This window comes from Streptomyces sp. NPDC054872, from assembly GCF_053610705.1.
Genome location: NZ_JBSGYY010000010.1, coordinates 57,672 through 112,498, shown reverse-complemented (window position 1 = coordinate 112,498; position 54,827 = coordinate 57,672). Strand labels below are relative to the sequence as shown.

54 protein-coding genes, 3 tRNA genes and 1 other RNA gene (2 of these 58 cut by a window edge) are annotated in these 54,827 nt (G+C 71.1%); 28 read left to right on the top strand and 30 right to left on the bottom strand.

Annotated features, from left to right (window positions below; all coding sequences use genetic code 11):
* Together ACWGIH_RS14655 and ACWGIH_RS14650 are read left to right on the top strand one after the other, a co-directional pair.
* A protein-coding gene (locus ACWGIH_RS14655; RefSeq protein ID WP_453449206.1) for a helix-turn-helix domain-containing protein crosses the window boundary here: on the top strand, window positions 1–910 show its 3' portion. Its footprint begins 344 nt before the window's first position; 910 of the gene's 1,254 nt are visible here — the last part of the coding sequence; the start codon falls outside the window, past its left edge; the stop codon is at window positions 908–910.
* Between the two features lie 116 nt (window positions 911–1,026).
* A complete protein-coding gene (locus tag ACWGIH_RS14650) occupies window positions 1,027–1,965 on the top strand; it encodes a restriction endonuclease (RefSeq protein WP_453449207.1) in 939 nt (312 codons plus the stop codon).
* 244 nt (window positions 1,966–2,209) lie between these two features.
* Here the strand turns inward: ACWGIH_RS14650 and ACWGIH_RS14645 are convergent, their stop codons facing one another.
* Window positions 2,210–3,409, bottom strand: coding sequence for an NAD(P)/FAD-dependent oxidoreductase (locus ACWGIH_RS14645; RefSeq protein WP_453449208.1), 1,200 nt, complete (start codon window positions 3,407–3,409; stop codon window positions 2,210–2,212).
* A 122-nt stretch (window positions 3,410–3,531) separates the two neighbouring features.
* Window positions 3,532–4,476 (bottom strand): RNA polymerase sigma factor SigJ, encoded by a 945-nt coding sequence (gene sigJ / locus ACWGIH_RS14640; protein WP_453449209.1) that lies wholly within the window; start codon window positions 4,474–4,476, stop codon window positions 3,532–3,534.
* A gap of 197 nt (window positions 4,477–4,673) precedes the next feature.
* Between sigJ and ACWGIH_RS14635 the strand changes: the two genes are divergently transcribed.
* Genes ACWGIH_RS14635 through ACWGIH_RS14615 form a run of 5 tightly spaced genes read left to right on the top strand, consistent with a single transcriptional unit; the run spans window position 4,674 to window position 8,786 of the window.
* Window positions 4,674–5,096: a hypothetical protein gene (locus tag ACWGIH_RS14635; protein WP_453449210.1), complete on the top strand. Its 423-nt coding sequence runs from the start codon at window positions 4,674–4,676 to the stop codon at window positions 5,094–5,096.
* 11 nt (window positions 5,097–5,107) lie between these two features.
* Entirely contained in the window at window positions 5,108–5,917 is an 810-nt protein-coding gene (locus ACWGIH_RS14630) for an ATP-binding cassette domain-containing protein (RefSeq protein ID WP_453691647.1), read from the top strand.
* Complete coding sequence (locus tag ACWGIH_RS14625) at window positions 5,917–7,218, top strand: DUF7224 domain-containing protein (RefSeq protein ID WP_453448473.1); 1,302 nt, start codon at window positions 5,917–5,919, stop codon at window positions 7,216–7,218. Before ACWGIH_RS14630 ends, ACWGIH_RS14625 begins: the two co-directional genes overlap by 1 nt.
* Window positions 7,219–7,241: 23 nt before the next feature.
* Complete coding sequence (locus ACWGIH_RS14620; protein ID WP_453448472.1) at window positions 7,242–7,889, top strand: hypothetical protein; 648 nt, start codon at window positions 7,242–7,244, stop codon at window positions 7,887–7,889.
* Window positions 7,890–7,928: 39 nt separating this feature from the next.
* Window positions 7,929–8,786: a DUF2797 domain-containing protein gene (locus ACWGIH_RS14615; RefSeq protein ID WP_453448471.1), complete on the top strand. Its 858-nt coding sequence runs from the start codon at window positions 7,929–7,931 to the stop codon at window positions 8,784–8,786.
* A 139-nt stretch (window positions 8,787–8,925) separates the two neighbouring features.
* On the opposite strand, the gene ACWGIH_RS14610 is transcribed toward ACWGIH_RS14615, so the two are convergent.
* Together ACWGIH_RS14610 and ACWGIH_RS14605 are read right to left on the bottom strand one after the other, a co-directional pair.
* Window positions 8,926–9,207 (bottom strand): hypothetical protein, encoded by a 282-nt coding sequence (locus ACWGIH_RS14610; RefSeq protein WP_453448470.1) that lies wholly within the window; start codon window positions 9,205–9,207, stop codon window positions 8,926–8,928.
* Complete coding sequence (locus ACWGIH_RS14605) at window positions 9,207–9,497, bottom strand: hypothetical protein (RefSeq protein ID WP_453448469.1); 291 nt, start codon at window positions 9,495–9,497, stop codon at window positions 9,207–9,209. The genes ACWGIH_RS14610 and ACWGIH_RS14605 overlap by 1 nt, the downstream gene beginning before the upstream one ends.
* A 147-nt stretch (window positions 9,498–9,644) precedes the next feature.
* On the opposite strand from ACWGIH_RS14605, the gene ACWGIH_RS14600 reads away from it, so the two are divergent.
* From ACWGIH_RS14600 to ACWGIH_RS14570, 7 genes are all read left to right on the top strand, one after another.
* Window positions 9,645–9,899 (top strand): GntR family transcriptional regulator, encoded by a 255-nt coding sequence (locus tag ACWGIH_RS14600; RefSeq protein WP_453448468.1) that lies wholly within the window; start codon window positions 9,645–9,647, stop codon window positions 9,897–9,899.
* 190 nt (window positions 9,900–10,089) lie between these two features.
* Window positions 10,090–10,851 (top strand): response regulator transcription factor, encoded by a 762-nt coding sequence (locus ACWGIH_RS14595; RefSeq protein ID WP_453448467.1) that lies wholly within the window; start codon window positions 10,090–10,092, stop codon window positions 10,849–10,851.
* A 4-nt stretch (window positions 10,852–10,855) separates the two neighbouring features.
* The gene (locus ACWGIH_RS14590) at window positions 10,856–12,436 is read left to right on the top strand and encodes a sensor histidine kinase (protein WP_453448466.1); all 1,581 of its coding nucleotides are present in this window, start codon (window positions 10,856–10,858) and stop codon (window positions 12,434–12,436) included.
* A gap of 26 nt (window positions 12,437–12,462) precedes the next feature.
* The gene (locus ACWGIH_RS14585) at window positions 12,463–13,806 is read left to right on the top strand and encodes a glycosyltransferase (protein WP_453448465.1); all 1,344 of its coding nucleotides are present in this window, start codon (window positions 12,463–12,465) and stop codon (window positions 13,804–13,806) included.
* Entirely contained in the window at window positions 13,803–16,007 is a 2,205-nt protein-coding gene (locus ACWGIH_RS14580; protein ID WP_453448464.1) for an ArnT family glycosyltransferase, read from the top strand. The genes ACWGIH_RS14585 and ACWGIH_RS14580 overlap by 4 nt, the downstream gene beginning before the upstream one ends.
* 144 nt (window positions 16,008–16,151) lie before the next feature.
* Window positions 16,152–17,669, top strand: a complete 1,518-nt coding sequence (locus ACWGIH_RS14575) for an MFS transporter (protein ID WP_453448463.1) — start codon at window positions 16,152–16,154, stop codon at window positions 17,667–17,669.
* A gap of 96 nt (window positions 17,670–17,765) precedes the next feature.
* Window positions 17,766–18,536: a TetR/AcrR family transcriptional regulator gene (locus tag ACWGIH_RS14570; protein WP_453448462.1), complete on the top strand. Its 771-nt coding sequence runs from the start codon at window positions 17,766–17,768 to the stop codon at window positions 18,534–18,536.
* A 21-nt stretch (window positions 18,537–18,557) separates the two neighbouring features.
* Here ACWGIH_RS14570 and ACWGIH_RS14565 read toward each other — a convergent pair whose 3' ends face one another.
* The 4 genes from ACWGIH_RS14565 to ACWGIH_RS14550 all read right to left on the bottom strand — a co-directional run bounded on the left by ACWGIH_RS14565 (window position 18,558) and on the right by ACWGIH_RS14550 (window position 23,067).
* Window positions 18,558–19,019 (bottom strand): PPOX class F420-dependent oxidoreductase, encoded by a 462-nt coding sequence (locus tag ACWGIH_RS14565; protein WP_453448461.1) that lies wholly within the window; start codon window positions 19,017–19,019, stop codon window positions 18,558–18,560.
* Between the two features lie 26 nt (window positions 19,020–19,045).
* Window positions 19,046–19,864 (bottom strand): YceI family protein, encoded by an 819-nt coding sequence (locus ACWGIH_RS14560; RefSeq protein WP_453448460.1) that lies wholly within the window; start codon window positions 19,862–19,864, stop codon window positions 19,046–19,048.
* 174 nt (window positions 19,865–20,038) lie between these two features.
* A complete protein-coding gene (locus tag ACWGIH_RS14555; RefSeq protein WP_453448459.1) occupies window positions 20,039–22,573 on the bottom strand; it encodes an MFS transporter in 2,535 nt (844 codons plus the stop codon).
* Window positions 22,574–22,587: 14 nt separating this feature from the next.
* Entirely contained in the window at window positions 22,588–23,067 is a 480-nt protein-coding gene (locus ACWGIH_RS14550) for a MarR family winged helix-turn-helix transcriptional regulator (protein WP_453448458.1), read from the bottom strand.
* A 172-nt stretch (window positions 23,068–23,239) separates the two neighbouring features.
* On the opposite strand from ACWGIH_RS14550, the gene ACWGIH_RS14545 reads away from it, so the two are divergent.
* Entirely contained in the window at window positions 23,240–23,443 is a 204-nt protein-coding gene (locus tag ACWGIH_RS14545) for a hypothetical protein (RefSeq protein WP_451219389.1), read from the top strand.
* Window positions 23,444–23,545: 102 nt separating this feature from the next.
* Here ACWGIH_RS14545 and ACWGIH_RS14540 read toward each other — a convergent pair whose 3' ends face one another.
* From ACWGIH_RS14540 to ACWGIH_RS14500, 9 genes are all read right to left on the bottom strand, one after another.
* Entirely contained in the window at window positions 23,546–24,157 is a 612-nt protein-coding gene (locus ACWGIH_RS14540; protein WP_453448457.1) for a hypothetical protein, read from the bottom strand.
* A 258-nt stretch (window positions 24,158–24,415) separates the two neighbouring features.
* Complete coding sequence (locus ACWGIH_RS14535; protein ID WP_453448456.1) at window positions 24,416–25,276, bottom strand: RNA polymerase sigma factor SigF; 861 nt, start codon at window positions 25,274–25,276, stop codon at window positions 24,416–24,418.
* 244 nt (window positions 25,277–25,520) lie between these two features.
* Window positions 25,521–26,453 (bottom strand): SigB/SigF/SigG family RNA polymerase sigma factor, encoded by a 933-nt coding sequence (locus tag ACWGIH_RS14530; protein ID WP_453448455.1) that lies wholly within the window; start codon window positions 26,451–26,453, stop codon window positions 25,521–25,523.
* Between the two features lie 236 nt (window positions 26,454–26,689).
* On the bottom strand, window positions 26,690–26,983 hold the full coding sequence (locus tag ACWGIH_RS14525) for a Dabb family protein (RefSeq protein ID WP_453448454.1): 294 nt from the start codon (window positions 26,981–26,983) through the stop codon (window positions 26,690–26,692).
* Window positions 26,984–27,035: 52 nt separating this feature from the next.
* A complete protein-coding gene (locus ACWGIH_RS14520; protein ID WP_160505981.1) occupies window positions 27,036–27,215 on the bottom strand; it encodes a hypothetical protein in 180 nt (59 codons plus the stop codon).
* Between the two features lie 459 nt (window positions 27,216–27,674).
* Window positions 27,675–27,759, bottom strand: a tRNA-Ser gene (locus ACWGIH_RS14515).
* 57 nt (window positions 27,760–27,816) lie between these two features.
* On the bottom strand, window positions 27,817–28,248 hold the full coding sequence (tadA, locus tag ACWGIH_RS14510) for a tRNA adenosine(34) deaminase TadA (protein WP_451219648.1): 432 nt from the start codon (window positions 28,246–28,248) through the stop codon (window positions 27,817–27,819).
* Window positions 28,249–28,310: 62 nt separating this feature from the next.
* Window positions 28,311–28,883, bottom strand: a complete 573-nt coding sequence (locus ACWGIH_RS14505) for a tRNA adenosine deaminase-associated protein (protein ID WP_453448453.1) — start codon at window positions 28,881–28,883, stop codon at window positions 28,311–28,313.
* A 205-nt stretch (window positions 28,884–29,088) separates the two neighbouring features.
* Window positions 29,089–29,274 (bottom strand): hypothetical protein, encoded by a 186-nt coding sequence (locus ACWGIH_RS14500; RefSeq protein ID WP_453448452.1) that lies wholly within the window; start codon window positions 29,272–29,274, stop codon window positions 29,089–29,091.
* Window positions 29,275–29,413: 139 nt separating this feature from the next.
* Between ACWGIH_RS14500 and upp the strand changes: the two genes are divergently transcribed.
* A complete protein-coding gene (gene upp / locus ACWGIH_RS14495; protein WP_363210194.1) occupies window positions 29,414–30,049 on the top strand; it encodes a uracil phosphoribosyltransferase in 636 nt (211 codons plus the stop codon).
* A 15-nt stretch (window positions 30,050–30,064) separates the two neighbouring features.
* Here upp and ACWGIH_RS14490 read toward each other — a convergent pair whose 3' ends face one another.
* Window positions 30,065–30,712 carry a LytR C-terminal domain-containing protein gene (locus tag ACWGIH_RS14490; RefSeq protein ID WP_453448451.1) on the bottom strand — a complete coding sequence of 216 codons (648 nt, stop codon included), beginning with the start codon at window positions 30,710–30,712 and terminating at the stop codon, window positions 30,065–30,067.
* A gap of 226 nt (window positions 30,713–30,938) precedes the next feature.
* Window positions 30,939–31,235: a type II toxin-antitoxin system VapB family antitoxin gene (locus tag ACWGIH_RS14485; protein ID WP_003955420.1), complete on the bottom strand. Its 297-nt coding sequence runs from the start codon at window positions 31,233–31,235 to the stop codon at window positions 30,939–30,941.
* Window positions 31,236–31,484: 249 nt separating this feature from the next.
* Between ACWGIH_RS14485 and ACWGIH_RS14480 the strand changes: the two genes are divergently transcribed.
* Complete coding sequence (locus ACWGIH_RS14480) at window positions 31,485–33,026, top strand: helicase HerA-like domain-containing protein (RefSeq protein ID WP_453448476.1); 1,542 nt, start codon at window positions 31,485–31,487, stop codon at window positions 33,024–33,026.
* Between the two features lie 60 nt (window positions 33,027–33,086).
* Here ACWGIH_RS14480 and ACWGIH_RS14475 read toward each other — a convergent pair whose 3' ends face one another.
* The 3 genes from ACWGIH_RS14475 to ACWGIH_RS14465 form a co-directional block, all read right to left on the bottom strand.
* A complete protein-coding gene (locus ACWGIH_RS14475) occupies window positions 33,087–33,248 on the bottom strand; it encodes a hypothetical protein (protein ID WP_453448450.1) in 162 nt (53 codons plus the stop codon).
* Between the two features lie 62 nt (window positions 33,249–33,310).
* Window positions 33,311–33,622, bottom strand: coding sequence for a hypothetical protein (locus ACWGIH_RS14470; RefSeq protein ID WP_453448449.1), 312 nt, complete (start codon window positions 33,620–33,622; stop codon window positions 33,311–33,313).
* A 254-nt stretch (window positions 33,623–33,876) separates the two neighbouring features.
* On the bottom strand, window positions 33,877–34,458 hold the full coding sequence (locus ACWGIH_RS14465) for an HhH-GPD-type base excision DNA repair protein (protein WP_453448448.1): 582 nt from the start codon (window positions 34,456–34,458) through the stop codon (window positions 33,877–33,879).
* 240 nt (window positions 34,459–34,698) lie between these two features.
* Between ACWGIH_RS14465 and ACWGIH_RS14460 the strand changes: the two genes are divergently transcribed.
* The gene (locus ACWGIH_RS14460; RefSeq protein ID WP_453448447.1) at window positions 34,699–36,300 is read left to right on the top strand and encodes an ABC-F family ATP-binding cassette domain-containing protein; all 1,602 of its coding nucleotides are present in this window, start codon (window positions 34,699–34,701) and stop codon (window positions 36,298–36,300) included.
* Here ACWGIH_RS14460 and ACWGIH_RS14455 read toward each other — a convergent pair.
* Window positions 36,297–37,493: a cation:proton antiporter gene (locus ACWGIH_RS14455; RefSeq protein ID WP_453448446.1), complete on the bottom strand. Its 1,197-nt coding sequence runs from the start codon at window positions 37,491–37,493 to the stop codon at window positions 36,297–36,299. The genes ACWGIH_RS14460 and ACWGIH_RS14455 overlap by 4 nt on opposite strands.
* A 49-nt stretch (window positions 37,494–37,542) precedes the next feature.
* Entirely contained in the window at window positions 37,543–38,487 is a 945-nt protein-coding gene (locus tag ACWGIH_RS14450) for a LysR family transcriptional regulator (protein ID WP_453448445.1), read from the bottom strand.
* 164 nt (window positions 38,488–38,651) lie between these two features.
* On the opposite strand from ACWGIH_RS14450, the gene ACWGIH_RS14445 reads away from it, so the two are divergent.
* From ACWGIH_RS14445 to ACWGIH_RS14430, 4 genes are all read left to right on the top strand, one after another.
* Entirely contained in the window at window positions 38,652–39,146 is a 495-nt protein-coding gene (locus ACWGIH_RS14445; protein ID WP_453448444.1) for a cupin domain-containing protein, read from the top strand.
* A gap of 293 nt (window positions 39,147–39,439) precedes the next feature.
* Window positions 39,440–40,819 carry an FAD-binding oxidoreductase gene (locus ACWGIH_RS14440; RefSeq protein ID WP_453448443.1) on the top strand — a complete coding sequence of 460 codons (1,380 nt, stop codon included), beginning with the start codon at window positions 39,440–39,442 and terminating at the stop codon, window positions 40,817–40,819.
* A gap of 57 nt (window positions 40,820–40,876) precedes the next feature.
* Window positions 40,877–41,161 (top strand): hypothetical protein, encoded by a 285-nt coding sequence (locus tag ACWGIH_RS14435; RefSeq protein WP_453448442.1) that lies wholly within the window; start codon window positions 40,877–40,879, stop codon window positions 41,159–41,161.
* Between the two features lie 50 nt (window positions 41,162–41,211).
* On the top strand, window positions 41,212–42,324 hold the full coding sequence (locus ACWGIH_RS14430; RefSeq protein ID WP_453448441.1) for a sulfite oxidase: 1,113 nt from the start codon (window positions 41,212–41,214) through the stop codon (window positions 42,322–42,324).
* A 71-nt stretch (window positions 42,325–42,395) separates the two neighbouring features.
* Here ACWGIH_RS14430 and ACWGIH_RS14425 read toward each other — a convergent pair.
* A tRNA-Ser gene (locus ACWGIH_RS14425) sits at window positions 42,396–42,483 on the bottom strand.
* A gap of 142 nt (window positions 42,484–42,625) precedes the next feature.
* On the opposite strand from ACWGIH_RS14425, the gene ffs reads away from it, so the two are divergent.
* The 6 genes from ffs (at window position 42,626) to ACWGIH_RS14395 (ending at window position 51,512) form a co-directional block, all read left to right on the top strand.
* An RNA gene (gene ffs / locus ACWGIH_RS14420) (signal recognition particle sRNA small type) lies at window positions 42,626–42,724 on the top strand.
* 44 nt (window positions 42,725–42,768) lie between these two features.
* Window positions 42,769–45,111, top strand: coding sequence for a DNA polymerase III subunit gamma and tau (locus tag ACWGIH_RS14415; RefSeq protein ID WP_453448440.1), 2,343 nt, complete (start codon window positions 42,769–42,771; stop codon window positions 45,109–45,111).
* Between the two features lie 121 nt (window positions 45,112–45,232).
* Complete coding sequence (gene purD / locus ACWGIH_RS14410) at window positions 45,233–46,519, top strand: phosphoribosylamine--glycine ligase (protein WP_453448439.1); 1,287 nt, start codon at window positions 45,233–45,235, stop codon at window positions 46,517–46,519.
* A gap of 337 nt (window positions 46,520–46,856) precedes the next feature.
* Entirely contained in the window at window positions 46,857–48,737 is a 1,881-nt protein-coding gene (locus ACWGIH_RS14405) for a hypothetical protein (RefSeq protein ID WP_453448438.1), read from the top strand.
* Between the two features lie 305 nt (window positions 48,738–49,042).
* Window positions 49,043–50,530 carry a N,N-dimethylformamidase beta subunit family domain-containing protein gene (locus tag ACWGIH_RS14400; protein WP_453448437.1) on the top strand — a complete coding sequence of 496 codons (1,488 nt, stop codon included), beginning with the start codon at window positions 49,043–49,045 and terminating at the stop codon, window positions 50,528–50,530.
* An 85-nt stretch (window positions 50,531–50,615) separates the two neighbouring features.
* Window positions 50,616–51,512, top strand: a complete 897-nt coding sequence (locus ACWGIH_RS14395; protein ID WP_453448436.1) for a phosphoribosylaminoimidazolesuccinocarboxamide synthase — start codon at window positions 50,616–50,618, stop codon at window positions 51,510–51,512.
* A gap of 60 nt (window positions 51,513–51,572) precedes the next feature.
* On the opposite strand, the gene ACWGIH_RS14390 is transcribed toward ACWGIH_RS14395, so the two are convergent.
* From ACWGIH_RS14390 to ACWGIH_RS14370, 5 genes are all read right to left on the bottom strand, one after another.
* Window positions 51,573–51,648, bottom strand: a tRNA-Gly gene (locus tag ACWGIH_RS14390).
* Between the two features lie 23 nt (window positions 51,649–51,671).
* A complete protein-coding gene (locus tag ACWGIH_RS14385) occupies window positions 51,672–52,280 on the bottom strand; it encodes a response regulator (RefSeq protein WP_453448435.1) in 609 nt (202 codons plus the stop codon).
* On the bottom strand, window positions 52,277–53,557 hold the full coding sequence (locus ACWGIH_RS14380) for a sensor histidine kinase (RefSeq protein WP_453448434.1): 1,281 nt from the start codon (window positions 53,555–53,557) through the stop codon (window positions 52,277–52,279). The genes ACWGIH_RS14385 and ACWGIH_RS14380 overlap by 4 nt, the downstream gene beginning before the upstream one ends.
* Before the next feature lie 14 nt (window positions 53,558–53,571).
* Complete coding sequence (locus ACWGIH_RS14375; RefSeq protein WP_453448433.1) at window positions 53,572–54,366, bottom strand: ABC transporter permease; 795 nt, start codon at window positions 54,364–54,366, stop codon at window positions 53,572–53,574.
* Window positions 54,363–54,827: the 3' end of an ABC transporter ATP-binding protein gene (locus ACWGIH_RS14370; RefSeq protein ID WP_453448432.1), read on the bottom strand. Its footprint extends 489 nt past the window's final position; only the last 465 of its 954 coding nucleotides appear in the window; its start codon lies beyond the right edge, outside the window; it ends in the stop codon at window positions 54,363–54,365. The genes ACWGIH_RS14375 and ACWGIH_RS14370 overlap by 4 nt, the downstream gene beginning before the upstream one ends.

The following is a 54,827-nucleotide window of genomic DNA, read 5'->3' as shown; positions in this document are numbered from 1 at the left end:
CGTGGTCGCCTCTTCCCACCGAGTCGACGCAGCCACTCTCGACTGGCTAGACCGTCTCCTCGCCGAACACCGCCGCGCCGAGGACCACATTGGGTCACGTCCGCTCGTCGACGTGATGCGCCAGCAGCTTGGGACCGTCGTCGACCTGTACGCGGGGGCGCGTGGACCGCTTGAAGACCGCGTCGTACGACTCGCTGCCGAACACGCGCAGTTCCTCGCATGGATGGCCCAGGATCAGGCGCAGTCTGCCGCCGCCCTTGCCTGGTACGACCGCTCGCACGAGTGGGCGCTGGAGGCGGGAGACGCCAACATGGCCGCCACGACGCTCAGCATGAAGGCTCACATGGCGTGGTCCGGTGGCCGGGGAACCAGGTGTGTCCGCCTGGCGGAAGCGGCCCGCTGGTCAGCGCCGGGCACTTCGCTCGGAGTGCAGGGCATGGCCGCGCAGATGGCCGCCCGAGGGCACGCGCTCAACGGTGAGGCCGACAACGCGCACCGGCTGCTCGATGAGGCACAGGGGCTCATCCGCCGGGCGTCCGAGCACCCCGAGGACGAGCCGGTGTGGATGTACTTCTACGACGAGACGTGGTTCACCCTGCAACGAGGCATGGCTGCACTGCACTTGCGTGACTGGCGGGAGGCCGTGGATCAGATCACGGTCGGGCTCGCCGCACTGCCGGACGAGTACCGACGCGACAAGACTTGGTACCGCGCTTGCCTCGCGCACGCACTCGCCGGGGCCGGGGAGTCTGGGCAAGCTGCGTCAGTGGCTGTGGCGAGCGTCCCCGACGCCGCCGACATTGGACGTCCGCACTCGTGGAACGAGCTGCACACCACGGCCGCCGTGTTGAAGCGCCGCGGAGCGAAGGAAGGCTCCGAATTGGTCGCTGCCCTATGCGAGTACGACTAGAAGCCGCCCCAACGCCCCACTACCTGATGGCAACGACCACGTACAAGGGTGATCCGATCATCGGCGCATTGGGCATACCGTGATAGGTCGAAACGGTGCATACGGAGGAGGGGCCGGTGCCGCAGCGCAGCGCCCGTAGTAGGACCATCAATCCAAGTGCGTACAACGCACTGGCCGACGCTCTGACGGTCATCTTCTGGAACAAGCCGCCCTTTGAGCGTTACGTGCGAGGCATGCTCCAAGACAACAGTGAGTTGTTGGCGCGCCTGGACTTTGGTGCGACCAAGCGTGAGACATCTGGCCTCTTGGTCGACCTGCTGCGAGCCAACGAACCGCGGTACCGGGACCTGACCGTTCACATGATGTTGGACATCGCTGAGATGAAGCGGTTCCCCAACCTGGAGCAGCAGGTAGACCGGGATGAGATGGTCCCCAAAGCCGAGGCCGCTGTAGCCGTGTTGCGTGAGTGGACGGAGAAGCAGCGAGAGGCTATCCGCGAGCAGGAGGAGCACGCGGCTGCCATCGCCGAGGACTCCAAGAGAGCACAACAGGCGAGGCTGTTCAACGAGGATCATGAAGCCCTGAAGCAACGCTTCTTCGTAATGTGCGGGGCATCCGACCCACATCAGCGGGGCAGAGACTTCGAGGGCTTCATAAACGAGTTGTTCGGGCTGTACGACCTGGAGCCGCGGGCGTCATACAGCCTGGCGCATGAGCAGGTCGACGGCGCCTTCACGTTCGATACTGACCACTATGTGCTTGAGGCTAAGTGGTGGAAGGAAGCCATAGGACGGAGAGAGCTGGACGTCTTCAAGAGCAACATCGAGCGCAAGGGCAAGAACACGCTCGGCATGTACGTCAGCATGAGCGGCTTCACCTCGGACGCCCTGGCTGTGTACAGCCTCAGTACACCGTTTGTGACGATGGACGGGGGCGACTTTATGGCTGTGCTGGAGCAGCGCATTCGCCTGGACGAACTGATAGGCCGGAAGAAGCGGCATGCGAGCGAGACGGGGCATTGCTTCCTCCCCATCTCGAAGATCTTTTCGAGCTAGGGGTGACGGCAACCCTGACGGCAACAACGGCACACGCAGGCTCGTTATCGCGAACGTAGGCGCCCAATCCAGGGGCGAATCGGCCCTCTCCCAGGCCCCCGCCCCAACCTACGGATCAGAAGGTTGCAGGTTCGAATCCTGCCGAGTGCACACAGTCGAAAGGCCCCCGGTTCAGCCGGGGGCCTTTCGCGTTGTCCGGGGGTTGTCCGGAGGTGCCCCCGCTGAGCGCGGGGGCGTTGCCGGGTCAGGCCGTGGCCTCGGCGGTGGTGGTCGGCCGGGTCGGGTGCTGGGTCACGGGGCGGCGGCGGGCCGGCATGCCGAACAGTGGGTGGGCGACGCCCCAGGCCGCGCCCTTGCAGATCAGTTCCTTGTAGCGGGCGGCGAGGCGTCCCGTCAGGGCCGCGTTGACCGAGCGGTCGTCGGCGGTGACGTACTGGATCAGGCCCTCCTTGCGGCCGAGCGAGATGCACTGGTTGAAGTAGCGCATCGGCGTCGTCGGGACCTTCGTGCCGGTCAGACGGGCCGCGATGGCGTCGGCGGCCTGCCAGGCCATGGGGGTGCCGGTGGCGCACGACATCCGCAGCGGCTTGTCGCCGGGGCCCATCGCCATGGCCGCGTCGCCGATCGCGTAGACGTCCGGGTGCGAGACCGAGCGCATGCTCCGGTCCACCACGATCTGGCCGGCGTCGGTGACCTCCAGGGCGGTGGCCTCCGCGATCGGGTGCACCGCGAAGCCCGTGGTCCACACGGTGACCGCGGCCGGGATGACCTCTCCGCCGGCCGTGGTCACCTGGTCGGCCTGCACGCCGGTGACGGCGGCCTGCTCGTACGCGGTGATGCCGAGCCCGGCGAAGACCTTCCGCACGTGTTCGCGGCCCTTGGGCGAGAGCCAGTCGCCGAGCCCGCCGCGGGCGGCGAGGGCGACGTCGAGGTCCGGGCGGGCCTCGGCGATCTCGGTCGCCGCCTCCAGGCCGGTGAGGCCGCCGCCCACCACGACCACGCTCTCCCCGGCATTCAGTCCGGCCAGGCGCTCGCGCAGCCGGAGTGCTCCGGGGCGGCTCGCGATCTCGTGGGCGTGCTCGGCGGTGCCGGGGACGCCCTGGGCGTCCCAGCCGCTGCCGATGGCGTACACGAGGGTGTCGTACTCCAGTTCAGCGGCGCCCTGCGCGCCGCTGACGGCGACGGTCTTGCGGTCCACGTCGACGGCGGTGACCTTCGCGAGCCTCAGTTCGACACCGGTGTCCGCGAACATCTCGCTGAAGGGCCGGGGCCTGAGGTCGTGGCCGACCGTCAGCTGGTGCATCCGGATGCGCTCGACGAAGTCGGGTTCCGGGTTCACGAGGGTGATGGCGACGTCCTCGCGGCGCAGCCGCCTGGCGAGGCGTCCGGCGGCGATGGCTCCGGCGTATCCGGCTCCGATGACGACGATGCGGTGCTGCTGCATTTTCCTGCTCCTGTCATCAGCTCTTCAGCGGGTTCGCCACTTGAACCGGGCAGCCCCGCGTTTCCTGACAGGTGAGAGGTGTGAAGCAGGTCACATAGCGGTGGGCGGGGGTCAGGCGGGGGTCAGAACGCCTTGAGCAGGGGGTCCCCGTGGTCCGTCGCCGCCCACTGCTGGGTCGCGCGTTCGAGCTTGTCGGGGTTGACCTGGTTGCGGAACGCCACGATGCCGTCCGCCGTGATCTCCAGGCACATGACGCCGACGACCCGGCCCTCGACGGCCACCACCAGGGCGGGGCCGCCGTTCGCGGTCGCGGCCCAGATGTCGGGCGAGCCGCCGACGTAGGCGCGCTTGGCCTCGCTCGGCCTGAACAGGCCCCGCATGAACTTCGCGACCGCGACGGCACCCTCGAACGCCTTGGCGCGCGCGGGGACCTTGCCGCCGCCGTCGCCGATGGAGATGGCGTCCTGGGTGAGCAGCCGCACGAGCGGCTCGGTCCGGCCGCTGGTGGCGGCCGCGAGGAACTCCTCGACGATGCGCTGGGCGGTGGCCTCGTCGATCTCGGTGCGGGCCTTGCCGGCCGCGACGTGCTTCTTGGCGCGGTGGAAGATCTGCTGGCCCGCGGACTCGGTGATGTCGAGGATCTCCGCGATCTCCCGGTGCGAGTAGCCGAAGGCCTCGCGCAGCACGTACACCACGCGCTCGTTGGGCGAGAGGCGCTCCATGAGGGCGAGGACCGCGTACGAGACGGACTCGCGCTGCTCGGCGGTGTCGGCGGGGCCGAGCATCGGGTCACCGGCGAGCAGGGGCTCGGGCAGCCACTGGCCCACGTAGGTCTCGCGGCGGGCGCGGGCCGAGGTGAGCTGGTTGAGGCACAGGTTGGTGAGGACCTTCGTCAGCCAGGCCTCGGGGACCTCGACGTGGTCGACGTCGGCGGCCTGCCAGCGCAGGAAGGTGTCCTGCACGGCGTCCTCGGCGTCACTCGCCGATCCGAGGAGGCGGTAGGCGATGGCCTCCAGGCGGGGCCTCGATGCCTCGAACCGGTCGACGTCGTTCATGGTCAGGGCCATGTCCCGGATCCTAGCCCGCGCGGCGCGCGAAGGCCCTGTGAGCGAGGTCGCTCGCGCCACCGGGCGGGAGAGCGCCCGCAGTTGGCGTTGATCGTCGGTGTGATCGTCAGCACAGCTGAGACGTTGCCGGGCGGAGTCATGGATTCCACACATAGCGTGATCAACGACCAAGTAAGTCCTGCTTTATTGGAGGATTGATGCGCAAGTTGTACACGGGGAAGCGCAAGCTCGCGGTGGTCGGGACACTGACGGCGATCGCCATCGGTGTGCCGGCCGTGGGTGCGGTGGCGGCGGAGATCAGCGGAAGCCGGCTTCCCTTCTCCATAGCCACCGCGGGGAACAAGGAGGACGGTGACCGCTGGAAGGGCAAGAGCAGCGGTCACGCCAAGGCCTGCGGCGATGTGCCGGTGAACGACACCAGGACGTTCAGCGCGTACATCTACCAGGACAAGAGCTTCCGCCCCGACCCGAAGATCGCCAGCACCTCCCGCAGCTACCGGCAGGCGTACGGCTGTGGCGCGTACAAGGGCACCAGCACCAGTGGCAAGTACTACACCAAGGCCACCTGGGCCGGGATTCCCGGCAGCCGCGCCTACGGTTACGTGAACGCCCAGAACTGATCAGGAATCACGTGACCACTAGCAAGAGCGCCGCCGCGACCGGCTCCCAGCCGGTCGCGGCGGTCGCGGCCGTGACCGTCCAGTACGGCTCCACGGTCGCCCTCGACGACGTGTCCCTCGAATTTCCCTCCGGCGTCACCGGACTGCTCGGCCCCAACGGGGCGGGGAAGAGCACCCTGTTGTCGCTCCTGAGCACGGCGCGCAGACCCAGGTCCGGGTCGGTGACCCTCCTCGGTGACGAGGCGCCGGGGCGGGCGCGGGTGCAGCGGATCCGGCAGCGGATCGGGGTGCTCCCGCAGTCCTTCGGGTTCTACCCCCGGTTCACCGTCCTGGAGTTCACCGAGTACGCGGCCTGGCTGCGCAAGGTGCCTGCGGCCCAGCGGCGCGAGCGGGCCCGCGACGCGCTGCGCCTCGTACAGATGGAGAAGCACGCGGACCGGAAGATGGGCGCCCTGTCCGGCGGCATGCTGCGCCGCGTCGGCATCGCCCAGGCCATGGTCAACGAACCGGCCCTGGTGCTCCTCGACGAACCTACCGTGGGCCTCGACCCGGCCCAGCGCGTCGGATTCCGCGCGCTGATACAGGAGTTGGGCGAGCGCTCGGCCGTGGTGATGAGCACCCACCTCGCCGAGGACGTCGCCCACGTGTGCGACCGCGTGGCCGTCCTCCTCGAAGGCTCCGTCCGCTTCACGGGGACGGTCGCCGAGCTGTGCGCGCTGCCGGACGGGGGCACAACTGACCCCGACGGCAAGGAAGTCGACGGGGGAGCCGTGGAAGCCGGTTATCTGCATCTGGCCGGGACGGAAGCGGTGGCGACCTGATGCGTGTGCTGCTTACCGAGATGCGGCGCGGCGAGGCCAAGTGGGCCGCCGCGCTCATGGGCGCGATCGGCGTCTACTACTTCACCGCCGACAGCCCCGACGAGAGCGACTGGATCGGCTGGTGGACCCAGACCAGCCTGCAGGTCCAGCTCTACTCGGTGATCGTGATGGGCTCGGTGATGAGCGCGGCAGCCGCCTGGGGAGCGGGCCGCGCCTTCCGGCACCGGACCAGGGTCTGGGCGGACACCGCGGCGCGGGGCGGCTGGGCGCAGGCGCTGCTCCTGTGGCTCGCGGTGTGGCTGTGGGCGCTGCTGGCGTACGCCGTGCTCGTGGCCGTCGCGTTCTCGCGGACCGCGGGTGTCAGTGACGTCAGCGAGCCCGCGTGGACGCCGCTGCTGCTCGGGGCCGGGATGATGGGCCTGGAGATCGCCGTCGGGGTCGCGATCGGTTCGGCGCTGCCGTCCCGCGTGGTCGCGCCCTTCGCCGGGATCTTCTGGTACGGGCTCTTCGTCTTCGTCGCGTTCGTCCCCGACACCCCGCTGGACAAGCTGTTCCCGGCGATAGACGAGTTCTGGAGCTCGGAGTTCGAGCCCAACACCGCGCGCATGCTGATCGCCTTCGCCTGGTGCCTGGCCCTCGGCCTGCTGCTCACCGCGCTGCCCGCGCTGCGGCGCCGCGCGTCACTCGCCCCGCGTCCCGTCGCCCTCGGGGCGCTCGTCGTGGCGGCCGTCGTCGCGGGCGGGGCGCTTGTGGCCTTCCGTACGCCGACGCCCGACTCGTACTGGGCGGTGCGCAAGGCCCAGCCCGCGCAGCCGCTCTGCGCCACCAGCGGCCGTACGAAGGTGTGCCTGTGGCCGGAGGACCGCCATCTGCTGCCCAAGGCCCGCGCCGCGGTGAAGACCGTCGACGCGCGGCTCGGTGACCTGAAGGGGCTCAACCGCTCCTTCTACGCGAGCGGCCTGACGCGGCCCGCGGGGCCTGTCGCCGAGCTGTCCCTGATGACGCCGGCGGAGACCGAGGCCGACCTGACCGACGCACTGTTCGCGGCGGCGCTTCCCCAGCCCGAGTCCGCCGACTGCGAGCCCCACTTGCTGAAGCAGACCGGCGGCTTTCCCGACACGTTCCTCTTCGAGGCCGTCATCCGGGACCGCGCCGGGGCGCCCGGCGAGTACTACGGCGAGAAGTTCGGCCGCGTGCTCGCCCGCGTCACCGGGGCCCCCGCCGCGAAGCAGGAAGCGTGGATCGAGGCGGCGGCCGGGGACATCCGTGCCTGCCGCCCGGTTCCGGAGCCGCCGCGGTGAGCCCGGTACGGAGCCTCCGGGCCGTGCGGAGCCTCCGGGCCGGCGGCGACCCCCGAGTGGGCGCGGTCATCGCCTTCGTACGCTGCCGTGGCCTGCCCCGGGCCACCGGCGTCGCGCTGCTGATCGCGCTGGCGGCGACCGCGTTCGCGGGGCAGCGCGTGGCGGTGCCCGAGTTCCGCTATCTGGTCGACTTCAGCGTGCCGGTGGCGGAGATCGTGCCGCTCGCCCACGCGGTCGTCCTCGCCACCACGCTGTTCTCGCCGATGGCGGACCTGGAGCAGACCGCGGCCCAGCCGATGAGCCGCCTGCGGGGCGGCTATCTGGTGGTGCTGCTCGTGCTGGCGCTCGGCCTGACCGCGCTGCCGCTGCTCAGCGGCGCGACCGCGGAGGTGTTCGGCTCGGCGGCCCGCAACGTCGTCGGCTATCTCGGCCTCGGCATGATCAGCGCCCGCCTCTTCGGCAGCGGGCTCGCCTGGCTGCTGCCGCTCGGCATGTTCGGCCCCACGCTGCTCCTCGGCGTGGACAGCGACAACACCCCGGAGCCGTGGGCCTGGTCGCTGCACGCCTCCTCCAGCACGTCGGCCGCCGTGGTGGCCGTGCTGCTGTGGCTGACCGGCGTGGTCGCCGCCGCCACGGGGCGGCCCCGGCAGACGGAGCGGGCGGAGCAGTAGCGGAGCAGTAGAAGGCTGAGGCTGCGCGAGACTGGCCCCATGGAGTGGCGTAGTGCGGGGTTGAGCTGGGCGGACAGTGCACGGCCCGGGCTCCGGTGGGAGCGGGGGGACGTCAGTCCGCTGCTCGTGGGCAGGCGCGTGGGCTTCCGCGCCCTCGGCCACCGGGAGTGCGTGGGTGCGCGGGGGAATCCCTGCCCGGTGGCCGCCGCCGTCCCGGCGCGCGGGACGCAGGCCCGGTGCGCCGAGTGCGCGCGCCTCGACCGGGCGCACTCGGTGGCCGCCGACACCATCGCCGACGATCCGCGCACCTACCGCGTCTACCTCGCGTGGTTCGGGGCGGGCCTCGTGAAGGTGGGGATCACCCGCGAGGAGCGGGGCCCGGCCCGGCTCCTCGAACAGGGAGCCGTGGCCTTCGCCTGGCTGGGCCGCGGGCCCCTGATGGCCGCGCGCCGGGCCGAGGAACTGCTGCGGGTGGCACTCGGGGTGCCGGACCGGATCTCGTACGCCAGGAAGCGGGCCGTCAGGGCGACCTTGCCGGGTGTCGATGAGCGGCGGAACGAGCTGGCACGTCTGCATGGTTTCGCCCTCGCGCTCGACGGGTGGCCGGAGTCGCTGGAGCGGGTGCCGTCGGCCGTCGTGGACCACGGCGAGGCGTTCGGGGTCGAGCGTCTCGCGGGCGACGCCGGTCACGCCGTGACCGAGCTCGTCGACGGCGGGGTGGTCCTTGGCGATCTCGTCGCGGTGGCCGGGCCCGACGTCTATCTGGCCGACACCGGCCGCCTGATCGTCCTGGACAGCCGGCTGCTGCGGGGGTGGCGACTGGAAGGGGCGCGGGAGGCGGCACGTACGACTGTTCCGGTACGAGAGGTCCCCGTGATCCAGGGCGGGCTTTTCTGACCTCCCCCGAGGCCGCCGCCTTCTCGGCTGACCGGTGGAGCGGAGCTACGGGTTCGAGAGGGGGTAGGGGGCGGGCCTGGTGCAGAGAAATCCCGGCCGGCACGGTCTGCCGCCGGGATTTTTCTGCACCACAGCGAGTTCAGCGCAGCCTCAGCCCTCGGCTCTCCGCGACGCGAAGGGCGTCCTGTAGTGCCTCCGTCAAGCGCTCGGCCAGGTAACGGATTTCGCCGTCGGAGGCGTCGGGGAGCATGCCGCGTGCGTACGTGAGCAGTTCGCCGCCCATGCCGAGCTGTACGGACTCCATGGCGTCGGCGACCCGGGACACGGGGCCGGTGGCATCGCCGATGAGGTAGCAGGGCTTGCCCTCGGGACCGGCCCAGGGCAGCAGGCGGGCGGGGCTGATGAAGTCGTCGTCGTCCATCAGGCGATCTCCATGCCGTGGATCCAGTACGGGCCAGGCGTGTCCAACCCGAGGGTGGCCAGGACGAGTTCGCGACGGCGGCTCTGCTGTTCGTGGGCGGTGAGGTAGGGGCGTACGAGGCGGGTCGCCTCTCCGGCCAGGGGGAGCAGGGCGTCGAGGCCGTAGCGGCTGCGGGGGGTGGCGAACGGTTCGGGGTGCGGCGGTGCGGGGGCGGTTGCCGTGGGTGCGGGGTGGTGGGGGATCAAGAGGAGTCTCACCCAGGCGGTGAGGCGGCGGATAAGGTCGGTCATGTCGTCAGCTCCTTGCTATGGGTGGCTGATGGCCATGCCCCCGGACGGTTGCGCCCGTCGCGGGGGTCTTTCGCGGTTCCAGCCATCGCGGTCTACCGGAGTCTACCGCGGTCGCACGGTCTACCGCAGTGTTTTAGCGTCCACTGCATGGGTTTGGAACTCGATAGAACGCGCCCCGTCTGGCGCCAGGTAGCTGCGGCGATTGCTGCTCGTATCGCCGACGGCACCTACCCTGTGGGCGCCAAGGTGCCGTCCGTTGTCGAGCTGTCCGCCGAGTTCGGCATTGCGGCTTCGACCGCGCAGAAAGCTTTGGCCCACCTCAAGTCGGAGGGGCTCGTCCGAGCTGAAGTCGGCCTCGGTTCGTTCGTGACCGAACGCCCTGAGGACTCACCGGAGGCGTAGCCCCTCTGCCGAGCAGCCCGAGCAGCCCGAGCAGCCCGAGCCGCCCAAGCAGCCCGAGCGGACCCGGAGGCGTAGCCCCTCTGCTCTGCTGAGCGGACCAGCTGCCCCGAGAGGTAGCTCGCGCCGGTTCTCAGGTAATTCACAGACAAGGGAAAGCCCCCTCTCACGGCCCCCTAGCAACCTGTACGGCATGACTACGACCTCGCCCCAGGGGCGTACCGAACTGCTCAGGGCGGACGGGAGCCCCGTCCGCGTACTCGTCGTCGACGACGAGGTGTCGCTGACCGAGCTGCTCTCCATGGCCCTGCGGTACGAGGGCTGGCAGATCCGCAGCGCGGGGGACGGCGCCGGCGCGGTGCGTGCCGCGCGTTCCTTCCGGCCCGATGCCGTCGTGCTCGACATGATGCTGCCGGACATGGACGGCCTCGCCGTACTCGGGCGGCTGCGGCGCGAACTGCCCGATGTGCCGGTGCTGTTCCTGACGGCCAAGGACGCCGTCGAGGACCGCATCGCCGGGCTCACCGCCGGGGGCGACGACTACGTGACCAAGCCCTTCAGCCTGGAGGAGGTCGTCGCGCGGCTGCGCGGACTCATCCGTCGGGCGGGGGCAGCGGACCGGCGCAGTGAGTCCGTCCTCGCCGTGGGGGATCTGACCCTCGACGAGGACAGCCATGAGGTCACGCGGGGCGGGGACTCCATCCACCTCACCGCCACCGAGTTCGAACTCCTGCGCTTCCTGATGCGCAACCCGCGCCGCGTGCTCAGCAAGGCGCAGATCCTGGACCGCGTGTGGAACTACGACTTCGGGGGCCAGGCCAACGTCGTCGAGCTCTACATCTCGTATCTCAGGAGGAAGATCGACGCCGGACGTGAGCCGATGATCCACACGCGGCGCGGTGCCGGTTACCTGATCAAGGCCGCTCCCGCGACCGAGGCGGCCGCCGCCTCATGAAGCGATGAAGCGGCGGCGGCAGCCGCGGTCGCTGCGGACGCGGCTCGTCGTCTCGGCGGTGGCGTTGATCGCCGTCGTCTGCGCGGTGATCGGCACGGTGACGACCATCGCGCTGCGCTCGCATCTGTACGACCAGTTGGACGGCTCGCTCGGCGCGGTGGCGATGCGGGCGAAGGGCATGGATCCGAAGCCGGGGGACGGCGGCCTCGGCAGCCCGTCCCCGGATCCGGGCGATCCGCTGCGGTTCGTGTCGAAGGGCCCCCAGGAGCTCGGCACCATCGGCGCCGTCGTGAAGGACGACGGCTCCATCGGCCAGGCCCTGGTCAGCAACGAGCCGGACAGCGGAACCTTCGAGCCGCGGACGGACAACCTCGACGCGGCGCAGTCCGCCGCGCTCGCCTCCGTGCCGCGCGACGGGAAGCCGCACAACGTCGACATCCCCGGCCTCGGCGGGTACCGCGTGACGTACGCGTCGGGACCCAACGGCGACTTCCTCGTCGGTATCCCCACGGCGAAGGTGCAGAACACCCTCGAAACGCTGATCATCGTCGAGGTCAGCGTCACCGCCGCGGGCCTGGTCGCCGCCTCCCTCACCGGCGCGGTGATGGTCGGCGTCGCCCTCCGCCCGCTGCGCCGGGTCGCGGCGACCGCGACGCGGGTCTCCGAACTCCCGCTGCACAGCGGCGAGGTGACGCTGTACGAGCGCGTCCCCGACACGGAGCCGAACACCGAGGTCGGACAGGTGGGCGCCGCGCTCAACCGCATGCTCGACCATGTGCACTCCGCGCTGCACGCGCGCCAGGAGAGCGAGACGCGGGTACGCCAGTTCGTCGCGGACGCCAGCCATGAGCTGCGTACGCCGCTGGCATCGATCCGCGGCTATGCCGAACTGACGCGCAGGGGGCGGGAGTCGACCGGTCCCGACACGCGGCACGCGCTGGGGCGCATCGAGTCCGAGGCACAGCGGATGACGGGGCTCGTGGAGGATCTGCTGCTGCTCGCGCGCCTTGACGAGGGGCGCGACGGCGGACGCGCGAGTGGTCATGGTCCCGGCGCCAGACTGCCGCTCTCGTACCAGAGCACTGATCTCTCACCCCTTGTCGTGGACACCGTCAGCGACGCGCGCGCCGCGGGACCCGAGCACTTCTGGGCCCTGGAGCTGCCGGACGAGCCCGCGCTCGTCCACGCCGACGCGGCCCGCCTCCAGCAGGTCGTCGTCAATCTCCTCGCCAACGCGCGTACGCACACACCACCGGGCACGAAGGTCACCGCACGCGTGCGGCGGGCGGGACCCGGCGTCTGCCTGGAGGTCGAGGACAACGGCCCCGGCATCGCCCCCGCCCTCCTCCCCCACGTCTTCGAACGCTTCGCCCGCGGCGACGCCTCACGCTCGCGCAACGCCGGGTCCACCGGCCTCGGCCTCGCCCTCGTGCAGGCCATCGTCGCGGCGCACGGGGGAGGCGTGACGGTGGACAGCGTGCCGGGGCGCACGGTCTTCACGGTCGCGTTGCCCGCAGTGTCGGAGCAGGTCAGCGGCCCGTCGTGGCACTCACAGGCGGGCCACAGTCTCACCACACAGCCCTGACAGAGCAGTTGGCGAATGTCGGTGTCATGCAAACCGACTCTTCCCCGGACTCTTCCCAGGGCGGCGCTTGCTCGGTCCCTCTGCCGGCACGGGCCCACCTCCCCGCCGGACGGCGCGATGTGCCCGTCCTGGACATCGTGATTCCCGTCTACAACGAGGAGAAGGATCTGGGGCCGTGCGTGCTGCGCCTGCACGACCACCTCGTCCGCACCTTCCCCTACCCCTTCCGCATCACCGTCGCGGACAACGCGTCCACGGACCGCACCCCCGAGGTGGCGGCGCGGCTCGCCGCGTCGAGCGAGGAGGTCCGCTACACGCGACTTGAGCAGAAGGGGCGCGGGCGGGCCCTGCGCGCCGTGTGGTCCGCCTCGGACGCACCCGTCCTCGCCTACATGGACGTAGACCTGTCCACCGACCTGAACGCGCTGCTCCCGCTGGTGGCGCCGCTGATCTCCGGGCACTCCGACCTGGCGATCGGCTCGCGGCTCACACGCAGCTCGCGGGTGGTGCGCGGCCCGAAGCGGGAGTTCATCTCGCGCAGCTACAACCTCATCCTGCGCGGCTCGCTCCAGGCCCGCTTCTCCGACGCCCAGTGCGGGTTCAAGGCGATCAGGGGTGACGTGGCCGCGGTGCTGCTTCCGCTGGTCGAGGACACCGGGTGGTTCTTCGACACGGAGATGCTGGTCCTCGCCGAGCGCGCGGGCCTGCGCATCCACGAGGTGCCGGTCGACTGGGTCGACGACCCGAACTCCACGGTCCACCTGGTCAGGACGGCCACGGACGACCTCAAGGGAGTGTGGCGGGTCGGGCGCGCCCTCGCGGTCGGCGCGCTCCCGCTCGACCGCCTCGCGCGCCCCTTCGGGGACGACCCGCGCGACCGCCAACTGGCCGGTGTGCCGGGCGGCCTCGCCCGCCAGCTGGTCGGCTTCTGTGTGGTCGGCGCGCTCTCCACGCTCTTCTACCTGCTTCTGTACTCCGGCTTCCGTACGTTCTCGGGCTCGCAGGTGGCCAACGCGCTCGCCCTGCTCGTCTCGGCGGTCGCCAACACCGCCGCCAACCGGCGGCTGACCTTCGGGGTGCGCGGCCGTGACCGGGCGATGCGCCATCAGGCACAGGGACTTGTGGTGTTCGCGATCGGCCTCGCCCTGACCAGCGGCTCGCTGGCCGCGCTCGGCGCGGCGTCGGGCGACCCGTCCCACTCCACGGAACTCGCCGTGCTGATAGCCGCCAACCTCGCGGCGACCGTGCTGCGCTTCCTGCTCCTTCGGGCCTGGGTCTTCCCGGAGCGGCGCTCCGACGCGATGGCGCCGCCCGACGCCTCGTCCTCGTACGAGCTCACCCCCGCACACGACCCGAGGAACGCACGATGACGACGACTTCCCACGCGACCGCACCACCGCCCGCGCCCGCGCACGCGGCGCAGGGTGAGCGAGCCCACCGCGCCCCGCGCACCCTGCCCACGCGGCTCTGGCGCGGCCGCGCCGACGACCCGCGCTGGGCCCGCCCCGCCTTCCTGGGCCTGCTGCTCGCGACCGCGGCCCTCTACCTCTGGAACCTCAGCGCCTCCGGCTACGCCAACTCCTTCTACTCCGCGGCCGTCCAGGCGGGCAGCCAGAGCTGGAAGGCGATGTTCTTCGGCTCGCTCGACGCGGGCAACGCGATCACCGTCGACAAGCCCCCGGCCGCGCTCTGGCCGATGGCCCTCTCCGTACGCCTCTTCGGCCTCAACTCCTGGGCGGTGCTCGCCCCGCAGGTGCTGATGGGCGTCGCGACGGTCGGCGTCCTGTACGCCGCCGTACGCCGCCGCTTCAGTCCTGCGGCCGGGCTCATCGCGGGCGCGGTGCTCGCGCTGACGCCCGTCGCCGCGCTGATGTTCCGGTTCAACAACCCGGACGCGCTGCTCGCGCTCCTGATGACCGTCACGGTGTACTGCGTGCTGCGTGCCCTGGAGCAGGGCCGCACCAAGTGGCTGGTGTGGGCGGGTGTCGCGGTCGGTCTCGCCTTCCTGGCCAAGACGCTGCAGGCGTTCCTCATCCTGCCGCCGCTGGCCGTCCTGTACGCGGTGTGCGCACCCGTGCGGCTGCGCAAGCGCTTCGGTCAGCTGGCCCTCTCCGGGCTCGCGATGATCGTCGCGGGCGGCTGGTGGGTCGCGATCGTGGAGCTGTGGCCCGCGTCGTCGCGCCCGTACATCGGCGGCTCGCAGAACAACTCCTTCCTCGAGCTGACCTTCGGCTACAACGGCCTCGGCCGCATCAACGGCGAGGAGACCGGCAGCGTCGGAGGGGGCGGCGGACCGGGCGGCGGCGGAGGCGGCGGCCAGTGGGGCGAGACCGGGCTCGGGCGGATGTTCAACTCCGAGGTCGGCAGCCAGATCTCCTGGCTGCTCCCGGCCGCGCTGATCCTCCTCGTCGGCGGCATCGTCCTCACCTGGAAGGCCCGCAGGACCGACACCACGCGCTCGGCGTTCGTGGCGTGGGGCAGCGCCCTGCTGATGACGGCGGCCGTCTTCAGCTTCATGGCGGGGATCTTCCACCAGTACTACACGGTCGCCCTCGCCCCCTACATCGCGGCGCTGATCGGCATGGGCGCCACGGTCCTGTGGGAGGAGCGGGCCAAGTGGTGGGCGGGCGCACTGCTCGGCGTGAGCGTCGCGGGCACGGCGTGGTGGGGGTACGTCCTGCTCGGCCGTACCCCGGACTACCTTCCGTGGCTGCGCTGGGCGGTGCTGATCGGCGGCCTCGTGGGCGCGCTCGGCCTGCTGCTCGCGGCCCGGCTCGGGCGCCGGTTCGCGGTGCTGGCCGTGGGGTTGAGCTTCGCCGCTTCGGTGGCGGGACCGGTCGCGTACACCCTCTCCACCGTGAACAGCGCGCACACCGGGTCGATCGTGACCGCGGGCCCGGCTTCGGCGGGCGGGAGGGGCGGCGGCCCCGGCGGTGGCGGTCCGGGTGGCGGCGGTGGCGGTGGGATGCGGCCGCCGGGCCAGGGTCAGAACGGCCAGGCTCCGGGCGGTCAGAACGGCAACGCCATGCAGCCCCCGACCGGCGGCCAGAACGGCGGCGGCATGGGCACGCCCCCCGGCCAGAACAGCCAGAACAGCCAGAACAGCCAGAACGGCAAGCAGGGTGCCCAGGGTCAGAAGGGCCGGCAGCAGGGCGGCGGCACCGCCGAGCGCGGCGGCATGGGCGGAGGCGGCGGCATGGGCGGCCTCCTCGACGGCGCCCAGGTCAGCGCCAAGGCGAAGAAGCTCCTGGAGGCGGACGCCGAGGACTACACCTGGGCGGCGGCGGCCATCGGGTCGCAGAACGCCGCGAGCTACCAACTCGCCACCGGCGACCCGGTGATGGCCATCGGCGGCTTCAACGGCAGCGACCCGTCACCGACCCTCGCCCAGTTCAAGCAGTACGTCGAGGACGGGAAGATCCACTACTTCATCTCCGGCGGCATGGGAGGCGGCGGCATGGGCGGCGACAGCGGCACCTCCTCCAAGATCACCTCCTGGGTGGAGGACACCTTCAAGAAGGTCACGGTCGGCAGCGCGACGTTCTACGACCTGACCCAGCCCAAGAGCTGACGCTTCGCGCGAGCAGGGGCCGGCCGCCGTCAGCGGCCGGCCCCTTCGGCATGCCTGCCGGAAACCGTCTTGTACGCCGTACGGGAGATGCTCTACGGTGTACGTCACTACCCCACGTACACCGTATAAGCAGAAGGAGAGGGCATGACGGCAACGACGACCGCCGAGACCCCCACCGCCTCTCAAGGGCACCCGCAGCGCTGGCTGATCCTCGGCGTCATCTGCCTCGCACAGCTCACCGTCCTCCTGGACAACACCGTCCTGAACGTCGCCATCCCCTCCCTCACCGAGGAGCTGGACGCGTCCACGGCCGACATCCAGTGGATGATCAACGCCTACTCGCTCGTCCAGTCCGGCCTGCTGCTCACCGCGGGCAGCGCGGCCGACCGCTACGGCCGCAAGAAGATGCTCATCGCGGGCCTGGCCCTCTTCGGGATCGGATCGCTGGTCGCGGGCCTCGCCCAGTCCTCGTCGCAGCTCATCGCCGCGCGGGCCGGGATGGGCGTCGGCGGTGCGCTCCTGATGACCACCACCCTCGCCGTGGTCGTCCAGATCTTCGACGACACCGAGCGGATGAAGGCGATCGGCCTCTGGTCGACCGTCAACTCCCTCGGCTTCGCGCTCGGTCCGCTGATGGGCGGGGTCATGCTCAACCACTTCTGGTGGGGCGCGATCTTCCTGATCAACATCCCGGTCGCGCTCATCGGCCTCGTCGCCACGGTCAAGCTGGTCCCCGAGTCCAAGAACCCCCTGGGCGACCGCCCCGACCTGCTCGGCGCGCTGCTCTCCACCATCGGCATGGCCTCGGTCGTGTACGCGATCATCTCCGGCCCCGAGCACGGCTGGACATCGACGCAGGTCCTGGTGGCGGCCGCGACGGGCGTCGTGGTCCTCGGCGTCTTCGTCGTCTGGGAGCTGCGCATCCCGCATCCGATGCTGGACATGCACTTCTTCCGCAACCAGCGCTTCATCGGGGCCGTCGCGGGCGCCATCCTGGTCGCCTTCGGCATGGGCGGCTCGCTGTTCCTGCTCACCCAGCACCTCCAGTTCGTGCTCGGCTACGAGCCGTTGGAGGCGGGCCTGCGCACGGCGCCGCTCGCGGTGACCGTCGTGGCGCTGAACCTCACCGGCCTCGGCGCGCGCCTCCTGAAGAGGACGAGCACCCCCGCGACGATCGCCATCGGCATGAGCCTGCTCGCCGCGGGCCTCGCGGCGATCGCCGTGCTCGGCGGCGACAACTACACCGGAATGCTGGCCGGTCTCATCGTGATGGGCGCGGGCATCGCGCTCGCCATGCCCGCCATGGCCAACGCGATCATGAGCGCCATCCCGCCGGAGAAGGCGGGCGTGGGGGCCGGCGTCAACGGCACGCTCGCGGAGTTCGGCAACGGTCTCGGCGTGGCCGTGCTCGGCGCTGTCCTGAACTCTCGGTTCGCCTCACTCGTCACCGTCTCCGCCGTCTCGCTGCCCGCCGCGCTTGCCGCAGCGGGGTCGGACGCCGAACGCACCAGGATCGCCGACGCGTTCTCCTCGGGTCTGGAGACCAGTCAGCTGGTGGGCGCGGTGGCCGTGTTCCTCGGAGGCATGCTGGCAGCGGCGTTGCTGAAGCGTGCGGAGAGGGCAGACTCTGCGAAGACGGACCCGGCCGCGGCGTCCGCATAGCATCGACGGACGGGCGACGGACTGGCTGATTCCGGTCTGTCGCCCGCTTCGGACCACCGGTACCAGTACAAGAGCTCAGGACCAGGAAGGTGCGCCATGGCGAAGGCAGCCGACCGCGCGAAGCGCCCCGCGCGGACCAGCGTCTGGCTGGAGGGCAAGGCCCCCCGGAACGGCGCGGGCCGCAGGAGTGATCAGCCGTCGGGCCTGGACCGGGAGCGCATCACCGAGGCCACGGTCCGCCTCCTGGACGAGGAGGGCCTCGCCAAGTTCTCCATGCGCCGCCTGGCTGCGGACCTGAACGTCACGGCGATGTCCGTGTACTGGTACGTCGACACCAAGGACGACCTCCTCGAACTGGCCCTGGACGCGGCCGCCGGGGAGATGGCCCTGCCGGACAGGGAAGCGGTCACGCCCGAGCGGTGGCGCGAGGTGCTGCGGGAACTGGCCGAGGAGTACCGGGGGTTGCTGGTCCGGCACGCCTGGGTGTCGCCGCTGGTCGGCAACTTCCTGAACATCGGCCCGAACTGGCTCAAGTTCGCCCTGACCGTGCAGGAAGTGGTCCGCAAGACCGGCCTGCCGGTGGAGAAGCAGGCCGGCGCGATCGCCGCGGTCTTCCAGTTCGTGTACGGATTCGGAACCGTGCAGGGCCACTACATCGCGCGGTGCGCGGCCGCGGGGCTCACGCCGGGGGAGTACTTCAAGGAGGCCATGGGCGCGGTGAGCGACCAGCCGGCCCTGGAGGAGACCCTGCACAGCTCCGCCGACATGATGAAGGCGCGGGGCGGGTCCACGGTCGAGGAGATGTGGGAGCTGGACTTCAGGGTCGCGCTCGACCTGCTTGTCGCGGGCATCGAGGCGACCCTGTAGCGGGCACCCCGGCCGGTACCGCTAGGCCTTGGCCGGCGGGAAGCCCCCGGTGGCCACCGGTCCCCACCGCTCCGGGGTGATCCGGATGATGGACTTGCCCTGCTTGACCATGGCCTCGCGGTACTCGTCCCAGTCCGGGTGCTCGCCGGAGATGTTCCGGAAGTACTCGACGAGGGGCTCCACCGACTCCGGGGAGTCGATGACCTCGGCCGGGCCGTCGATCTGGACCCACGGCCCGTTCCACTCGTCGCTCAGCACGATGATGCTGACCCGCGGATTGCGCTTGGCGTTGCGGGTCTTGGCCCGCTCCGGATAAGTCGACACCACGATCCTGCCGGAGTCGTCGACCCCGCAGGTCAGGGGAGAGCCCTGCGGGGTGCCGTCGGCGCGGGCGGTGAGCAGGACCGCCCGGTGCCGGGGCCGGACGAAGTCCAGCAACTCGTCGATGGAGACCGTGGTGTTCGTCGCGATGTTCGGTGCCATGACCGCACCCTAGTGGCCGCGGGCCGCTAGACCTGGGGAAGCGAATCCCCCTGCACGGCCTGGATGTCCAGCTCCACCCGCAAGGTGGTGCCGATCGCCGAGATGCCCGCCTGCACCACCTGGTTGTAGTTCATGGCGAAGTCCTCGCGGCGCAGCTCGGCCGTGGCCCGGAAGGCCGCGCGGGTCCCGCCCCAGGGGTCCGCCCCGGTACCGAGGTAGCTGAGGTCCAGGTCGACCGGGCGTACGACGCCGTGCATCTGCAGCTCGCCGTGCACCGTCCAGCGGTCCTGACCGGCGGGCGTGAGGCCCGTCGACCGGTAGACGAGCTCCGGGTACTGCTCGACGTCCAGGAAGTCCGGCGACTTCAGGTGGCCGTCCCGCATGCCGTTGCCGGTGTCGATGGACGCCGACCTGATGACCGCCTCGACGCGCGACTTCTCCACGTCCTCGGCGATCTCCACCAGGCCGCCGAACTCGGTGAACCGCCCGTGCACGCTGGTGATCCCCAGGTGCTGCGCGACCGCGCCCACCGTCGAGTGCGCCGGGTCGATGGTCCAGGGGCCGGGCGGCGGCAGCTCCGTGCCACCCTGCCGGGCCAGGACGATGTTGCCGACCTCGGCACGGCCGCTCGCCGTGACGAGCGCGGTCGAGGCCACGGGTGCGTAGCCGACCGCGGTGACGATGACGGTGTACGGGCCGGGCGGCAGGTCCGTCGCGTCGCGCACGGCACCTTCCTGGTCCGCGGCGGCGCGCAGCACCTGTGTGCCGGTCATGTCCGTCAGGGTGACGACGGCGTGCGACACCGCCCACCCGTCACGCGTCCGGATCCGAGCGCTGAGTCCCATCCCGTTTTCTCCTTGCCAAAGCCGAAAGCCCAAAAGCTCAAAAAGAGTGCGGCCCCCGGCGGCGGTGACACGGCCGTCCCCTGCCGTGTACGTCACCACCGACCCGGGGGCCCTTTCCCCAACCGGCCCGGGCGCGCCCATCCGCTCGAAAGCGCGCGCCCGGACCGGGGTCAACTACTCGCCCGGGTGGGTGAGTTCGATGTCGTGGTCGCCGACACCTTCACCGGAGACGGTCAGGCCCGTCGCCACCGGCGGGTAACCGGTCGCGATGACCGTGTACTCGCCGCTGTCCAGGTCGGTGAAGGCGTACGCGCCGTCCGACCCGGTGGTCGCGGTGGCGACGACGTTGCCCGCCGCGTCCACCAAGGTGACCCGGGCGTCGTTCAGCGGACCGCCCTTGGCGCGCACGGTGCCGAGCACCTGCGAACCGGCGTTGAGCTCGACCTCGACCCGGGTGACGCCGACCGCGCCGACCTCGACGGGCAGCGCCATCGGACGGTGCCCCGCGGCGTTCACCGCGATGGTGACCTGTCCGGGCACCAGCTCGGCGAAGGTGAACTCGCCCTGCTCACCGGTGAGCCCGGTCGCCAGGACGTCGCCGCGCACGTCGGTCACGATGACCATCGCGCCGGAGACCGGCAGCTTGCCGTCGGAGGCCCGCACCACACCGCTGAGGCCGCTCGTGCCGCTCAGCAGGATGTCGTACGTCAGCGCCTCGTCGGAGACGACGATCGTGGAGGCCTGCGGCTGGAAACCGTCGGCCGAAGCGATCAGGACGTACGAGCCGGCGCCGGGGGCGTCGACCGCGTAGGACCCGTCGCCCTGCGCCACCGCACGGCCGAGCTGGCGTCCCCCGAGGGAGATCAGCGTGACCGCGGCCCGCGGGACCGGGACGCTCTCCGCGCCGCGGACGAAGCCGCGGACCGGGGTGCCGCCGAAGGTCTGCACAGGGGCGTCACCGGTGGCCGAGGAGGCCAGGGCGGCGAGCTTCTGCGTGCCGTCGGGGCCCGTCTCGGTGTGCGCGCCGACGGAGGCGAGGACGGGCTGCTCATCGGCGGCCTGAGCGGTCGTCGCGGCCGGGGCCGCGGCGTCCGAGGTCTCGCCGGCCGCCTGGGCCAGCGCACCCGACGTACGCAACGGAACCTCCTTGATGAAGATCGTGATCAGGAAGGCCAGGAAGGCAAGCGGGGCGGCGATCAGGAAGACGTCGGCGATGCCGTGCCCGTAGGCGCTCTCCATGACCGTGCGGAACGGGGCCGGGAGCTTGTCCAGGTCCGGGATGGCGCCGCCGCCGGTGCCGCCGTGGCCCATCTGCTGGGCCTTCGGGCCGAGGTCGGCCAGGCCGTCCTTCACGTAGTGGGTGATGCGCGTCGACATCACGGCGCCGAGCGCCGAGACGCCGATGGCGCCACCGAGGGAACGGAAGAACGTGACGACCGAGCTCGCGGAGCCGAGGTCCTCGGGGGCGACCTGGTTCTGCGTGGCGAGCACCAGGTTCTGCATCATCATGCCGATGCCGAGACCCATCAGGGCCATGAAGATCGCGATGTGCCAGTACTCGGTGTCGTACCGCATGGTGCCGAGCAGGCCGAGGCCCGCGGTCAGGAGGGCGCCGCCGGAGACCAGCCATGCCTTCCACTTGCCGGTCTTGGTGATGACCTGGCCGGAGACCGTCGAGGAGATGAACAGGCCACCGATCATCGGGATCGTCATGACACCGGACATCGTCGGCGACTTGTCGCGCGCCAGCTGGAAGTACTGGCTGAAGAACACCGTGCCCGCGAACATGCCGACACCCACGAAGAGCGAGGCGAGCGAGGCGAGGGTGATGGTGCGGTTGCGGAAGAGGCGCAGCGGGATGATCGGCTCGCTCGCCTTGGACTCGACGAGCAGGAAGAGCAGGCCGAGGACGATCGAACCGCCGACCATGGCGCCGGTCTGCCAGGACATCCAGTCGTACTTGTCGCCCGCGAAGGTCACCCAGACCAGGAGCAGGCAGACGGCCGCCGTGATGAAGAAGGCGCCGCCCCAGTCGACCTTGACGTCCCGCTTCACGACGGGGAGCTTCAGGGTCTTCTGCAGGACGATCAGGGCGATGATCGCGAAGGGCACGCCGACGTAGAAGCACCAGCGCCAGCCGAGCCACGAGGTGTCGGTGATGACACCGCCGAGCAGCGGGCCGCCGACGGTGGCGACGGCGAAGGTCGCGCCGAGGTAGCCGGAGTAGCGGCCCCGCTCGCGCGGGGAGATCATCGCGGCCATCACGATCTGCGCGAGGGCGGAGAGACCGCCCACGCCGATGCCCTGCACGACACGGCAGGCGATCAGCATCTCGGCGCTCTGCGAGAGACCCGCGACGACCGAGCCGCCGACGTAGATGATCAGGGCTATCTGGACCAGGGCCTTCTTGCTGAAGAGGTCCGACAGCTTGCCCCACAGGGGCGTGGTCGCCGTCATCGCCAGGAGCGAGGCGGTGACGACCCAGGTGTAGGCGGACTGGCCGCCGCCCAGGTCGCCGATGATTTCGGGCAGGGCGTTGGAGACGATCGTCGACGACAGGATCGCGACGAACATGCCGAGCAGCAGGCCGGAAAGGGCCTCCATGATCTGCCGGTGCGTCATCGGAGCACCGGAGTCATGCGCCGCTCCGTGCGACGCTCCGTGCTTGGCGTGGCTGCCCCGCACACCGGATGGTGTGGTTGTTGCCATGGGCTTCCTCTTCGTTACGCGGGTGTACGGGTGGTCTCTTCGAAGGGGAACCGGGCCGAAGCCGCACGGCAGTCCCCGAAGCTGTCGCGCAGTCGCGCGAGCAGCGTGCTGAGCTGGACGACCTCGTCGTCTGACCAGTCATGCAAGTAGTGGGTGAGTGTCCTGATGGACAGGTCGGACAGCTCGTTGACCTTTGCCTTGCCCTCGGGGGTCAGGCGCAGGATCCGGGAGCGCTTGTCGGCGGGGTCGGGATCCCGCAGGATCCACTCCTTCTCGGCGACATGGGCCACGTGCCGACTGGTCACCGACATGTCGACGGCGAGCAGCTCGGCGAGCCTGCTCATCCGCATCTCTCCGTGCCGGTCGAGCAGGATGAGTACGGCGGCGGACCCTGCCGGGCAGTCGTGCGGCAGTCCTCTTCCGAGACCACGCTTCACGGCGCCGATGGCGCTGAGCTGTCGGGCCAGCTCCTCGTAATGACGCTGCGCGGCCACGGCACCTCCTATGTTGTTGCTTAGGGCAACGATAGAGACAGTTGGTTGCCGCAGGCAAACTAAAACTGGACCAACCGGCTAAAGAGTCGGCAAAGCTCTGGGACCGCGCCAGTAAAGTCCGTGGTCAGCGGGGGTTGGGCGGACCCCCGCTGATTCGCTAGGGTCCTGCGCTATGGCACACAACCCCCAGGGCCCCCAGAACACCCCCGACCCCGCCGGCAGCACGCAGATGTTCCGCGCCTTCGTCGACGAGTCCCCGCAGGGCCGCGCCCAGCAGCCGGCGGCAGCGTCCGCCGGCCCGCGCGTCGGCCTGATCATCGGCGTCGTACTCGCGATCGTGGTGATCGCGGGAGTGGCGTGGCTGGCGCTTAAGTAGCCTCCCGGCCGGGGCGGGCGCCCCGGAGCGCCCCGCAGAGGCGCTTTAGGGGCGCGAGGAACTGCGCGACCAGCCACGGCGGACTCGCAGACAAAAGACGCGCTACTCCCACTTGACGGAGACGTCCTGCGTCTCCACATGCATCCCCATGGGCACCCGCCACGCGTCCACACACACGGGCCAGGTCTTCTTCACGGTCTTCCCCGCCTCGATGGGGGCAGGGAGCTTCTCCGTGGATTCCAGCGTCGCCCAGTCCACGCCAAGTGCACCGATAACGTGCGTCTCGAAGGTGACCGTTCCCGAACGCACCGGCGATCCACCGGTGTTGCTGAAGGACACGGTCACTTTCTCGCACCAGCGGTCGTCCGCGGGCTTCCGCTGCGGTTCACCGACGCTGAGCTTCGCGGGCCCGCTGGGCTTCGTGCCGGCGCCGCTGCCGCCGGGCGTGGAGGGAGAGCCGCTCGCGCTCTCAGAAGCCTCAGAACCCTCGGGGGGCCCCGCTGAGCCACTTCCCGAACCGCTCTCCGTACGACCGGGTGCGGCACCATCGGTAGCGGACTTGCTGTTGTCCGGACTGGACGGGGTGTCGGAACTGCCGCTGTCACCGGGCGACGTGCCGGTGCGGTCTCCCGTGCCGGGCTCCGGCGACCCGGAGCCGTCACGCTTGCCGCCGCCGCCACCCTCGCCGGGAGGCACCAGCGGTACCAACTCCACGGCCCCAGTAGGGGAAACCCCCTTGCCGGGAGCCCGCTCAGGACCCGCCGCAGCCGGCCCCGTGGCCACATAGCCGTCGCCGTCCCCGCCCCCGCAAGCCGCAAGCAGCCCGCCCAGGCACAGGGCAGCCGTAGACGCACTCAGTACGTTCCGCATGCCACGTCGCATCGCGACAGTGTGGCTGACGGGTCGTCAATTAGGAACCCCGTAAGGAACTCCGGTCCCCCTGAGGCGCCTTGAGCCACAGGGGGCGCGCCGTCAGTCCGCGATGAGGCCTTCACGAAGCTGCGAGAGCGTCCGCGTGAGCAGGCGCGAGACGTGCATCTGCGAGATGCCGACCTCCTCGCCGATCTGCGACTGCGTCATGTTCGCGAAGAAGCGCAGCATGATGATGCGGCGCTCGCGCGGCGGGAGTTTGGCGAGCAGCGGCTTGAGCGACTCGCGGTACTCGACGCCTTCGAGCGCGCTGTCCTCGTACCCCAGACGGTCCGCGAGGGAGCCCTCGCCGCCGTCGTCCTCGGGGGCCGGGGAGTCGAGCGAGGACGCGGTGTACGCGTTCCCGACGGCCAGGCCGTCGACCACGTCCTCCTCGGACACCCCGAGCGCCTTGGCGAGTTCGGGCACGGTCGGCGAGCGGTCCAGCTTCTGCGCGAGCTCGTCGCTCGTCTTCGTCAGCGCGAGCCGCAACTCCTGGAGGCGGCGCGGGACACGCACCGACCAACTGGTGTCGCGGAAGAAGCGCTTGATCTCACCGACGACCGTCGGCATCGCGAACGTCGGGAATTCCACGCCCCGTTCGCAGTCGAAGCGGTCGATCGCCTTGATCAGGCCGATGGTGCCGACCTGGACGATGTCCTCCATCGGTTCGTTCCGGCTGCGGAAGCGCGCGGCCGCGTACCGGACGAGGGGGAGGTTGAGCTCGATCAGCGTGTCTCTCACATAGACACGCTCCGGGCTGTCCTGGTCGAGCGCGGCGAGCCGCAGGAACAGGGAGCGGGACAGGGTGCGGGTGTCGATGGCTCCGGGATTCCCGGAAACTACTGAACTCAACTGCGCGTCGGGCGCTGATTCGCTCTTCGTGAGCGTGAGCACCTTCGAGCTGCCCTGGTCTGCGGACATGCCACCCCCTTGAGGTCGCGGACGGTCGCGGCGGGCGTTCCCGTCGGAGGAACGCAGCCTCCACCTGAATACCGGACGTGGGGCTCCGGCAAACGCGGTTCCAGCAGAATGTCACATGTCGGCAACACGCTGTAGTTACATGTCGACAAAGAAGGGTGACATCGATGCAGGAAAGAGGGGGTCTGGGGCATTTCTGCGCGCGAGACCGTCGGGAACCGCCAAGAGAGCAGTCCACTCGTTACGGTTACGCCTCGATACGGTTTGCGGATCGAAGTCGCGCGAAGCTTCTGGCCAGCAGTCTTGACACATGCATCTGAGAAACGCCCAATTCGGCGCTGATCTGTGATTGCGTCAGATTGCTGTAGTAGCGAAGCAGCAGGATGCGCTGTTCGCGCTCGGGCAGTTGGACGAGAAGATGGCGGACGAGATCGCGGTGCTCGACGCCGTCGAGTGCCGGGTCCTCATAGCCGAGCCGGTCGAGCAGACCGGGCAGGCCGTCGCCCTCCTGGGCCGCCTCCAGCGAGGTCGCGTGGTACGAACGTCCGGCCTCGATACAGGCCAGGACCTCCTCCTCGGTGATCCGCAGCCGCTCGGCGATCTCCGCGGTCGTGGGCGAGCGTCCGTGGGCCGTGGTGAGGTCCTCGGTCGCACCGGTCACCTGCACCCACAGCTCGTGAAGACGGCGCGGCACATGGACCGTTCGTACGTTGTCGCGGAAGTACCGCTTGATCTCGCCGACCACGGTGGGCATCGCGAAGGTCGGGAACTGCACGCCGCGCTCGGGGTCGAAGCGGTCGATGGCGTTGATCAGACCGATCGTGCCGACCTGGACGACGTCCTCCATCGGCTCGTTGCGGCTGCGGAAGCGGGCGGCGGCGTACCGCACGAGCGGCAGGTTGGCCTCGATGAGCGCACCGCGGACGCGGCCGTGCTCGGGGCTGCCCGGCTCCAGGCCCTTGAGCTGGCCGAAGAGCACCTGTGTCAGGGCCCGGGTGTCGGCGCCCCTGCTGCTGGGGGTGCTGGGGGCCGGCTGGGTGTCCTGGAGGGACGGCGCGCTCTGCGGGTCCTGTGTGCTCTGTGTGTTTTGCGCGCTCTGCGTGCTCTGCGCGGTCGGTGGGCCGGGGCTGCTCGCCTGCGGGGTCACGGGTGGTGCTTCGGGCGCAGTACTGGCCGGCACGGTCAACGCCACCCCTTCTCGGTCAAGCCAAGTCAAGTCCTGTCGAGCTCAGTCAAGATCAGTCGACCTTCGTCAACTCATCCGTCAAAAGCGGTCATAGCATCACAAGACATGTGCACTGTGTGCAAGCACCCGATAACTACGTGTTGTGGGCCAAGTTGGGCCATAGGACGCAGAAAAGCCCCTCACCGTTCCGGTGAGGGGCCGCTTCGGGCGGGGTCGCTGAGCCGGGTGGCTCAGTACTCGTAGTCGGCGATCACCCACGTGGCGAACTCCCGCCACAGTGCTACGCCCGCCTGATGGGCCGGGTGCTCGATGTACCGCTTCAGCGCATCGGTGTCCTCGACCGCCGAGTTGATGGCGAAGTCGTACGCGATGGGCCGGTCGGTGATGTTCCACGCGCACTCCCAGAACGCCAGCTCCGGGATCTGCTCGCCGAGCGCGCGGAAGGCCTTGACGCCCTCGACGACGCGCGGCTCGTCGCGCTCCACACCGTCGTTGAGCTTGAAGAGGACCAGATGGCGGATCATGCGCACTCCTGGGAAGCGGGGAGAGGAGGGTGAGGACGGCGGGCCGAGCCGCTCAGTCCTTGCCTCCGTTGGCGACCCACGTCATGAAGTCACCGATGCTCTGAGCGGCGTCCGAGACCGCCTCGAAGCCTATCTGGACATAGTCCGCGGCCTTGGCGGGATCAGTGATGATCACGTAGAGCATGAAGACGACGAGCGCGAAGAGCCCGATCTTTTTCCACTGCACCGCCATGCTCTCGGCCTCCCCTTACCCGCTGCGCTCTGTGGCCCCTGTGACGGCGGTGAGTCTAACCCGGCCAGTGCTCACAAGGTCTTTAAGGACCAACGGCCTGCTGGCAGAGGCCCTTTGCCGCGCCGTTCCCACCGGCGCCTGGCGCAGGATTGCTGATGTGCCCCAGCGGATCTGGCAGGAATCCGCGGGCAAAGGGACTGGCCCCACTGCGGGGCCGCGCGCCGTCGGCTTCCCCCCGAAAGACGGCGCCGGCTGAGGGGTTCCAGTCCTCATCGGGGGGAGCGGCTTGTCCCCCCGATGCCGTTCCCCCCGTCCTGACGGGAGCAAGAGCCCCGGCGCCTTCGTGGCGCCGGGGCTCTTGCGCGCGACCGGCCCTTTCGGCCCCTGCCGGAACGACGCCGGAACGACGCCGGAACGACGAAGGCCCCGTCCTCGCGGACGGGGCCTTCGTTTCAAGAGCGGTAGCGGTGGGATTTGAACCCACGGTGAGTTTCCCCACACTCGCTTTCGAGGCGAGCTCCTTCGGCCGCTCGGACACGCTACCGAGAGGAACTCTAGCCCAAAGTGGGCCGTGGTCAGAAATCCGTTCTTCGGAGGCCTCTCAGCGCCCCCGGAAGAAGCGGGTGAGCACCCCCGCGGTCTCCTCCGCGAGCACGCCCTCGATCACCTCGGGACGGTGGTTGAGCCTTCTGTCGCGTACGACGTCCCACACGGAGCCCGCGGCGCCCGCCTTCTCGTCCCGCGCTCCGTAGACGACCCGGTCGACCCGGGACTGCACGAGCGCGCCCGCGCACATCGTGCACGGCTCCAGGGTCACCACCAGCGTGCAACCGGTGAGCCGCCACTCCCCGAGCGCGGCCGCGGCCCTGCGGACGGCGAGCACCTCCGCGTGCGCCGTCGGGTCGCCGGTCGCCTCGCGTTCGTTGTGACCCGACGCGAGCACCGTCGTGCCGTCCGGGGACAGCACGACGGCGCCGACGGGCACGTCGCCGCCCCGCGCGGCCAGTTCGGCCTCGGCCAGGGCGAGCCGCATGGCGGCCCGCCAGCGGTCGCGCACGGGATCGGCTGCTCGCCCGGTTTCGGTCACACCTGAACCTAACGGACGGCCTCGAGCACCTCCGCCGCACCGAGGATCTCGGCGATGTCGCTGAGCGCGTCACCGGGCTCCAGACCGAGCAGATCCTTCTCGGGCACGCCGAGATCGGTCATGAGCTCGGAGTCACCGAGGGGTCCCGCGGGCACCGCGTCGCCCGAGGCGTCCCCCGTGCCGTCGTCATCGGCGGGATCGGGGGCGGCGTCGGAGCCGGCGGGTTCGCCGTCCTCCGTGCCGTCCAGGTCGAGGGCGTCCAGATCGACGCCCGGATCGTCGTTGCCCGGCTCACGGCCGAGCATCTCGTCGGTGAGCAGGATCTCGCCGTACGAACTCCGGGCGGCCGCGGCCGCGTCCGAGACGTAGATACGAGGGTCCTCCTCACCGTCGACACGGACGACGCCGAACCAGGCGCCCTCCTGTTCGATGAAGACGAGGACGGTGTCGTCCTCAGTGCTGTCGGCCGTGGCCTCGCGGGCCAGGTCGGTCAGATCCGACAGGGTCTCCACATCGTCGAGCTCCGTGTCGCTCGCTTCCCACCCGTCTTCGGTGCGCGCGAGCAGTGCGGCGAAGTACACCGTGACTCTCCCACTGGTCATAGACAGTGCCGGTTGACGGTTTGGGTGTCCCCCCGGCGAGTTCGGGGAGCGGGGGAGTTGCTGTTCCAAGCCCCGCCCACTCGGAATCGTGGCAGAAACCACGGCCTGAGGAGAGGTCTTCCGCCCGCTGTGTCCGCGTCGCGTTTCCCGGACAGCTCCCCGATGCCTGCGTGAGAGGTGGGCGCTACCAGCGGAACGTGCGCATACGCATCTGCTGACGCATCCGTGCCGCCCGGGCGCGGCGCGGCTTCACACGGTCGCGGAGCTCAAGGGCCTCGGCCCTTTCGTTCAGGAACTGGGCACGCCGGCGCCGGCGCTCGGCTTCGGTCTCGCGGTCCGGCTCTCGGCCACCGGGCTCTCTGTCCGGCATGGGCAACACCACCCCAGGTCGTACGTCCACTTTCCCCCGTACGGCGGGTTTGATGCCAGCGCGAAATGTTCCGGGGAGGCGGCGGAGGTGGCCGTAACGGGGGAGACCGGGTGGTCCCGGGCGCGGTTACCGTTGAAGCATGCGTATCCACGTCGTCGACCACCCGCTGGTGGCGCACAAACTCACCACGCTGCGCGACAAGCGCACCGACTCACCTACCTTCCGGCGTCTCGCCGACGAGCTGGTCACCCTGCTCGCGTACGAGGCAACCCGGGACGTGCGCACCGAGCAGGTCGACATCGAGACCCCGGTCACCCCGACGACCGGCGTCAAGCTGTCGCACCCGCGCCCCCTGGTCGTGCCGATCCTGCGTGCCGGGCTCGGCATGCTGGACGGCATGGTGCGGCTTCTGCCGACCGCCGAGGTGGGCTTCCTCGGGATGATCCGCGACGAGGAGACCCTGCAGGCGTCGACGTACGCGACGCGCATGCCGGAGGACCTCTCCGGACGTCAGGTGTACGTCCTGGACCCGATGCTGGCCACCGGTGGCACGCTCGTCGCGGCCATCCAGGAACTGATCAAGCGCGGCGCCGACGATGTCACCGCCGTGGTGCTCCTCGCCGCGCCCGAGGGCGTCGAGATCATGGAGCGTGAGCTCGCGGGCACGCCGGTGACGGTCGTGACGGCGTCGGTGGACGAGCGGCTCAACGAGAACGGCTACATCGTCCCGGGCCTCGGCGACGCCGGTGACCGGATGTACGGGACCGCGGAGTAGCGCTCAGCAGACCGCTCAGCAGTCCTTCTTGCCGTTGGACGTCGAGGGCGCCGGCTTGGGTTTGGCAAGTACCGCCAGAGCCTTGTCGGCGTCCTCTTTCTTTGCCAGATCCTTGAACTTCGAGCCCAGGATGAGGTCCACCTCGCCGCCCTTGCGGGCGTCGGCCTTGCTCTCGGTGCCCGCGAGCTGCGTGCCGAGGACCGGCAGCGCGGTGTCCGTGGCGGTCTTGGCGCCGAGCAGGAGCCCGGTGCCCTTGACCTTCTTGTCGTACTCCTTCGGCGCGTTGTCCACCTTGCCGATGGCGAAGCCGCGCTTCTTGAGCTCGGCCGCGACGTCCTTGGCGAGGCCCGAGCGGGGCGTGGCGTTGTAGACGTTGACCTTGACCGCGCCCGGCTTGGGCAGCGCCTTGGGGGCGGTCTGTTCGGCCGAGGGGGCGGGCTTGGCCGCGCAGCCGCTGCGCGAGGTCGCCGCGGTGGCCTTGTCGCCCCCCGTGAAGACATCGATGAGCTGCAGTGTTCCCCAGCCGATCAGGCCGACGGCCACGACGGACGCGACCACCGCGAGCACGAGCCTGCCGCGGCCACGGGGTCGGCGCATTCGCGGGTACTTGGCCCCCGTGATGCGGTACTTGCCGCCCATGCCGGGGGGAGTGAGCATGCTCATGGGCGCAGCGTAGTGCGACGACGCCGTGATGCCTACTAAATGATCATTGGCTCGGGCTCAGTCCAACCCGAAAGGGCCAATGCGGGCGTGGGCGCGACAGCCGGGGCCACTGGAACGGGGGCGTGGGCACGACGCGGGGCGGGCACGACGCGGCGCGGGGAGGCCACGACGCAGGGCGGGCACGCGTGAAGGCATGCGTGCCCGGTGTCACGGCTGTGTGCCGCCGTCAGCCCAGTTCGAGTACGCGGGCGTGCAGCACCTGGCGCTGCTGGAGCGCCGCGCGGACCGCGCGGTGCAGCCCGTCTTCCAGGTACAGGTCGCCCTGCCACTTCACCACGTGCGCGAACAGGTCGCCGTAGAACGTCGAGTCCTCCGCGAGGAGCGTCTCTAGGTCCAGCTGGCCCTTGGTCGTCACGAGCTGATCGAGGCGGACCGGGCGCGGCGCGACATCCGCCCACTGCCGGGTGCTTTCCCGGCCGTGGTCGGGGTACGGCCGGCCGTTTCCGATGCGCTTGAAGATCACACGGAAAGCCTACCGGGCAAGGCTCTCCGGGCGCAGCCATGGAGACGCAGTGCGACTCTGGGAAATGACGCCTGATATCGGGGCAAACCGGGAACACTCAAGCCGGGAGCAGGGGCAGAAGTGAGCGACAGCCAGCCGATCCCGTCCATGACCGGACCCGCAAACCCCTCTAACGTGTCTTCGCCGGTCACAGGGGTGACGACCGGAGGGGATGGTTCCGGTGGGGGCGCCGCGCTGCCCCGGGAAGCGATGGAGATCGTCTCCGGCTACGCCTTCGCCGGGCCCGCCCTTGACCTCGGCACGCTCCTGTGGGACGGGGCATGTCTGCCCGACGCCCGGATCCGCGTCCCGTTGGCCATGCTCAACCGGCACGGGCTCGTCGCGGGCGCGACCGGCACGGGCAAGACGAAGACCCTCCAGCTCATCGCCGAGCAGCTGGCCGCGCAGGGCGTGCCGGTGTTCCTCGCCGACATCAAGGGGGACGTGTCCGGGATCTCGGCGCCGGGGGAGAGCGGCGACAAGGTCGCCGAGCGGGCGCGGGAGGTCGGACAGACGTGGGAGGCGAAGGGTTTCCCGAGCGAGTTCTACGCGCTGGGCGGGATCGGCACCGGGATTCCGGTGCGGGCCACGATCACGAGCTTCGGCCCCGTGCTGCTCTCGAAGGTGCTGCAGCTGAATCAGACCCAGGAGCAGTCGCTCGGCCTGATCTTCTACTACGCCGATCAAAAAGGGCTCGAACTGGTCGACCTGAAGGACCTGCGGGCCGTGGTGACCTTCCTGACGTCGGACGAGGGCAAGTCCGAGCTGAAGGGGATCGGCGGGCTCTCCACGGTCACCGCGGGCGTCATCCTGCGGGCCCTGACCACCTTCGAGGCGCAGGGCATGGGGGACTTCTTCGGGGAGCCGGAGTTCGACACGAGCGAGTTCCTGCGGACCGCGCCGGACGGGCGGGGCCTCGTGTCGGTGCTCGAACTGCCCGCCGTACAGGACAAGCCGCAGCTCTTCTCGACGTTCCTGATGTGGCTGCTCGCGGATCTCTACAACGACCTGCCCGAGGTGGGCGACGTGGAGAAGCCGAAGCTCGTCTTCTTCTTCGACGAGGCGCACCTGCTCTTCAACGGGGCGTCGAAGGCGTTCCTCGAGGCGATCACGCAGACCGTGCGGCTGATCCGCTCGAAGGGGGTCGGGGTCTTCTTCGTGACGCAGACGCCGAAGGACGTGCCTTCCGACGTCCTCGCCCAGCTGGGCAACCGTGTCCAGCACGCGCTGCGGGCCTTCACCCCGGACGACCAGAAGGCGCTGAAGGCGACGGTCCGTACGTTCCCGAACTCGGCGTACGACCTGGAGGAGACGCTGACCGCGCTCGGCACGGGCGAGGCGGCGATCACCGTACTGAGCGAGAAGGGCGCGCCCACGCCGGTGGCCGTGACACGGCTGCGGGCCCCGGAATCGCTGATGGGACCGGTGGAGGCCGGCGCGCTCGACGCGGCGGTGAAGGGTTCGGCGCTGTACGGGCGGTACGCGGAGGCGGTCGACCGCGAGTCGGCGTACGAGAAGCTGACCGCGCGTCAGGCGGAGGCGGAGGAGGCGGCCGCGGAGGTCGCGGCGGCCGCGGAGGCGGCGAAGGCGGGGGCCGGGGGCGGCAAGGGCGGCAAGGCGGAGGCTTCCGGGTCCGTGGTGGACCAGGTGGTGGGGAGCGGGATCTTCAAGTCGCTCGCGCGGTCGTTGGGGACGCAGATCGGGCGGGAGATCTCGCGCTCGGTGTTCGGGACGGCGCGGCGCAGACGCTGAGCCTGGCGGGGGCGCCTGGCGTCGGCGTCTGCGCCTCTGCACCTCTTCGCCTCGGGGTGATTACCGGTCGTGCCTGGGCTGCGCGGGCCGCTCCTTCTCCTCCTGCTGACCGGCCTCTTCCGGCTGCGCGGGGGCCGGGGTGACGGGGCCGGGTTCGGGCGCGTTGCGTACGGCTTCGGCGCGGAGGAGGGCGTGCAGGGCCGCGTACGGGTCGATGGGCATGGGTGTCTGTCCTGTCCTCGGTTCGCTGCTGTGGTGGTCGTGGTCGTGGGTGACGGAACCTGTCAGCAGCGGAGGACGACGGAACGTGGTGCGGGCACGTGTCTGCGGCACCGGGCGGGGAGGGGGAGGCTCCGGCGTGGGGCGCGGGGGCGGGCAGCCGGGACGGTGGCGGTGACGGGGCGTCTGCCGGCCACCCGGACGGAACCCTCGGCGACGTCCTGGTGGGCCTCCCCGGTGGGCTCGGTGGAGACGGCCGCGGGCGGCGCGGGGGCGGCTTCGGAGGGTGTGCCGGGGGCGAGGACGGTACCGAGGAGGGCCAGCAGAATGAGAACAGCGCGAAGCCACGCGGGACGGCGGAACGCGACGCGGCTCATGAGGGTCATGTCCCACGGCCGACCCCGATTGCCCTTACCCACCGCAGAGATCCGCCCTCTTGGGCTACGGGGGTGCCAGAGCAATCCCCACTCCACCGGCCTCTCCGCACTTGCCCGAACAAGCTCGCCCACCCTCTGGAGCCGCGGGGTGATCGGGAGAGCTTGTTCGGTCACGGGTGGATGCGGGGTGCTCGGGTGGGTGGGAGGGAGAGGCTTGTTCGGTCAGGGAAAGGGGCGGGACGGCTGGACCCGGTTCACTGGCCGGAGGCCTTCGCGGCCTTGAGCTGCTGCTTGTGGGCGCGGACCCGCCGCAGGGATTCAGGCCCCGTGATGTCCGCGACCGAGCGAAACGCGTCCGGCTCCCCGTAGGCCCCCGCGGCCTCCCGCCAGCCGTCAGGACGTACGCCCAACTGCTTGCCGAGCAGGGCCAGGAAGATCTGGGACTTCTGCTTGCCGAAGCCGGGGAGGTCGTTCAGGCGCTTCAGGAGATCCTTGCCGGACGCGGCGCCCTCCCACAGGGCGGTGGGGTCACCCCCGTAATGCTCCACGAGGTACGCGCACAGCTGCTGGATCCGCTTCGCCATCGACCCCGGATAACGATGCACCGCGGGCTTCGCGGAGAGCAGGGCGGCGAACTCCTCGGGGTCGTATGCCGCGATCTCGTGCGCGTCGAGATCGTCCGCGTTCAACCGCCGCGCGATCGTGTGCGGGCCCGCGAACGCCCACTCCATCGGAACCTGCTGGTCCAGCAGCATCCCGACGAGCGCGGCCAGCGGACTGCGGCCGAGGAGCTCATCGGCTTCCGGCTCCTGGGCCAGGTGCAGGGTGACGTCCATGGGCTCGATCATCCCGCGCCGAGCGGGGCTCCGCACGGCGGTGCGGGCCCGCCCCGGGGAGGGCGGCGAGGACGGACGGCGAGGCCTTGGAGTCCGAGGAAGCCGTGGCGGGGAAATCCGCGTGCGCTCCCGGAACCCGGGTCGCTACCCTCGCCGTATGTCGACGCCCCGCATCTCCTAGCCAGGACACCGGTCTCCACGTCACCCGTGTGTCCATTCGCTACTGCGGAGCGTTACCCCATGATCACCGCCCGACGCATCGACGTCCGCGGCGGCGCCCGGCTTCTGCTGGCCGGCGCCTCCTTCCACATCGCCCCCGGCGACCGCATCGGCCTCGTGGGCCGTAACGGCGCCGGGAAGACCACCCTGCTCAAGGCCCTCGCGGGGCAGCTCGCCCCGGCCGCGGGCACCCTCACCCGCACCGGCTCCCTCGGCTACCTCGCCCAGGACCCCGCCGCCGCCGACCCGCACGGCACCGTCACGGCTCGCATCCTCTCCGCCCGCGGTCTCGACCGGGCGGCGCGGGCCCTGCGTACCGCCGAGAGCGCCATGGCCGCCGCGAGCAGTGCCGCCGAGCAGCGGCGGGCCATGGACGCCTACGCCCGCGCGGACGACGCGTTCCAGGCCCGGGGCGGGTACGCCGCCGAGGCGGAGGCCGCTCGCGTGGCCGCCGGGCTCGGGCTCCCCGAGCGCACGATGGACGCGCCGGTCGGCCACCTCTCCGGCGGCCAGCGGCGCCGCGTGGAGCTGGCCCGCATCCTCTTCTCGCGCCACGACACCCTGCTCCTCGACGAGCCGACCAACCACCTGGACGCCGATTCGGTGGGCTGGCTGCGGGGGTACCTGGGTTCCTATCCGGGCGGGCTCGTGCTCATCAGCCATGACACCGGGCTCCTCGCGGACACCGTCAACCGCGTCTTCGCCCTCGACCCGGGCCGCGCCGCCCTCGACGTGCACAACACCGGCTGGCGCACCTATCTCGACCAGCGCGCGGCCGACGAGCGGCGGCGCGGCCGTGAGCGGGCCAACGCCGAGCGGAAGGCCGCCTCGCTGCGCAGCCAGGCGGAGAAGATGCGCGCGCACGTCGCCACCGCCACCGCGGCGAAGAACATGGCCCGCCGTGCCGACCGGATGCTCGCCGCCACCGAGCCCGCGCGGCGGAGCGAGCGGGTCGCGCGGATCCGGCTGCCCGAGCCCGCGCCGTGCGGGCGTACGCCGCTCGGTGCGGTCAGCCTGGTGAAGGCGTACGGAGGCCATCGCGTGCTCGGCGGTGTCGACCTGGCCGTCGACCGGGGGAGCCGGCTTGTCGTCCTGGGGTTCAACGGCGCGGGGAAGACCACCCTCCTGCGCCTCCTCGCCGGGGCCGAACTCCCGGACAGCGGCCGTGTGGTGCACGGTCACGGCGCCCGGCTCGGCTACTTCGCGCAGGAGCACGACACCCTCGACCCGGGGATGACGGTGCGGGAGAATCTCGCCGCCGCCGCTCCCGGCCTGACGGACGGTGAGGTGCGGGGCGTCCTCGGGGCCTTCCTGTTCCGCGGGGACGACGCCGACAAGCCCGCCGAGGTGCTCTCCGGCGGCGAGAAGACGCGCCTCGCGCTGGCGGGGCTCGTGCACTCGGGGGCGAACGTGCTGCTCCTCGACGAGCCGACCAACAACCTCGACCCGGCCTCGCGCGACGAAGTGCTCGGCGCGGTGGGCACGTACCCCGGCGCGATCGTGATGGTGACGCACGACGAAGGGGCCGTCGACGCGCTGCGGCCCGACCGCGTGCTGCTCCTGCCGGACGGGACGGAGGACCTGTGGGGCCCGGACCACCGCGAGCTCGTCGCCCTCGGCTAGCCGGTGCCGGGGACGCTGAGGCTGCGGGGCGAGCGTGCCCGCAGCCTCAGCGCAAGCAGCGGGAAGACGAGCACCGACACCATCGCGGCACCGACGAGCGCCGCGGCCTCACCCGCCGTCAGGGCCTTGTCGTCCAGGCCGATGGTGGTGATCGCGACGACGAGCGGCAGGGCCGTCGAGGAGTAGAGCGTGAGCGCGCGCCGGTCGTGTGCGGCCAGGTCACGCGGGGCGAGGAAGTACACCGGCAGGCCGCGTACGACGAGGAAGAGGAGGAGGAAGACGGGCAGCAGGAGGAGTGGACGGCCGCCGTCCAGCAGGGCGGCCAGGTCGAAGTCGATGCCGGTGACGATGAAGAAGACCGGCACCAGGAAGCCGAAGCCCATGGCCTCGATCTTCCCGAGGATCACCTCGCTGCTCCCGGGCACCGCGCCCTGCAGCACGAGCCGGGTGAGCAGGCCCGCCGCGAACGCGCCCAGGAGCGTGTCGAGGCCGAAGGCGTACGAGAGGCCGAGCATCGCGGCGAGCAGCAGCATCACGAAGCGCACCGCGAACTGGCCGCTGCTGTGCAGGGTCTTGGCGATGACCTGGGCGAACCAGGGCGGCCTCGGCCGCAGCGCCCAGAAGACCGCGGCGGCCGTGACGGCGGCGAAGGCGACGAGCACCACGGTCGAGACGCCGGGGGCGCGTCCGCTCAGGAGCAGCGACATCGCGATGATCGGGCCGAACTCGCCGACCGCCCCGAAGGCCATCATCACCGTCCCGAAGCGGCCCCGCAGGTCCCCGGAGTCGCGCAGGATCGGGAGCACCGTACCGAGCGCGGTGCTGGTCAGCGCCGTGCCGATGACGAAGCTCTTGGTGACGGCGCCCGCGGTCAGCGCGAACGCGACGCCGAGTCCGAGCGCCAGCGAGATCACCCACGCCCACACCGAACGCCGCAGGGTGTCGCCGCGCACGGCGCCGAACTGGATCTCGTACCCCGCGAGAAAGATCAGCATCGAGAGGCCGAGGTCCGAGAGCACCTCGATGACCGCGTCCTGATGGGCCCACCCCAGCACGTCGGGGCCGATGAGGATGCCGAGCAGGATCTCGAAGATGACGAGGGGGACGGGGAGCCAGCGGCTGAAGCCGTGGGTGAGGAGGGGTGCGAGCACGGCGATGGCCATGATCAGGATGAGGGTCCCCGGCTGCGACATAGCTTGTATTTAACATAAAGCCGGGCAAAACCCACCCCCCCTCCGATACTTAGACGGCTTCGACCCCGCCGACCCTCTCGACCGTCTCGACCGCCTCCGACACCTCGGCCGCCGTGGCCCGGAGCGCGTCCAGGAGCCCCCCGACCGCCGGGCGGTCCGGAGCCGGCCCCCGCACCGCCGCGTGGATCGACCGGAGCGGCACCGGATTGCGGACCTCGCGGACGACGACGCCGGAGTGGGGCGTGTCCAGGCCCAGTTCCGGTACGAGGCTGACGCCGAGGCCCGCGGCGACGAAGCCCTGCGCCGTGGCGTAGTCCCCGCTCTCCACCACGAAGTCCGGGCTGAAGCCGGCCGACCCGCACGCGTCGAGGACGGGATCGAGGCACGGCCCCGGCGACTCGCTCGCCACCCACGGCTCGTCGGCCAGGTCCGTCATCTCCAGGAGCCGCTTCGAGGCCAGGGGATGCCCCACGGGCAGCACCGCCTTGTACCGGTCGTCCAGGAGGTGCTCGAACCGGACGCCGTCTACGCCCAGTTGGTCCCGCGGCCTGACCACGAGGGCGAGATCGGCCTGCCGGTCCCGGACAGCGGGCAGCGGGTCGTCGGGGTCCGACAGCTTCAACTCGACCTGCACACCCGGCTGCACGCGCCGGAGCGCCGCCAGCGCCGGGGCGACCAGCTTGGCGCCCGCCGTCGTGAAGTACCGCATCGTGACCCGGCCCGTACGCCCCGCCCGCAGCCCGGCCAGTGCCGTCTCCGCCTCGGCGAGCTGTTTGCCGATCGCCACCGCGTACTCGGTGAGCAGCCGCCCGGCGTCCGTGGCCCGCACCCCGCGGCCGGTGCGCTCCAGGAGGGCGATGCCCGCCTCCTTCTCCAGGGCCGCCATCTGCTGGCTGACCGCGGAGGGTGTGTACCCGAGGTTGCGTGCCGCCGCGGTCACGGAGCCGCTGGTGACCACTGCCCGGAGGACCTGCATGCGCCGCGTATCAAGCATGCAGACCAGCTTAATCCTGCCCTGCAAACCTTTCGTACAACTAACAGGGTGGGCGGGCGACTAACAGGGTGGGCTGGCGCCCGCTGGATAAGGTCGGCGACCAGTGAGCGCCAACTGACCGTGTCACGACGCGAGTGACCGTGTGATGACGCAAGGAGCGGAACATGTCCTACCCGGAGCCCCGCTATCTCGGCGAAAAGGGCGAGATCAACGCCGTGTTCAGACCGGCCGGCCAGGAGCCCGAGCTGGTACGCCCCGGCGGCAACCGCACGCACTACCTCGCGACACACGCCTCCACCGGCGGTGAATTCGGCCTCTACAAAGTGGACTTGGGCCCGAAGGCCCCCGGGCCGAAGACCCACTTCCACAAGTCGATCTCGGAGTCCTTCTTCGTCCTGTCCGGCCAGGTCCAGCTCTACGACGGCGACCGCTGGATCACCGGCGGCCCCGGCGACTTCCTTTACGTCCCGGTCGGTGGCCTGCACGCCTTCAAGAACGACGGCGACGACCCCGCCTCCATGCTCCTGCTGTTCGCGCCGGGCGCCCCGCGCGAGGAGTACTTCGAGCAGGTGGCGGAGATGGCGCAGAAGGGCGGCAAGGAGTTCGGCGAGTTCCTCGTCGAGCACGACAGCTTCTTCGTCGAGCGGCCACGGGACTGACAGGGCCTGTCGGGGCCTGTCGGGGCCTGTCGGGCGCGTCGGGGCGCGTCGGGCGTGTCTGCGGGGCGCCCGGTGACGCGATCGCGGGCGCCCGTGACGCAATGTGGGGCGCCGGTGAATTGCGGGCCCGGCCGAACGGCGGGACGCTGGAGAAGTCAGTTCCGGACGCCGGAGAGGCCGGCTCCGCGGCTGACGGGGGGCGCCAGGACGCCGGCGCACGAACCGCTCACCGACGGCCCGAAACGGGGAGGGCGGTTGCGGGAAGCGGTCCGCGCCTCGGCAAGGAGCCCGTCATGGACGGCAGCACCCTCGAAGACATGAGAGCCGCGCTGCGCGGCCCGGTCATCGGCCCGACGGACCCCGAGTACGACCGGGCCCGCACCCTCTACAACGCGATGATCGACCGGCGCCCGGCCGCCCTCGTGCGGTGCGCCGACGCGGCGGACGTCATGGCCGCCGTCGACTTCGTCCGCGACCGGGGCCTGGAGCTCGCCGTCCGGGGCGGCGGCCACAGCGGCGCCGGGCTCTGCGAGGTCGACGAGGGCGTCACCATCGATCTCTGCCCCATGCGCTGGGCGCGCGTCGACCCCGTGGCGAGGACAGCACGGGTCGGCGGCGGCAGCCAGCTCGGCGACCTGGACCACGCCGCCCACGCCTTCGGCCTCGCCACCCCCGCCGGAATCATGTCGACGACCGGCGTCGGCGGCCTCACCCTCGGCGGCGGCCACGGCCACCTCACCCGCAAGTACGGCCTGACGATCGACAACCTCGTCGCCGCGGACGTCGTGCTCGCCGACGGCAGCTTCGTCACCGCGAGCGAGTCCCAGCACCCGGACCTGTTCTGGGCCCTGCGCGGCGGAGGCGGCAACTTCGGCGTCGTCACCTCGTTCCGCTTCCGGCTGCACCCGGTGGGTGACGTGGTCGCTTCGATCACCGTGTGGCCGGTCGACCTGACCGGCGACGTACTGCGCTGGTACCGCGACTTCCTGCCGCAGGCACCCGACGACCTGAACGGCTTCTTCGCCGCGCTCACCATTCCGCCGGGCCCGCCGTTCCCGGAGGAGATCCACGGCCAGAAGATGTGCGGCGTCGTGTGGTGCTGGACCGGCGACCCGGACGACGCCGAGCACGCCCTGGCCGCCGTGAGCGAACCGGGCCCGCCCGCCTTCCACTTCACCGCGCCGATGCCCTACCCGGCGCTGCAGACCATGTTCGACGAGCTGATCCCCACCGGCCTCCAGTGGTACTGGCGCGGCGACTTCTTCGACCGGATCACCGACGACGCGATCGACGTACACAGGAAGTACGCCGAGAACCTCCCCACCGACCTGTCGACGATGCACCTCTACCCCGTCGACGGGGCCGCCGCCCGCGTCGACCAGGAGGACACCGCGTGGGGGTACCGCGACGCGGTCTGGTCCGGGGTCATCGGCGGCATCGACCCGGACCCGGCCAACGCCGGGGCGATCAGGCAGTGGTGCGTCGACTACTGGGAGGAGCTGCACCCGCACTCCATGGGCGGCGCCTACGTGAACTTCATCGGCGAGGACGAGAGCCAGAGCCGTGTGCAGGCCACCTACCGGGATCACTACGCCCGCCTCGCCCGCATCAAGCACGCCTACGACCCGGCCAACCTCTTCCACGCCAACCAGAACATCGCGCCGGCGCCCTGAGCTCCGCCTCACACACCCCGCACAGCACACCGAACCGCTCACTAAGGAGCAGCCACGATGGCGATCTTCATGCACGCTGCCGTACCGGGCATCACCACGGATCAGTACGACACCCTCAACGCGAAGCTCCAGGAGACACCCGAGATCTTCGACGGCTGTATCGCCCACGTCTGTGTCCCGGGCGAGAACGGCCTGGACATCTACGACGTCTGGGAGTCCGAAGGGCACATGAACGCGTTCGCCGAGAAGATGATGCCGGTGGCGGCCGGACTCGGCTGGCCGGTCAGCGGAGGAAAGTCCGAGGTGTCCACCATCTACAACCACTGGATCCCCGGATCCTGACAACCGCCAACTCCCCTGCGGACCCGGCCCGCATGGGCAACCATGGAGCCATGGAGCGGACGACATCCCTGGGCGATGTCAGCACACCGGGACGCGTCGCCGCCGCCGGTGAGGGCATCAGCGAGGAAGAACTGGCGCTCGCGGCACGCAACCACGGCCTGCCGCTCGAGGCGCTGCGCCACGGCGTCACCCCCGCGGGCCTGCACTACGTGCTGACCCACTACGACATCCCGTACATCCCCGAGGCGGACGCGGAGAGCTGGCGGCTCTCCGTAGGCGGGCGGGTCGGCCGGCCCCTGGACCTCGGCCTCGCGGAACTGCGGCGACTGCCGTCCGTAACGCACCGGGTCACGATGGAGTGCGCGGGCAACGGCCGCGCCAGGCTGACCCCGCGGCCGGTCAGCCAGCCCTGGCTGGTGGAGGCGGTGGGAACCGCCGACTGGACGGGCGTGCCCCTGCGGACCGTGCTGTCCGCGGCAGGGGGCGACGAGAGCGCGGTCGAGGCCGTGTTCACGGGCGCGGACCACGGCGTGGAGCGCGGCGTCGAACAGGACTACCGGCGCAGCCTGCCGCTCCCCGTGGACGCGGACGTGCTGCTCGCGTACGAGATGAACGGCGCCCCGATCCCGCCCCAGCACGGCCACCCGCTGCGGCTCGTGGTCCCCGGCTGGTACGGCATGGGGAACGTCAAATGGCTCCGCTCCGTAGAACTGGTCGACACCCCTTTCACCGGCTTCCAGCAGGCGGTGGCGTACAGGTACCGCCAGTCCCCCGACGACCCCGGCGAGCCCGTCACACGCATCGCCCCGCGCGCCCTGCTGATCCCGCCGGGCTTCCCGGACTTCATGTCACGGGTACGGGTGGTGCCCAGCGGCCCGGTGCGTCTGCGGGGACGGGCCTGGTCCGGATACGGCCCCGTCACGCGGGTCGAGCTGAGCACCGACGACGGCCACACCTGGACGGCCGCCGAAGTCACCCCGCGCGGCCCGCACCGCTGGGCCTGGCAGCCCTGGCACACCACCTGGACGGCAACCCCCGGCCACCACACCCTGACAGTCCGCGCATCAGACGCCACCGGCCATACCCAGCCCGTCGAACAACCCTGGAACCGAGGCGGCTTCGGCAACAACGCCGTACAACGAGTGCCGGTCCTGTGCTCGTGAAGACCCCCGAAAACGTCGAAGGGCCCCACTGCGAACAGTGGGGCCCATCAACCTCGTGCCCGGTGAGGCACTGGCGGAGGATACGAGATTCGAACTCGTGAGGGGTTGCCCCCAACACGCTTTCCAAGCGTGCGCCCTAGGCCACTAGGCGAATCCTCCGCCGCAAACAATACAAGACGTTGGGGAGTGCTCGCGAACACGATCCGGCTCGGACCGGAAGATCGTCCTTCGGTCTTCCGGGGGCGGGCATCGAGGTGGGGTCCGGCGTCGCTTCCGGCGCCCGGGATCGGCTAAGGTGGGGCTCAGCCCCTCACGTGGCGCTATCTGACTGAACTCCCCCAGGGCCGGAAGGCAGCAAGGGTAGGTTGGCTCTGGCGGGTGCGTGGGGGGCGCTTTGCGTTGGGGCGGTCCTGGTTGTCAGTGGTCGCCATTAACCTCATAGGTGTGTCGTCTCTCGCGTTGTACCGCCGCTATCGCCCGGAGTCGTTCGCCGAGGTCATCGGGCAGGAGCATGTAACCGACCCGCTGCAGCAGGCGCTGCGCAACAACCGGGTCAACCATGCCTACCTGTTCAGTGGCCCGCGCGGCTGCGGCAAGACGACGAGCGCGCGCATCCTGGCCCGCTGTCTCAACTGTGAGCAAGGTCCCACCCCGACGCCCTGCGGCGAGTGCCAGTCCTGCCGTGACCTGGCGAGGAACGGCCCGGGATCGATCGACGTCATCGAGATCGACGCCGCCTCGCACGGAGGCGTGGACGACGCCCGTGATCTGCGCGAGAAGGCCTTCTTCGGCCCGGCGAGCAGCCGGTACAAGATCTACATCATCGATGAGGCGCACATGGTCACCTCGGCGGGCTTCAACGCCCTGCTGAAGGTGGTCGAGGAGCCGCCGGAGCACCTCAAGTTCATCTTCGCGACGACGGAGCCCGAGAAGGTCATCGGGACGATCCGGTCGCGTACGCACCACTATCCGTTCCGTCTCGTGCCGCCGGGGACCCTCCGTGAGTACTTGGCCGAGGTGTGCGGCCGGGAGCAGATGGCCGTCGAGGACGGTGTGTTCCCGCTGGTCGTGCGGGCCGGTGCCGGGTCCGTGCGTGACTCGATGTCCGTCATGGACCAGCTCCTCGCCTCCGCGGCCGACGACGGTGTGACGTATGCCATGGCAACGTCCCTTCTCGGTTACACGGACGGTTCGTTGCTCGACTCCGTGGTGGAGGCCTTCGCCTCGGGGGACGGCGCCGCCGCCTTCGAGATCGTCGACCACGTCATCGAGCGCGGCAACGACCCGCGGCGCTTCGTCGCCGACCTGCTGGAGCGGCTGCGGGACCTGGTGATCCTCGCCGCGGTTCCGGACGCGGCGGAGAAGGGGCTCATCGACGCCCCGTCGGACGTCGTGGAGCGGATGCAGGCGCAGGCGAGCGTTTTCGGCGGCGCGGAGCTCAGCCGCGCGGCCGACCTGGTGAACGAGGGCCTCACGGAGATGCGGGGAGCCACATCGCCCCGCCTGCAGCTGGAGCTGATCTGCGCCCGCGTGCTGCTTCCGGCGGCGTACGACGACGAGCGCTCGCTCATGGCCCGCCTCGACCGGCTGGAGCGTGGCGGCAACTTCATGGCGGGTGCGCAGGCGGGCGGAGGGCCGGGGCCGGCGATGGCGTACGTCCCCGGGCCCGACGCCCATGCGGGTCCGCAGGCAGGTCCGCAGGCGGGGGCGCCCTCGGGGGTGCCTTCGGGAGGGCCGCAGGCGGGGCCCGTCGATCCGCAGGTTCCGCCGGGGGGCGGGGCCGCGGCTGCCCGGGCGGCCGTGCGGGGCGGGGGGCAAGCTCCTGCTGCCGCCGCTTCGGCCGCTCCTGCCTCTTCTGCTGTTCCGGCAGCTGCTCCCGCTCCTCCGGCCCCGGAACCGGTGGCTCCGCCGGTACAGGCGGCCCCCGCTCCCGAAGCCGCACCGGCTGCCGCGGCGTCCGGTGAGCGGCGCCCCGGTGGCTGGCCCACGGCTTCCGCGCCGGGGAGCGGTCCGCAGCAGACGACCGGCTCCGCCGCTCCCGCCCCCTCAGGGGCCCCGCGTCCGGGCGGCTGGCCCACGGCCGCGTCCGCGGGGAGCAGCGCTCCGGCGGCCGCCCCCGGCCCCGCTCCGGCCGCCGCCCCGACTCCGGCCGCGACCCCGGTGGCAGCACCGGCTTCGGCCCCGGCGTCGGCTCCGGTGGGCGGACCCGACCCGCGGACCCTGTGGCCGAACATCCTTGAGGCGGTGAAGGGCCGCCGCCGCTTCACCTGGATCCTGCTGAGCCAGAACGCCCAGGTGGCGGGCTTCGACGGGACGACACTGCAGATCGGCTTCGTGAACGCGGGGGCGCGGGACAACTTCGCCAGCAGCGGCAGTGAGGACGTACTGCGGCAGGCGCTGTCCGAGCAGTTCGGGGTGCAGTGGAAGGTCGAGGCGATCGTCGACCCCTCGGGGGGCTCGGCGCCGCCGCCCGCGGCAGCCAACTTCGGGGGAAGCGCACCGTCGTCGGCGGGTGGCTACGGGGGCGGTGCGCCGTCGCCTCCGCAGCAGCAACGGCAGGCGCCGCAGCCCGCGCAGCCCGCCGCGGGACCGGCACCGGCTGCTCCCGCGCCCGCCCCGGCTCCCGCTCCGGCCCCGGAGCGACGCGTGGCGGACCATGTCTCGCCGGAGGACGACACATGGGCGGACGACGACCCTGACCTGGTCGAGTCGGCACTGTCCGGCCATGACCTGATCGTCCGCGAGCTGGGCGCGACGATCGTCGAGGAATACAACAACGAACCCTGAGCCCTCCACGCACCGGCGGGCCGGAGCCGCTCCATCTCTGGAGGAACGTACAAACGAGGCAGCCCCCGGGACTGGGGCGGCCGTACGAAGGCACGGGCCGCGCCAAGCTAGGCTGGCGCCCGTGAAGGTCCTCGTCATCGGCAGTGGTGCCCGCGAACACGCCCTGTGCCGCTCTCTGTCCCTCGACCCCGACGTCTCCGCCCTGTACTGCGCCCCCGGCAACGCCGGCATCGCGGACGTGGCCGAGCTGCACCCGGTCGACGCCCTCGACGGCAGCGCGGTGGCCGCCCTCGCCACCCGGCTCGGTGCCGGTCTGGTGATCGTGGGCCCGGAGGCGCCCCTGGTCGCCGGAGTCGCCGACGCCGTGCGCGACGCCGGAATCCCCTGCTTCGGCCCCTCCGTGGAGGCCGCCCAGCTGGAGGGCTCCAAGGCGTTCGCCAAGGACGTGATGGCGGGCGCCCAGGTGCCCACCGCGCGGTCCTACGTCTGCACGACCCCGGAAGAGGTCGACGAGGCGCTCGACGCCTTCGGGGCGCCGTACGTCGTCAAGGACGACGGACTCGCCGCCGGCAAGGGCGTCGTCGTCACCGACGACATCGAGGCGGCCCGCGCCCACGCCCTGGCCTGCGACCGCGTCGTCATCGAGGAGTTCCTCGACGGCCCCGAGGTCTCCCTCTTCGCGGTCACGGACGGCGTCACCGTCGTCCCGCTGCAGCCCGCGCAGGACTTCAAGCGCGCGCTCGACGGGGACGAAGGGCCGAACACCGGCGGCATGGGCGCGTACTCGCCCCTCCCGTGGGCCGACCCGAAGCTGGTCGACGAGGTCATGGAGAGCGTGCTCCAGCCGACCGTCGACGAGCTGCGCCGCCGCGGCACCCCGTTCGCGGGACTGCTGTACGCGGGCCTGGCGATCACCGGTCGCGGCGTACGCGTCATCGAGTTCAACGCCCGCTTCGGCGACCCCGAGACGCAGGTCGTCCTCGCCCGCCTGAAGACCCCGCTCGCCGGGGTCCTGCTGGCCGCCGCGAACGGCACCCTCGTGGACCTGCCCCCGCTGCGCTGGAGCGACGACGCCGCGGTGACCGTGGTCATCGCCTCGCACAACTACCCCGAGACCCCGCGCACCGGCGACCCCATCGAGGGCCTCGGCGATGTCGCGGCACAGGATGCCCCCGACGCGTACGTCCTGCACGCGGGGACGAAGCATGACGGCGACGCCGTGGTCAGCGCGGGCGGCCGTGTGCTCTCCGTGACGGCCACCGGAACGGACCTGACCGAGGCCCGCGAGCGCGCGTACGAGGCGCTGTCCCGCATCCGCCTCGACGGCTCCCAGCACCGCACGGACATCGCGGCGAAGGCGGCTTCGGAAGCGGCCTCGGAAGCTGCTTCGGAGGCGGCACAGGCGTAACGAACGCCACTCGCGCGCTGCCCGCGCGCCACCCGCGAACGGCTCACAGGCCCCGGATCTGACATCGGATCCGGGGCCTGACCGTCATCCACCTTTACCCAAAGCCATTCCATCGAGTGACCGCTGGCCCATCCGGCTGACGATGCCCGGCACCCCAACTAGGGTGCGGCGCAAGCGGTTCAGGCGCCCAGAGCCAAACAGACCACCGGCATTGCGATGTCAGTGGCGGGTGCCACAGTGGGGGAGTGAGCAAATCCATCGGCGGCTGCCGTCCGCCCGTCGCCCCGGCCCCCGGCCGGGAGACAGGCGGCGCAGGCAGCAGGGGGTGACATCGGTCGTGTCAGGTACGGGTGTGGAGGTGGGCGTGCAGTCCGCGCGTTCCCAGGCGCTCGCCGTGCTGCGCATCCGCAGCAGGGCGCTCGCTGTCGCGCTGCTGCCCGCTGCCGTCGCCGTCGTGCTGATCGCGGGCGGCGTCACGGGCCATATGACCGGCGGGAGTTGGGACGTGGCGCGCGGCGTCGTGACGGCCGTCGCCGCGCTCGTCCTGATCGCCGCCGCGGGCATCGCACTGGTGGTCGCGCGGTCCAGGCCCGCCGTCAGCCCGACCGTCCCGATCACCGAAGGCTCGGCCCCCGATCTGTACCGCCTGGTGCGGGACCTCGCCGACCGCCTCGACGTGCCGGCCCCCTCGGCGATAGCGCTCACCCCGGACTGCGACAGCTGGCTCGAGGACCGCACCCACCCCGCGCACGGCCCGCCCGCGGAGGGCTCCGTTCCGCCGGCCCCGCAGGACGAGGGCAACGGCGTACGGGACGGACGGCCCGCCCCGCGCCGTCCGGCCCCTGTCGCTCCGGTGCTCGTCATCGGCTCCCCGTTCCTGTGGTGGATGCGGGTCGGCGAGCTGCGCGCGGTGCTCGCCCCGGTCGTGGCCGGCACGGGACCCTCGGCGCACCCCGACATAGCCGCGGCCCGCCGCTTCATCCGCGGGCTCGACGCCGCGGTCGCGGTCACTTCGGCGCCGGGACGCGGTCCGCTCGTGCGTACGGTGCTCGGGGGTGCCGGCTGGGTGACGCGGCTGCTCCTGCGCAGTGTCCGGGGGCATGCCGGCGAGATGGAGCGCGGGGTCGCGGCGGCCGCCGCCGAGCGCGCCCAGGCCGTGGACTACGGGGTGCGGATCGTCGCCCAGGAGCAGGTGGGCCTGGCGTACGCCGGGTGGGACCGGCTCCTGACCAAGGTCGCGCTGCCCGCCTGGCGGATGGGCCGCTGGCCCTCCCGCCTCGACGCGGGTGTCGTGTCCGCCCTCACCGAGCTGTCCCGCAGGGACCGGCTGGCGGAGGGCTTCACGTCCCGCCTGGGCGAGCGCCCCGCCTGTGATCTTCTGGAGGAGCCGGGCTCGGTGGACGAGGCGGCTTCGCTGCTCGCCGCCCGCCTCTTCCACGGCGGCCCCGCCGAGCAGACCCCGGACTGGGCGCCGGTCGCGTGGCAGGAGTATCCGGACGAGGTCGTCGACCGCAAGTGGCGCATGGACGCCGCGCGTCTGCACCGCGTACTGGACTCCCTGGGCGTCAGCCACTGCGCCGACCCGACGACAGCCGACTCCAAGGGCCCGACCCTCGGCCGCGTACTGGACCACCTGACGACGGAGGCCGCGGAGAGCACGGAGGCCACGGAGGCCACGGAGAAGTCGACCGCAGGCATCGAAGCAACCGCGGGCAACGAAGCAACCGCGGTCAGCCAAGAGCCCCTGGCCGACGAAGAGCCCCTGCTCAGCCAAGAGCCCCTGCTCAGCGAGGAGCTCGAGGACGGCGAAGAGCCCGCCGACGGCCCCGGCGGTCTCCTGGCCGCCGGCCTCACCGCGGAGATCGCCCGCGAGGAAGCCGCCGCCCCGCCCCGCCCCGCGCCCACGGGACAGGGCCCGGACGACGCGCTCTGGGACGACGGGATGCTGCCGCTGTTCCCGCTCCAGCCGCCGCGTACGGGACGGGAGTTGCTGGCCGACCACGTCACGGCGCTTGTCTGCTGCGCGGCCGTGGACACGGCGGGTGCCGCCCCCGGTCTGGACTGGCTGGACGGCCCGTCCCTCTTGGTCGACGGGGAGCGCGCGGCGGATCTCACGCCCCATGTTCTGAGCCTCGTGGAGGACGGCGACCCCATCCCCCTGCGCGGCTGGCTGGCCCGCCTGGGCGTGCGCCCGGAGAAGCCGGTCCGTCTGGTCTGAGCCGACCTCGACCGGCCACCCCCGGCGCCCCGACCGGCCCGCCCCTGGAGCCACGCGCACCCACGCGGACCCACGCGCACCCACCACCCCGCGCCCGCCTCCGCCCCCCACTCCCCGGAACGCTCCCTTCCGTTCTCGTCGATTAGCGACGAACGGTGACGGAGTGCGTGCGTAATGTGATGTGCTGGGATCGGCCGTTGGTCCGCATGCGATCCGACATGTAATCCGACCTGTGATCCGGCAGGCGAGCGGCGGCACCGCGACACAGAGCAATCTCGGGGGAGCAGCGAGGGAGGGGTACACACATGGGGTCGGAGCAGATCCGCAGGTGGGAATCGGGCGCACTGGCGCACGCCGTGACCGACCCCTTCGGCCAAGGGCCCCTGCCCTGGCTCCGAGGTGCCGAGCACTACTTCGACGACACGGGCCAAGTCGTCCCCTGGTACATCGACCACGCCCCGGCCCCCGGCGCGCGGAACATCCCCGCACCCCGCACCCGTACGAACGGCCCCCGCACCGCCGACGACGTGCACGGCCAGATCAAGGGCTTCGCCTCCACCGGCGCCGCCGCCCCCGGCGGGGCGATCGACTTCCACGTCACGGTGGATCCGCCCCAGCAGTTCTTCGTCGACATCTACCGCATCGGGCACTACGGCGGAGACGGCGCCAGCAAGATCACCACGAGCCCGCGCCTCTCGGGCATCGTCCAGCCGCCCCCGCTCGCCGCCGACCGCACGGTCTCCTGCCACCACTGGTGGCTCTCCTGGCGTCTGCAGATCCCGAGTTACTGGAGCGTCGGGGCGTACGTGGCGGTGCTCACGACGGTAGGCGGCTACCGCTCGCACGTCCCGTTCACGGTCCGCGACGACCACCGCGCCGATCTGCTCCTGCTCCTGCCGGACATCACCTGGCAGGCGTACAACCTCTATCCCGAGGACGGCCGCACGGGCGCGAGCCTCTACCACGCGTGGGACGAGAAGGGCCGCCTGCTGGGCGAGAGCGAGGCCGCGCACACGGTCTCCTTCGACCGTCCGTACGCGGGCGCGGGCCTGCCCCTGCACGTCGGCCACGCCTACGACTTCATCCGCTGGGCCGAGCGGTACGGCTACGACCTCGCGTACGCCGACACCCGCGACCTGCACGCGGGCCGCATCGATCCGACCCGGTACCGGGGCCTGGTCTTCCCGGGCCACGACGAGTACTGGTCGGCGAACATGCGCCGCGCCACGGAGCAGGCCCGCGAGCACGGCACGTCCCTCGTCTTCCTCTCCGCCAACACCATGTACTGGCAGGTGGAGTTGGGCCCTTCGCCGTCCGGTGTGGATGACCGCCTGCTGACCTGCCGCAAGCGCCACGGCCCCGGCAGGCCGGCCCTCTGGCGAGAGCAGGACAAGGCCGAACAGCAGCTCCTGGGCATCCAGTACGCGGGCCGGGTCCCCGAACCGGCCCCCCTCGTCGTGCGCAACGCGGACCACTGGCTGTGGGAGGCGACGGGCGCGCACGAAGGGGACGAGATCGAGGGCCTGGTGGCGGGCGAGGCCGACCGCTACTTCCCGCGCACCGCGCTGCCGGAGCACCAGGGCCGCATCCTTCTCGCCCACTCGCCGTACGAGGACTCCGACGGCGCCATGCGCCACCAGGAGTCGTCCCTCTACCGCGCCCCCTCCGGGGCCCTGGTCTTCGCCTCGGGCACCTTCGCCTGGTCCCCGGCGCTCGACCGCCCCGGCCATGTGGACACGCGTGTCCAGCGCGCCACCGCCAACCTCCTGGACCGCATCTGCAAACGGGACTGAAGCTCGTCGGCATCCCCCCTGGCCGCGAGCCCTCTCCCTATGCGGGAGAATCAGCAGCATCCAGTCAGAACCACGGGGAGGAACCGTGTCCGGATTCGTAGAAAAGCCCGAGCCGCTTCAGGTGCCGGGCCTGGTGCATGTGCACACCGGCAAGGTGCGCGACCTGTACCGGAACGAGGCGGGCGACCTCGTGATGGTCGCGAGCGACCGCATGTCCGCCTACGACTGGGTGCTGCCCACGGAGATCCCTGACAAGGGCAGGGTCCTCACGCAGCTCTCCCTGTGGTGGTTCGACCAGCTCGCCGACCTCGTGCCGAACCACGTCATCTCCACCGACGTCCCGCCCGGCGCCCCCGCCGACTGGGAGGGTCGCACCACGGTCTGCAAGTCCCTGGCGATGGTCCCGGTCGAGTGCGTCGCCCGGGGCTACCTCACGGGCTCGGGCCTGGTCGAGTACAACGACTCGCGCACCGTCTGCGGCCTCGCGCTGCCCGACGGCCTGACCGACGGCTCGGAGCTGCCCGCACCGATCTTCACGCCCGCCACGAAGGCGGAGGTCGGCGAGCACGACGAGAACGTGAGTTACGAGGAAGTGGCCCGCCAGGTGGGCGCCGAGACGGCCGCCCAGCTCCGTCAGGCGACCCTCGCGGTCTACGGCCGGGCCCGTGACATCGCCCGCGACCGCGGCGTGATCCTCGCCGACACGAAGTTCGAGTTCGGCTTCGAGGGGGAGACGCTGGTCATCGCGGACGAGGTCCTCACCCCGGACTCGTCCCGCTTCTGGCCCGCGGACAGCTGGGAGCCGGGCCACGCCCAGCCGTCGTTCGACAAGCAGTTCGTCCGCGACTGGCTGACCTCGGCGGCCTCCGGCTGGGACCGCAAGAGCGAGCAGCCGCCGCCCCCGCTCCCGCAGGACGTGGTGGACGCCACGCGCGCCAAGTACATCGAGGCGTACGAGCGTCTGACGGGCATGGCCTGGTAGCCGCACACCGCGGAACACGAAGAAACCCCCGGCGCCGAGAGGCACCGGGGGTTTTCTCTGTGGAGCGGACGACCAGGTTCGAACTGGCGACCTCAACCTTGGCAAGGTTGCGCTCTACCAACTGAGCTACGTCCGCGCTGCGCCGAAGCGCGATGCCAACTATACCCAACCTCGCTCGCGTGCGAGACGCACCGCGGCATGACGGTTCTCCGCACCGATCTTGGTGGCCGCGGAGGAGAGGTAGTTGCGGACCGTTCCCTGCGACAGCGCGGCCCGCTCGGCGATCTCCGCGACGGGTGCCCCGTCGGCGGCGAGTTCGAGCACCTCGGCCTCGCGGACGGTCAGCGGCGAGTCCCCGGCGGAGATCGCGTCGGCGGCCAACTCCGGGTCCACATAGCGATTACCGGCATGAACGGTACGGATGATCTCCGCGAGGCGCTGCGCGCTCACTGTCTTCGGCACGAAGCCCCGTACGCCCACCGCGAGCGCCCGCTTGAGGTGCCCCGGTCTGCCATGGCTCGTCACGATCATGGTGCGGCAGTGCGGCAGTTCGCTCCGCAGCGATGTGGCCACACTCACACCGTCGGCGCCCGGCATCTCCAGGTCGAGCACGGCCACATCGGGCCGGTGGGCGAGGGCCATGGCGAGCGCCTCGGGCCCCGACGCGGCCTCGGCGACCACGACGAGATCGTCCTCGAGGGCGAGGAGCGCGGCGAGGGCGCCACGGATGAGGTGCTCGTCATCGGCGAGCAGTACGCGCAGGCTCATGGCGCCACCCTTTCCACTTCCTGTCGGCCGACCCGCGGGGGATTGCCCTGCCGGGGGCGGTCCAGCGGCACCTGGGCGGCGAGGCGGAAGCACCCGTCGCCGGAGGCGAAGTCCAGCGTCCCGCCCACCGCCGCGAGCCGCTCCCTGAGCCCGGCGAGGCCGGAGCCCTTCCTGCCGTCGGGGGCGGCCTCGGGCACCCCGTCGTTCTCGACGACCAGCGACGTACGTTCATCGGTGATCGTCAGGGTGATGTCGCACCGCTGCGCGTCCCCGTGCCGCAGCACATTGGTGGTCGCCTCGCGCACGACCCAGCCCAGCGCCGACTGGACGGACACCGAGAGCCCCGCCGACGACCCGCTCACCCGGCAGTCGATCCCGGCCGCCTCAAGTACCCCTTGCGCACCGGCGAGTTCGACCGCGAGGTCGGCCTCCCGGTATCCCCGTACCACTTCCCGTACCTCTCGCTGGGACTCCTGCGCGATCCGCTGCACCTCGACCATCTGGTCGACCGCCTCGGGGCGCCCCCGCTTGGACAGCTGCACGGCCAGCTCGCTCTTGAGGGCGATGACCGCGAGGTTGCGCCCCATGACGTCGTGCAGGTCACGCCCGAACCGCAGCCGCTCCTCGGCCACCGCGAGCCGCGCCTCGACCTCGCGGGCCCGGTCGGCCTCCCACATCACGGCGAGCGTCCAGGCGCCGCAGCGGGAGGAGACCAGCGAGATCAGACCGCCGAGGACGATCACCAGGGCCTGGCCGAGGAGCCGCCCGTCGTGGACGCCGGCCGCCGCCGAAGCGGCCACCGCCGCGACGGCGATCAGGGCGAGCCGGATGAGGAAGGAGCGAACGGGCACGGCGAACGCCAGGGACGTCGCGTAGGGGACCACGCCGAAGAGGGACGCGAGGACGAGGGTCTCCGCCTCGGCGCCGTCCACGATCTGCAGGGCGATCACCAGGCCCAGGACGAGGACCATGAGCACCGCCGACACGGCGAGATCGCGGCGCGGCATCCCCGCGCGCTTCAGATAGTGGTCGAGGGATGCCCGGATGGTGCGGTTGACGTGCACACACTGCGCGGCGGCGACTGCGATCAGGGTCCAGCCGAGGACGAGCGGAACCGTCTGGTGCCGCAGGCTCAGGCCGACGGGCAGGGAGGCCCAGCTGAGGAAGAACAGCCAGGGCATGGAGTGCCACATGGCCATGCTCTGCAGCTCCACCTTCTGGATCTTGCTGGAGCTCTGCCAGTCCCGCTGCAGCCTTCGCATCCGTCCGACGACCACCGCCGACCCCTTCCTCAACGCCGCGGCTCCCAGCGGAACCACCGTCGTACAGCAAACACCGAGACCACGGTCCAGGCCACAGCGGTGGCGGTGGCGCCGAGAGCGTCCGACGCCGCGAGATTCCCCGTCCAGCCGCCCCGCACCAGCTCGATCACCGGCGAGAGCGGAAGGAGCTCGCAGACCGCGGCCAGCTTGTCGGGCATGACCTCGAAAGGGATGAAGAGGCCGGACCCGAACATCGAGCCGAACGCCAGCGGCATGGCCATGACCTGCGCGGACTCCACGGACCTGCTGAGGCTTGCGGTCACCGCGCCGAGGGCGCCGAACATCACCAGGCCGAGCAGTACGCCGATGACGGCGAGGTGCGGCGCGCTCGGCGCGCCCGCGTCGAGCAGGACGAGGCAGCCGACCGTGAGGACCACGGTCTGGATCACGCCGATGGCGACCGAGGGCAGCGCGGCCCCGACAAGGATCTCCGGGTCCCGCAGCTCACCGGTGCGCAGCCGCTTGAGCACGAGTTCCTCGCGGCGCGCGGCGTAGACAGTGGTCAGCGCGGAGTAGACGGCGAAGAGCAGGGAGAAGCCGATGGCGCCGGGCACCACCACGGATCCGACCGAGAGCCCGGTGCCCTTGAGATCCATGCCGTCCGCGGCTTGGTGCAGGCTGAGCGGCATCACGAGCGGCACGAACAGCGCCGCGAACAACGTGCCCTTGCTGCGACCGAACAGCGTCAGTTCGGCCCGGGCGAGGGCGGCCATCCGCCGGGCGGGAGTCGTCACCGCCTGCGGGGTCACCGTCAGCGCGCTCATGCCACCTTCTCCTTCTCCGCGACGTCCGCCGCGCTCTCGGCGTCCCGCGCGATCCGCAGAAACGCCTCCTCCAGCGATGCCGCACGCACGTCGAGCCTGCCGAGCTCGACGTTCGCGTCCCGCGCCCACAGCAGCAGCCCCGTGGCCGTCCGCTGCAACTCGTGCGTCCGCAGCCTGACCCGTCCGCCGGTGATCTCGTGCTCGCTCACCCCGAGCTCGGCGAGCGGCGGCAGATCCCCGACGAAGTACCCGGTGGGCAGTTCGAAGGAGACGTGCGAGGGCTGCTCGGCCACCACCTCGGCGACCCGGCCCGCGGCCGCGATCCGCCCCTCGTGCAGGATCGCGAGCCGTTCGGCGAGGTTCTCGGCCTCTTCCAGGTAGTGCGTGGTGAGCAGCACGGTCGTGCCGCCGTCGCGCAGGGCGCGCACCAACTCCCAGGTCTCGCGGCGCCCTTCGGCGTC

What these genes read in the sequence shown, in the direction of transcription:
- ACWGIH_RS14645 (WP_453449208.1), bottom strand. Translation starts at nt 3,409, where the DNA reads ATGCAGCAGCACCGCATCGTCGTCATCGGAGCCGGATACGCCGGAGCC.
- ACWGIH_RS14605 (WP_453448469.1), bottom strand. Translation starts at nt 9,497, where the DNA reads ATGACCGACCTTATCCGCCGCCTCACCGCCTGGGTGAGACTCCTCTTG.
- ACWGIH_RS14535 (WP_453448456.1), bottom strand. Translation starts at nt 25,276, where the DNA reads ATGTCCGCAGACCAGGGCAGCTCGAAGGTGCTCACGCTCACGAAGAGC.
- ACWGIH_RS14480 (WP_453448476.1), top strand. Translation starts at nt 31,485, where the DNA reads ATGGAGATCGTCTCCGGCTACGCCTTCGCCGGGCCCGCCCTTGACCTC.
- ACWGIH_RS14545 (WP_451219389.1), top strand. Translation starts at nt 23,240, where the DNA reads ATGGCACACAACCCCCAGGGCCCCCAGAACACCCCCGACCCCGCCGGC.
- ACWGIH_RS14525 (WP_453448454.1), bottom strand. Translation starts at nt 26,983, where the DNA reads ATGATCCGCCATCTGGTCCTCTTCAAGCTCAACGACGGTGTGGAGCGC.
- ACWGIH_RS14455 (WP_453448446.1), bottom strand. Translation starts at nt 37,493, where the DNA reads ATGTCGCAGCCGGGGACCCTCATCCTGATCATGGCCATCGCCGTGCTC.
- ACWGIH_RS14585 (WP_453448465.1), top strand. Translation starts at nt 12,463, where the DNA reads ATGCAAACCGACTCTTCCCCGGACTCTTCCCAGGGCGGCGCTTGCTCG.
- ACWGIH_RS14375 (WP_453448433.1), bottom strand. Translation starts at nt 54,366, where the DNA reads ATGAGCGCGCTGACGGTGACCCCGCAGGCGGTGACGACTCCCGCCCGG.
- ACWGIH_RS14465 (WP_453448448.1), bottom strand. Translation starts at nt 34,458, where the DNA reads ATGGACGTCACCCTGCACCTGGCCCAGGAGCCGGAAGCCGATGAGCTC.
- ACWGIH_RS14500 (WP_453448452.1), bottom strand. Translation starts at nt 29,274, where the DNA reads ATGCCGGACAGAGAGCCCGGTGGCCGAGAGCCGGACCGCGAGACCGAA.
- ACWGIH_RS14555 (WP_453448459.1), bottom strand. Translation starts at nt 22,573, where the DNA reads ATGGCAACAACCACACCATCCGGTGTGCGGGGCAGCCACGCCAAGCAC.
- ACWGIH_RS14435 (WP_453448442.1), top strand. Translation starts at nt 40,877, where the DNA reads ATGGCGATCTTCATGCACGCTGCCGTACCGGGCATCACCACGGATCAG.
- ACWGIH_RS14560 (WP_453448460.1), bottom strand. Translation starts at nt 19,864, where the DNA reads ATGGGACTCAGCGCTCGGATCCGGACGCGTGACGGGTGGGCGGTGTCG.
- sigJ (WP_453449209.1), bottom strand. Translation starts at nt 4,476, where the DNA reads ATGGCCCTGACCATGAACGACGTCGACCGGTTCGAGGCATCGAGGCCC.
- ACWGIH_RS14590 (WP_453448466.1), top strand. Translation starts at nt 10,856, where the DNA reads ATGAAGCGGCGGCGGCAGCCGCGGTCGCTGCGGACGCGGCTCGTCGTC.
- ACWGIH_RS14460 (WP_453448447.1), top strand. Translation starts at nt 34,699, where the DNA reads ATGATCACCGCCCGACGCATCGACGTCCGCGGCGGCGCCCGGCTTCTG.
- ACWGIH_RS14430 (WP_453448441.1), top strand. Translation starts at nt 41,212, where the DNA reads ATGGAGCGGACGACATCCCTGGGCGATGTCAGCACACCGGGACGCGTC.
- ACWGIH_RS14385 (WP_453448435.1), bottom strand. Translation starts at nt 52,280, where the DNA reads ATGAGCCTGCGCGTACTGCTCGCCGATGACGAGCACCTCATCCGTGGC.
- ACWGIH_RS14575 (WP_453448463.1), top strand. Translation starts at nt 16,152, where the DNA reads ATGACGGCAACGACGACCGCCGAGACCCCCACCGCCTCTCAAGGGCAC.
- ACWGIH_RS14580 (WP_453448464.1), top strand. Translation starts at nt 13,803, where the DNA reads ATGACGACGACTTCCCACGCGACCGCACCACCGCCCGCGCCCGCGCAC.
- ACWGIH_RS14400 (WP_453448437.1), top strand. Translation starts at nt 49,043, where the DNA reads ATGGGGTCGGAGCAGATCCGCAGGTGGGAATCGGGCGCACTGGCGCAC.
- ACWGIH_RS14450 (WP_453448445.1), bottom strand. Translation starts at nt 38,487, where the DNA reads ATGCTTGATACGCGGCGCATGCAGGTCCTCCGGGCAGTGGTCACCAGC.
- ACWGIH_RS14615 (WP_453448471.1), top strand. Translation starts at nt 7,929, where the DNA reads ATGGAGTGGCGTAGTGCGGGGTTGAGCTGGGCGGACAGTGCACGGCCC.
- ACWGIH_RS14595 (WP_453448467.1), top strand. Translation starts at nt 10,090, where the DNA reads ATGACTACGACCTCGCCCCAGGGGCGTACCGAACTGCTCAGGGCGGAC.
- ACWGIH_RS14610 (WP_453448470.1), bottom strand. Translation starts at nt 9,207, where the DNA reads ATGGACGACGACGACTTCATCAGCCCCGCCCGCCTGCTGCCCTGGGCC.
- ACWGIH_RS14475 (WP_453448450.1), bottom strand. Translation starts at nt 33,248, where the DNA reads ATGCCCATCGACCCGTACGCGGCCCTGCACGCCCTCCTCCGCGCCGAA.
- ACWGIH_RS14635 (WP_453449210.1), top strand. Translation starts at nt 4,674, where the DNA reads ATGCGCAAGTTGTACACGGGGAAGCGCAAGCTCGCGGTGGTCGGGACA.
- ACWGIH_RS14490 (WP_453448451.1), bottom strand. Translation starts at nt 30,712, where the DNA reads ATGAGCATGCTCACTCCCCCCGGCATGGGCGGCAAGTACCGCATCACG.
- ACWGIH_RS14600 (WP_453448468.1), top strand. Translation starts at nt 9,645, where the DNA reads ATGGGTTTGGAACTCGATAGAACGCGCCCCGTCTGGCGCCAGGTAGCT.
- ACWGIH_RS14440 (WP_453448443.1), top strand. Translation starts at nt 39,440, where the DNA reads ATGGACGGCAGCACCCTCGAAGACATGAGAGCCGCGCTGCGCGGCCCG.
- ACWGIH_RS14470 (WP_453448449.1), bottom strand. Translation starts at nt 33,622, where the DNA reads ATGAGCCGCGTCGCGTTCCGCCGTCCCGCGTGGCTTCGCGCTGTTCTC.
- ACWGIH_RS14625 (WP_453448473.1), top strand. Translation starts at nt 5,917, where the DNA reads ATGCGTGTGCTGCTTACCGAGATGCGGCGCGGCGAGGCCAAGTGGGCC.
- ACWGIH_RS14570 (WP_453448462.1), top strand. Translation starts at nt 17,766, where the DNA reads ATGGCGAAGGCAGCCGACCGCGCGAAGCGCCCCGCGCGGACCAGCGTC.
- ACWGIH_RS14445 (WP_453448444.1), top strand. Translation starts at nt 38,652, where the DNA reads ATGTCCTACCCGGAGCCCCGCTATCTCGGCGAAAAGGGCGAGATCAAC.
- ACWGIH_RS14565 (WP_453448461.1), bottom strand. Translation starts at nt 19,019, where the DNA reads ATGGCACCGAACATCGCGACGAACACCACGGTCTCCATCGACGAGTTG.
- tadA (WP_451219648.1), bottom strand. Translation starts at nt 28,248, where the DNA reads ATGCGGCTCGCCCTGGCCGAGGCCGAACTGGCCGCGCGGGGCGGCGAC.
- upp (WP_363210194.1), top strand. Translation starts at nt 29,414, where the DNA reads ATGCGTATCCACGTCGTCGACCACCCGCTGGTGGCGCACAAACTCACC.
- ACWGIH_RS14520 (WP_160505981.1), bottom strand. Translation starts at nt 27,215, where the DNA reads ATGGCGGTGCAGTGGAAAAAGATCGGGCTCTTCGCGCTCGTCGTCTTC.